General features: G+C 70.5%; 53 protein-coding genes and 1 pseudogene (2 of these 54 cut by a window edge). 33 read left to right on the forward strand and 21 right to left on the reverse strand.

Annotated elements, in window-relative coordinates; genetic code table 11:
- The 4 genes in view from thrC to A2790_RS12125 are tightly spaced (at most 58 nt apart) and all read left to right on the forward strand, a layout consistent with a single transcriptional unit that may run on beyond the window.
- Positions 1-1,040: the 3' portion of a threonine synthase gene (gene thrC, locus A2790_RS12110; RefSeq protein WP_293391803.1), read on the forward strand. The gene continues 349 nt to the left of window position 1, outside the view; the window shows 1,040 of its 1,389 coding nt (coding positions 350-1,389); the start codon falls outside the window, past its left edge; its stop codon occupies positions 1,038-1,040.
- Positions 1,037-2,305, forward strand: coding sequence for a pitrilysin family protein (locus A2790_RS12115; RefSeq protein ID WP_293391806.1), 1,269 nt, complete (start codon positions 1,037-1,039; stop codon positions 2,303-2,305). Before thrC ends, A2790_RS12115 begins: the two co-directional genes overlap by 4 nt.
- Positions 2,306-2,363: 58 nt before the next feature.
- Entirely contained in the window at positions 2,364-2,975 is a 612-nt protein-coding gene (locus A2790_RS12120; RefSeq protein ID WP_293391809.1) for a GNAT family protein, read from the forward strand.
- 38 nt (positions 2,976-3,013) lie between these two features.
- A complete protein-coding gene (locus tag A2790_RS12125) occupies positions 3,014-4,672 on the forward strand; it encodes a bifunctional diguanylate cyclase/phosphodiesterase (RefSeq protein ID WP_293391812.1) in 1,659 nt (552 codons plus the stop codon).
- Positions 4,673-4,676: 4 nt separating this feature from the next.
- Here A2790_RS12125 and A2790_RS12130 read toward each other — a convergent pair whose 3' ends face one another.
- The gene (locus tag A2790_RS12130; protein ID WP_293391815.1) at positions 4,677-5,240 is read right to left on the reverse strand and encodes a YqgE/AlgH family protein; all 564 of its coding nucleotides are present in this window, start codon (positions 5,238-5,240) and stop codon (positions 4,677-4,679) included.
- Positions 5,241-5,366: 126 nt separating this feature from the next.
- On the opposite strand from A2790_RS12130, the gene A2790_RS12135 reads away from it, so the two are divergent.
- From A2790_RS12135 to A2790_RS12155, 6 genes and pseudogenes are all read left to right on the forward strand, one after another.
- The gene (locus A2790_RS12135; protein WP_293391818.1) at positions 5,367-5,849 is read left to right on the forward strand and encodes a peroxiredoxin; all 483 of its coding nucleotides are present in this window, start codon (positions 5,367-5,369) and stop codon (positions 5,847-5,849) included.
- 178 nt (positions 5,850-6,027) lie between these two features.
- Complete coding sequence (locus tag A2790_RS12140) at positions 6,028-6,240, forward strand: DUF4287 domain-containing protein (protein WP_293391821.1); 213 nt, start codon at positions 6,028-6,030, stop codon at positions 6,238-6,240.
- Positions 6,241-6,384: 144 nt separating this feature from the next.
- On the forward strand, positions 6,385-6,813 hold the full coding sequence (locus tag A2790_RS12145; protein ID WP_293391824.1) for a nuclear transport factor 2 family protein: 429 nt from the start codon (positions 6,385-6,387) through the stop codon (positions 6,811-6,813).
- A gap of 54 nt (positions 6,814-6,867) precedes the next feature.
- Entirely contained in the window at positions 6,868-7,236 is a 369-nt protein-coding gene (locus A2790_RS12150) for a hypothetical protein (protein ID WP_293391827.1), read from the forward strand.
- A gap of 289 nt (positions 7,237-7,525) precedes the next feature.
- Positions 7,526-7,783, forward strand: a pseudogene (locus A2790_RS24445) (PAS domain-containing protein); the annotation flags it as partial.
- Between the two features lies 1 nt (position 7,784).
- Complete coding sequence (locus A2790_RS12155) at positions 7,785-10,175, forward strand: PAS domain S-box protein (protein WP_293391830.1); 2,391 nt, start codon at positions 7,785-7,787, stop codon at positions 10,173-10,175.
- Here A2790_RS12155 and A2790_RS12160 read toward each other — a convergent pair.
- Complete coding sequence (locus A2790_RS12160; protein ID WP_293391833.1) at positions 10,172-10,594, reverse strand: GFA family protein; 423 nt, start codon at positions 10,592-10,594, stop codon at positions 10,172-10,174. The two genes, A2790_RS12155 and A2790_RS12160, sit on opposite strands and share 4 nt — an antisense overlap.
- A gap of 73 nt (positions 10,595-10,667) precedes the next feature.
- Entirely contained in the window at positions 10,668-11,270 is a 603-nt protein-coding gene (locus A2790_RS12165) for a DNA-3-methyladenine glycosylase (protein ID WP_293391834.1), read from the reverse strand.
- Between the two features lie 16 nt (positions 11,271-11,286).
- Between A2790_RS12165 and A2790_RS12170 the strand changes: the two genes are divergently transcribed.
- Positions 11,287-12,468 carry an amidohydrolase family protein gene (locus tag A2790_RS12170; RefSeq protein ID WP_293391836.1) on the forward strand — a complete coding sequence of 394 codons (1,182 nt, stop codon included), beginning with the start codon at positions 11,287-11,289 and terminating at the stop codon, positions 12,466-12,468.
- Here A2790_RS12170 and A2790_RS12175 read toward each other — a convergent pair.
- Both A2790_RS12175 and A2790_RS12180 read right to left on the reverse strand, forming a co-directional pair.
- Positions 12,465-14,294, reverse strand: a complete 1,830-nt coding sequence (locus A2790_RS12175) for an ATP-binding protein (RefSeq protein WP_293391839.1) — start codon at positions 14,292-14,294, stop codon at positions 12,465-12,467. The two genes, A2790_RS12170 and A2790_RS12175, sit on opposite strands and share 4 nt — an antisense overlap.
- 133 nt (positions 14,295-14,427) lie before the next feature.
- Positions 14,428-16,173 carry an acyl-CoA dehydrogenase gene (locus A2790_RS12180; protein ID WP_293391841.1) on the reverse strand — a complete coding sequence of 582 codons (1,746 nt, stop codon included), beginning with the start codon at positions 16,171-16,173 and terminating at the stop codon, positions 14,428-14,430.
- A gap of 181 nt (positions 16,174-16,354) precedes the next feature.
- On the opposite strand from A2790_RS12180, the gene A2790_RS12185 reads away from it, so the two are divergent.
- Positions 16,355-17,278 (forward strand): L-threonylcarbamoyladenylate synthase, encoded by a 924-nt coding sequence (locus A2790_RS12185; protein ID WP_293391843.1) that lies wholly within the window; start codon positions 16,355-16,357, stop codon positions 17,276-17,278.
- Positions 17,279-17,301: 23 nt separating this feature from the next.
- The gene (locus tag A2790_RS12190) at positions 17,302-18,711 is read left to right on the forward strand and encodes an FAD-binding oxidoreductase (RefSeq protein WP_293391846.1); all 1,410 of its coding nucleotides are present in this window, start codon (positions 17,302-17,304) and stop codon (positions 18,709-18,711) included.
- On the opposite strand, the gene A2790_RS12195 is transcribed toward A2790_RS12190, so the two are convergent.
- On the reverse strand, positions 18,708-20,564 hold the full coding sequence (locus tag A2790_RS12195; protein ID WP_293391849.1) for a CHASE3 domain-containing protein: 1,857 nt from the start codon (positions 20,562-20,564) through the stop codon (positions 18,708-18,710). The two genes, A2790_RS12190 and A2790_RS12195, sit on opposite strands and share 4 nt — an antisense overlap.
- Positions 20,565-20,650: 86 nt before the next feature.
- On the opposite strand from A2790_RS12195, the gene yaaA reads away from it, so the two are divergent.
- Positions 20,651-21,448, forward strand: coding sequence for a peroxide stress protein YaaA (gene yaaA / locus A2790_RS12200; RefSeq protein ID WP_293391852.1), 798 nt, complete (start codon positions 20,651-20,653; stop codon positions 21,446-21,448).
- Here yaaA and A2790_RS12205 read toward each other — a convergent pair.
- Together A2790_RS12205 and A2790_RS12210 are read right to left on the reverse strand one after the other, a co-directional pair.
- Positions 21,439-22,287, reverse strand: coding sequence for a pyridoxamine 5'-phosphate oxidase family protein (locus A2790_RS12205; RefSeq protein ID WP_293391855.1), 849 nt, complete (start codon positions 22,285-22,287; stop codon positions 21,439-21,441). The two genes, yaaA and A2790_RS12205, sit on opposite strands and share 10 nt — an antisense overlap.
- Before the next feature lie 4 nt (positions 22,288-22,291).
- Positions 22,292-22,906, reverse strand: a complete 615-nt coding sequence (locus A2790_RS12210; RefSeq protein ID WP_293391858.1) for a glutathione S-transferase — start codon at positions 22,904-22,906, stop codon at positions 22,292-22,294.
- Positions 22,907-22,981: 75 nt separating this feature from the next.
- On the opposite strand from A2790_RS12210, the gene A2790_RS12215 reads away from it, so the two are divergent.
- A complete protein-coding gene (locus A2790_RS12215; protein WP_293391861.1) occupies positions 22,982-23,881 on the forward strand; it encodes a LysR substrate-binding domain-containing protein in 900 nt (299 codons plus the stop codon).
- Between the two features lie 72 nt (positions 23,882-23,953).
- Entirely contained in the window at positions 23,954-24,937 is a 984-nt protein-coding gene (locus A2790_RS12220; protein ID WP_293391863.1) for a nitronate monooxygenase family protein, read from the forward strand.
- 63 nt (positions 24,938-25,000) lie between these two features.
- Here A2790_RS12220 and A2790_RS12225 read toward each other — a convergent pair whose 3' ends face one another.
- Together A2790_RS12225 and A2790_RS12230 are read right to left on the reverse strand one after the other, a co-directional pair.
- The gene (locus A2790_RS12225; RefSeq protein WP_293391865.1) at positions 25,001-26,215 is read right to left on the reverse strand and encodes a class I SAM-dependent methyltransferase; all 1,215 of its coding nucleotides are present in this window, start codon (positions 26,213-26,215) and stop codon (positions 25,001-25,003) included.
- The gene (locus A2790_RS12230) at positions 26,212-28,077 is read right to left on the reverse strand and encodes a tetratricopeptide repeat protein (RefSeq protein WP_363080858.1); all 1,866 of its coding nucleotides are present in this window, start codon (positions 28,075-28,077) and stop codon (positions 26,212-26,214) included. Before A2790_RS12230 ends, A2790_RS12225 begins: the two co-directional genes overlap by 4 nt.
- A gap of 104 nt (positions 28,078-28,181) precedes the next feature.
- On the opposite strand from A2790_RS12230, the gene A2790_RS12235 reads away from it, so the two are divergent.
- Positions 28,182-29,135 carry a UDP-glucuronic acid decarboxylase family protein gene (locus A2790_RS12235; protein ID WP_293391870.1) on the forward strand — a complete coding sequence of 318 codons (954 nt, stop codon included), beginning with the start codon at positions 28,182-28,184 and terminating at the stop codon, positions 29,133-29,135.
- 51 nt (positions 29,136-29,186) lie between these two features.
- Here A2790_RS12235 and A2790_RS12240 read toward each other — a convergent pair whose 3' ends face one another.
- On the reverse strand, positions 29,187-29,744 hold the full coding sequence (locus A2790_RS12240; RefSeq protein WP_293391873.1) for a hypothetical protein: 558 nt from the start codon (positions 29,742-29,744) through the stop codon (positions 29,187-29,189).
- Positions 29,745-29,859: 115 nt separating this feature from the next.
- Here A2790_RS12240 and A2790_RS12245 point away from each other — a divergent pair, with 115 nt between their 5' ends.
- From A2790_RS12245 to A2790_RS12260, 4 genes are all read left to right on the forward strand, one after another.
- The gene (locus A2790_RS12245; RefSeq protein WP_293391977.1) at positions 29,860-30,828 is read left to right on the forward strand and encodes an SPFH domain-containing protein; all 969 of its coding nucleotides are present in this window, start codon (positions 29,860-29,862) and stop codon (positions 30,826-30,828) included.
- 3 nt (positions 30,829-30,831) lie between these two features.
- Entirely contained in the window at positions 30,832-31,290 is a 459-nt protein-coding gene (locus A2790_RS12250; RefSeq protein ID WP_293391876.1) for an NfeD family protein, read from the forward strand.
- A gap of 169 nt (positions 31,291-31,459) precedes the next feature.
- Positions 31,460-32,776: a hypothetical protein gene (locus tag A2790_RS12255; RefSeq protein WP_293391879.1), complete on the forward strand. Its 1,317-nt coding sequence runs from the start codon at positions 31,460-31,462 to the stop codon at positions 32,774-32,776.
- 116 nt (positions 32,777-32,892) lie between these two features.
- Positions 32,893-33,186, forward strand: a complete 294-nt coding sequence (locus A2790_RS12260; RefSeq protein ID WP_293391882.1) for a DUF1330 domain-containing protein — start codon at positions 32,893-32,895, stop codon at positions 33,184-33,186.
- Here A2790_RS12260 and A2790_RS12265 read toward each other — a convergent pair.
- The 6 genes from A2790_RS12265 to A2790_RS12290 all read right to left on the reverse strand — a co-directional run bounded on the left by A2790_RS12265 (position 33,183) and on the right by A2790_RS12290 (position 39,060).
- Positions 33,183-34,724, reverse strand: a complete 1,542-nt coding sequence (locus A2790_RS12265) for an acetolactate synthase large subunit (protein WP_293391885.1) — start codon at positions 34,722-34,724, stop codon at positions 33,183-33,185. The two genes, A2790_RS12260 and A2790_RS12265, sit on opposite strands and share 4 nt — an antisense overlap.
- A 1-nt stretch (position 34,725) precedes the next feature.
- Positions 34,726-36,501 (reverse strand): feruloyl-CoA synthase, encoded by a 1,776-nt coding sequence (locus tag A2790_RS12270; RefSeq protein WP_293391888.1) that lies wholly within the window; start codon positions 36,499-36,501, stop codon positions 34,726-34,728.
- Between the two features lie 65 nt (positions 36,502-36,566).
- Positions 36,567-37,052, reverse strand: coding sequence for a BLUF domain-containing protein (locus A2790_RS12275; RefSeq protein ID WP_293391891.1), 486 nt, complete (start codon positions 37,050-37,052; stop codon positions 36,567-36,569).
- A gap of 67 nt (positions 37,053-37,119) precedes the next feature.
- Positions 37,120-38,337, reverse strand: coding sequence for a DUF6596 domain-containing protein (locus A2790_RS12280; RefSeq protein ID WP_293391894.1), 1,218 nt, complete (start codon positions 38,335-38,337; stop codon positions 37,120-37,122).
- A complete protein-coding gene (locus tag A2790_RS12285; protein WP_293391897.1) occupies positions 38,337-38,687 on the reverse strand; it encodes a YciI family protein in 351 nt (116 codons plus the stop codon). Before A2790_RS12285 ends, A2790_RS12280 begins: the two co-directional genes overlap by 1 nt.
- Positions 38,688-38,706: 19 nt before the next feature.
- The gene (locus A2790_RS12290) at positions 38,707-39,060 is read right to left on the reverse strand and encodes a YciI family protein (protein ID WP_293391900.1); all 354 of its coding nucleotides are present in this window, start codon (positions 39,058-39,060) and stop codon (positions 38,707-38,709) included.
- Between the two features lie 95 nt (positions 39,061-39,155).
- Between A2790_RS12290 and A2790_RS12295 the strand changes: the two genes are divergently transcribed.
- Positions 39,156-40,514: a serine hydrolase gene (locus A2790_RS12295; RefSeq protein ID WP_293391903.1), complete on the forward strand. Its 1,359-nt coding sequence runs from the start codon at positions 39,156-39,158 to the stop codon at positions 40,512-40,514.
- 4 nt (positions 40,515-40,518) lie between these two features.
- On the opposite strand, the gene A2790_RS12300 is transcribed toward A2790_RS12295, so the two are convergent.
- Both A2790_RS12300 and A2790_RS12305 read right to left on the reverse strand, forming a co-directional pair.
- Positions 40,519-41,862, reverse strand: a complete 1,344-nt coding sequence (locus A2790_RS12300; protein WP_293391906.1) for a dihydroorotase — start codon at positions 41,860-41,862, stop codon at positions 40,519-40,521.
- On the reverse strand, positions 41,855-42,826 hold the full coding sequence (locus tag A2790_RS12305; RefSeq protein WP_293391909.1) for a glycosyltransferase family 9 protein: 972 nt from the start codon (positions 42,824-42,826) through the stop codon (positions 41,855-41,857). The genes A2790_RS12300 and A2790_RS12305 overlap by 8 nt, the downstream gene beginning before the upstream one ends.
- Before the next feature lie 61 nt (positions 42,827-42,887).
- Between A2790_RS12305 and A2790_RS12310 the strand changes: the two genes are divergently transcribed.
- Positions 42,888-43,721, forward strand: a complete 834-nt coding sequence (locus A2790_RS12310) for a folate-binding protein YgfZ (RefSeq protein WP_293391912.1) — start codon at positions 42,888-42,890, stop codon at positions 43,719-43,721.
- Positions 43,722-43,736: 15 nt separating this feature from the next.
- Here the strand turns inward: A2790_RS12310 and A2790_RS12315 are convergent, their stop codons facing one another.
- A complete protein-coding gene (locus A2790_RS12315; RefSeq protein ID WP_293391914.1) occupies positions 43,737-44,615 on the reverse strand; it encodes an alpha/beta hydrolase in 879 nt (292 codons plus the stop codon).
- Between the two features lie 52 nt (positions 44,616-44,667).
- Between A2790_RS12315 and A2790_RS12320 the strand changes: the two genes are divergently transcribed.
- The 6 genes from A2790_RS12320 to A2790_RS12345 all read left to right on the forward strand — a co-directional run bounded on the left by A2790_RS12320 (position 44,668) and on the right by A2790_RS12345 (position 51,051).
- Complete coding sequence (locus tag A2790_RS12320) at positions 44,668-45,258, forward strand: DNA-3-methyladenine glycosylase I (protein ID WP_293391917.1); 591 nt, start codon at positions 44,668-44,670, stop codon at positions 45,256-45,258.
- Positions 45,255-45,554 carry a hypothetical protein gene (locus A2790_RS12325; protein WP_293391920.1) on the forward strand — a complete coding sequence of 100 codons (300 nt, stop codon included), beginning with the start codon at positions 45,255-45,257 and terminating at the stop codon, positions 45,552-45,554. Before A2790_RS12320 ends, A2790_RS12325 begins: the two co-directional genes overlap by 4 nt.
- Positions 45,554-46,219 (forward strand): ribonuclease HII, encoded by a 666-nt coding sequence (locus A2790_RS12330; RefSeq protein ID WP_293391923.1) that lies wholly within the window; start codon positions 45,554-45,556, stop codon positions 46,217-46,219. The genes A2790_RS12325 and A2790_RS12330 overlap by 1 nt, the downstream gene beginning before the upstream one ends.
- Before the next feature lie 146 nt (positions 46,220-46,365).
- A complete protein-coding gene (locus A2790_RS12335; RefSeq protein ID WP_293391925.1) occupies positions 46,366-48,627 on the forward strand; it encodes an MHYT domain-containing protein in 2,262 nt (753 codons plus the stop codon).
- A gap of 82 nt (positions 48,628-48,709) precedes the next feature.
- Positions 48,710-49,789 carry a site-specific DNA-methyltransferase gene (locus A2790_RS12340; RefSeq protein ID WP_293391928.1) on the forward strand — a complete coding sequence of 360 codons (1,080 nt, stop codon included), beginning with the start codon at positions 48,710-48,712 and terminating at the stop codon, positions 49,787-49,789.
- 113 nt (positions 49,790-49,902) lie between these two features.
- Complete coding sequence (locus tag A2790_RS12345; RefSeq protein WP_293391931.1) at positions 49,903-51,051, forward strand: MFS transporter; 1,149 nt, start codon at positions 49,903-49,905, stop codon at positions 51,049-51,051.
- On the opposite strand, the gene mutY is transcribed toward A2790_RS12345, so the two are convergent.
- A complete protein-coding gene (mutY, locus tag A2790_RS12350; protein WP_293391934.1) occupies positions 51,048-52,094 on the reverse strand; it encodes an A/G-specific adenine glycosylase in 1,047 nt (348 codons plus the stop codon). The two genes, A2790_RS12345 and mutY, sit on opposite strands and share 4 nt — an antisense overlap.
- Positions 52,095-52,230: 136 nt before the next feature.
- Here mutY and A2790_RS12355 point away from each other — a divergent pair, with 136 nt between their 5' ends.
- The 4 genes from A2790_RS12355 to smc all read left to right on the forward strand — a co-directional run.
- Positions 52,231-52,770, forward strand: coding sequence for a DciA family protein (locus A2790_RS12355; protein WP_293391937.1), 540 nt, complete (start codon positions 52,231-52,233; stop codon positions 52,768-52,770).
- Positions 52,771-52,887: 117 nt separating this feature from the next.
- Positions 52,888-53,511, forward strand: a complete 624-nt coding sequence (locus tag A2790_RS12360; protein WP_293391940.1) for a thioredoxin domain-containing protein — start codon at positions 52,888-52,890, stop codon at positions 53,509-53,511.
- A 1-nt stretch (position 53,512) separates the two neighbouring features.
- Positions 53,513-54,142, forward strand: coding sequence for a DsbA family protein (locus A2790_RS12365; RefSeq protein ID WP_293391943.1), 630 nt, complete (start codon positions 53,513-53,515; stop codon positions 54,140-54,142).
- Positions 54,143-54,148: 6 nt separating this feature from the next.
- Positions 54,149-56,012: the 5' portion of a chromosome segregation protein SMC gene (gene smc / locus A2790_RS12370; RefSeq protein WP_293391946.1), read on the forward strand. Its footprint extends 1,580 nt past the window's final position; the window shows 1,864 of its 3,444 coding nt (coding positions 1-1,864); it begins with the start codon at positions 54,149-54,151; its stop codon lies beyond the right edge, outside the window.

The raw sequence follows: 56,012 nt of genomic DNA on the forward strand, positions 1-56,012 counted from the left end.
AGATCCTGGCCCGGTTGTACGACCACATCCTGGGCAAGCAGGGGCGCAGGCAGGCGATCCTCTGCGCCACCTCCGGCGATACCGGCGGCGCGGCCGTCGAGGCGTTCCGGGGCGCGAAGAATGTCGGGGTGGTGGTCATGTTCCCCGAGGGCCGGATCAGCGAGGTCCAGCGCCGGTTCATGACCACGGCCGAGGAGACGAATATCGCCTGCGTGGCGGTGAAGGGCACCTTCGACGACTGCCAGGCGATCCTGAAGAACGCCTTCCAGGACCAGGCGCTGCGGCAGGCGGTGGACCTGGCGGCGGTGAACTCGATCAACTTCGCCCGCATCGCCGCCCAGGCGGTCTACTACTTCACCACGGCGGCGGCGCTGGGCGCGCCGGACCGCGAGGTGAACTTCGTGGTCCCCTCCGGCAACTTCGGCGACGCCTTCGCCGGCTATGTGGCCATGAAGATGGGCCTGCCGATCAAGCGGATCGTGGTGGCGACCAATTCCAACGACATTCTGGCGCGCGCCTTCGCCACCGGCCGCTACGCCCGCGGAACCGTGCAGCCCACCCTGTCGCCGGCCATGGACATCCAGTCGGCCTCGAACTTCGAGCGGCTCTATTTCGAGGGCGTGCAGCGCGAGGCGGTCGAGACGGCCCGCGCGTTCGAGGCCTTCGGAAAGGTGGGCGTCATCGACATTCCGCCGGGCGCGCTGTCGGCCATGCAGGCCACCTTCACCGGCGTCGGCATCGGCGAGGACGAGACGCTCCGCGCCATCGTCTCCACCCTGAACGAGACCGGGGAACTGATCGACCCGCACACGGCGGTGGCCGTCTCCGCCCTGCGCCATGTGGAGCTGGAGGGGCCGGCCGTGGTGCTGTCGACGGCGCACGCGGCCAAGTTCCCCGAGGACGTCGCCAAGGCGTGCGGTGTCGAGCCGCAACTGCCGCGCGGCTTCGCCAGCATGGCCGGGCGGCCCGAACGCTTCGACCGCCTGCCCGGCGAGGCCGACACCATCAAGGCCTACGTCCGCGCGTTCGCCGAGCGGTGACGGGTCCCAGGGTTCATAGGCTGGCCAACGGCGTGCGGGTGGTCTGCGACCCGCTGCCCGGCTGGCAGACGGTGGCGCTGTCGGTGGTCGCCGGCCGCGGCGCGCGGTTCGAGGACGCCGCCCACTCCGGCTGGTCGCACCTGCTCGAGCACATGGTGTTCAAGGGGGCCGGCGGCCGCTCCGCCAAGCAGATCGTCGAGGTCATCGAGGCCGAGGGCGGGCACATCAACGCCGCCACGGGCTACGAGCGGACCAGCTTCCAGGTCCGCGCCCTCAAGCACGGACTGGACCTCGGTTCGTCGGTGATTTCGGACCTCGTCCTGCGGCCGACCATGGACGCCGCCGACCTCGCCCGCGAGAAGCAGGTGGTGGGCCAGGAGATCGCCGAGGCCGCCGACACCCCGGACGATCTGGTGTTCGAACTGGCCCAGGCCGCCGCCTTTGCCGGGCAGCCGCTGGGCCGGCCGATCCTGGGCACGGTACAGTCGATCAAGGCGGCGACGCCGCAGACCCTGGGCGCCTGGCGCAGCGCGCTCTATGCGCCCGAGACCCTGGTGGTCAGCGCCGCCGGCGCGGTGGATGAGGACGAGCTGCTACGCCTGGCCGAGCGCGACTTCGGCGCGGCGGCGGGCGAGGGGCTGGCGGCGGCCGAGCCGGCCGCGTTCGCTGGGGGGACCAGCACCGTGGCCAAGCGCCTGGAGCAGGCGAACCTCGTGTTCCTGCTGCCGGCGGTGGGGGTGAAGGACCCGGACTACTTCGCCCTGCGCCTGCTGGCCGAGATCCTGGGCGGCGGCATGGCTTCGCGGCTGTTCCAGGAGGCGCGCGAGGCGCGGGGCCTGGCCTATGCCATCGACGCCTATTCCGAGACCTATGCCGACACCGGGATCCTGGGCGTGTTCGCAGGCTGCGACGCGAAGGACGCCGGCGAGCTCGCCGAGGTGACGGCCCAGCAGATCCGCCTGCTGGCCGATCCGGTCGGCGACGTGGAGCTCTCGCGGGGCAAGGCCCAGCTCAAGGGCTCGATGTTCATGGGCCGCGAGTCGGCGCTGGCGCGCGCCGAACAGGCCGCCGGCCAGGTGCTGTTGTTCGGCGAGACACTGGACCCGGAGGCGGTGGCCGCGGAGGTCGACACCGTGACGCCCGGACAGATCGCCGATCTGGTGGCGAAGATCCTGGCCCCTGCCCGGTCGGCCACCGCCATCCTTGGGCCGAAGGCCTCGCTGCCGGCGGCGGAGCGGTTCGAACAGGCCCTGTTCGGCGTGTGACCGGAGCCGAAAGCCGCGCCTCTTGACCCCGCGCCGAATTGCGCGAGGCTCGGCGTCCATGGCCCTGCTGGACTGGATCGCGCCGGAAAGCGGCCTTCGTGTCGAAGGCCAGGGCGTCTGGCTGCGTCCGCCGCGCGCCGGCGACTTCGCCGAGTGGCGGGAACTGCGGGCCCAGAGCCGGGGGTTCCTGCAGCCGTGGGAGCCGACCTGGCCCGCCGACGACCTCTCCCGCGCCGCCTTCCGCCGCCGCCTGCTGGCCTATGCCCGCGACCGCGAGATCGGGCTGGCCTATCCCTTCTTCATCTTCCGCAGCTCGGACGATGCGCTGACCGGCGGCATCACCCTGTCGAACGTCCGGCGCGGCGTGGCCCAGATGGGGTCGGTGGGCTACTGGTGCGGCCGGCCCTACGTCCGCCAGGGGCTGACCCTGGCCGCCGTGCGGGCGCTGTCGGAGTTCGCCTTCCGGACCCTGGGGCTCCACCGCCTGGAGGCGGCGTGCATTCCCGACAACCAGCCGTCCCGGACCCTGCTCAGGAAGGCGGGGTTCCAGGAGGAGGGATTCGCGCAGGCTTATCTTAAAATTAACGGCGATTGGCGAGACCATGTTCTGTTCGGCTTGGTGACCCCGTACCGGGATCGCGAGGGGCCGGACGAGGGGGTGTCGGTCTAGGCCCATGCCCCGAAACACGGACTCGAATTCGGGACGGAATGGCCAACGACCGTTGGATGTGGGACGCGACGGCCACGCTCGAGGCGCTCGGGGCGGCGGAGGTCGCGCTGTGGGTCTGGGAGCCGGAGAAGGATCGCCTGCGCCTGACCGGGGCCACCCGCGCCCTGGGCCTGGGTCCGCTCGCGCCCGACTGCTCGTCCGCCGCCCTCCGCGCCCTGGCCCTGCCGCAGGACCGCGCCATCGCCGAAGACATCCTGCGCCAGCAGCCCCCAGGCGGCGAGGTGGCCGTCCGCCTGCGCCTGCGCGGCGGCAGCCCCTGCATCTGGCGGGGCGTGTGGCTGGAAGAGGGCGTCCGCGCCGCGGGCGTGGTGGCCGCCGAGGTTCGGTTCGCCGCCTCGGGTCTCGACCACCTGACGGGCCTGGCCGACCGCAAGAGCTTCATCACCCTGGCGCGCGAGCGGCTGCAGACGCCCGGTCAGTACGAGCTGATCGTCGCCGACCTGGACCGCCTGCGCCGCCTGAACGAGGCCCTGGGCCACGAGCGCGCCGACTTGGTGCTGGCTGCGCTGGGCTCGCGCCTGGCCGCCGCCTTCCCGCCGGGCGCTCTTCTGGCCCGCATCGGCGAGGACGAGTTCGCCGCCCTGGCCCCCGTCACCGCCTCGCCGGGCGCCGAGACGCTGCGCCGTGCGCTGGAGCAGCCGCTGCGCGTGGCCGGCTTCGACATCCACCCGACCCTCTCCATCGGCGCCGTCGAGGCGCCGGGTGGCGAGGAAGCCCCGGAGGCCGCCGAACTGCTGCGCCGCGCCGAGCTGGCGGTGGAAGCGGCCAAGAGCAACGGCCGCGGCGGCGCGGCCGCCTATGGCCGCAGCCTGGAAACCGATGGCCTGTCGCGGCTGGCCCTGGAAGGCGACCTCAAGGGCGCCCTGCGCCGGGGCGAGCTGACCCCCTTCTATCAGCCGATCGTGCGCCTCTCGACCGGCGCCCTGTCCGGCTTCGAGGCGTTGGTCCGCTGGCGCCACCCGCGCCGGGGGCTCCTGATGCCCGAGCAGTTCCTGCCGCTCTGCGACGAGATGGGCCTGATGCCCGAGCTGGGCGCCATGATGATGCGCGAGGCGTCCCGCCAGCTCGGGACCTGGCGCAAGCGCCACCGCGCGGCCGGCGAGCTGACCGTGGCGGTGAACCTGTCCACCGGCGAGCTGGAGCGCCCCGACCTGGTGTCGGACGTGGAGCACATCCGCCGCGAGACCGACCTGCCGCCTGGCGCGCTGAAGCTGGAGGTCACCGAGAGCGACGTCATGCGCGACCCGGATAAGGCCGCCGTGATCCTGCGCTCGCTGCGCGCCGCGGGCGCCGCCCTGGCCCTGGACGACTTCGGCACCGGCTTCTCGTCGCTGAGCTACCTGACCCGGCTGCCGTTCGACACTCTGAAGATCGACCGCTACTTCGTGCGCACCATGGCCACCAACGAGGGCTCGGCGAAGATCGTCTCCTCGGTGGTCAAGCTGGGCCAGGACCTGGACATGGAAGTGGTGGCCGAGGGCGTCGAGAACGCCGGCATGGCGCGCCACCTGCTGTCGCTGGGCTGCGACTACGGCCAGGGGTTCGGCTACGCCCCGGCCCTCTCGGCCCAGGAGGCCGAGGTCTACCTCAACGAGAGCTATGTCGACGGCGCGGCGCCGGTGAAGGCCCGCGGCTGACGCCTCAGGCCTGTCCGGCCTCGGCGCTCAGGAACTGCGGATCGATACCCAACTTGCCGAGAGCCCGCGCCCACTTGGTGTCGTAGTCGTCGTCGAAGACCAGGGCCTCGTCCGCCTCGACGGTCAGCCACACGTTCTGGCGGATCTCGCGCTCCAGCTGGCCTGCGCCCCATCCCGCGTACCCGAGTGTCAGGATCGCCCGCCGCGGCTGGGGATCGCGCCGGCCCATGGCCTCCAGCACCTCGCGGGTGGTAGTGAGCGACAGGCCCCCGCCGAGGTCCAGGCTGTGCTCGGCGTGGTAGTCGTCGGTGTGGACGACGAAGCCGCGCTCCATCTCCACCGGCCCGCCCAGCAGCACCAGATCCTCGTCGACGTCGGCGTCGGCCTTGATCTCGAGCCGCTCCAGCAGATCGGGCACCGTCAGCCCCTCGATCGGCCGGTTCACCGCGATGCCCATGGCATGGTCGTGATCGTGCGCGCACAGTAGCACCAGCGACCGCTCGAACCGCGGGTCGCCGATCCCCGGCATGGCGATGAGCATCTGCCCCGAGAGGAAACCACCTTCCATCGATCCACAGATTCTGCCGGATGATGGCGACATCAAGGGGTGGAAGCCCCTATCTGCGGAAAACGAGGTTACCGCAGGGCCTCGTTCCCGTTATCTGCGCATCGAAACCGCTCAAGGAGACCTCCGATGACGATCAAGGTTGGCGACAAGCTGCCCAACGTGACCCTGACCCAGGCCACGGCCGAGGGGCCGAAGCCCGTCCAGACCGAGGACTTCTTCAAGGGCAAGACGGTGGCGCTGTTCGCCGTGCCGGGCGCCTTCACCCCCACCTGCTCGGCCAAGCACCTGCCGGGCTTCAAGCAGCATGCGCCGGACCTGAAGGCCAAGGGCGTCGACGAGATCGCCTGCCTGTCGGTGAACGACGCCTTCGTCATGCGCGCGTGGGGCGAAGACCAGGCGGTGGGCGAGGACATCGTCATGCTCGGCGACGGCAACGGCGCCTTCACCGACGCCGTGGGCCTGGCCATGGACGGCAGCAAGTTCGGCATGGGCAAGCGCTCGCAGCGCTATTCCATGATCGTCAAGGACGGCGTTGTCAGCGAGCTGAACGTCGAGGCGGGCGGCGAATTCAAGGTCTCCTCCGCCGACTACATGCTGGCCCAGCTCTAGGCGGACGGGCTCCGGCCGAAAATCCAGGCGAGCGGGCCGCAGCGGCGGCCCGTTCCGCTCGGCGCTTTGGTGCTCGGCCTCCGCCGCCAGGGCTCCCGGCGGCACGAAAAAGCCAGAGCGCGTGTCGGCCGGGCGGCGCGCCGTTCGTCATCAAGAGCGAGAGCAGGAGGATCGTGCCATGGCCGATGAGCGCATCAAGGGACCCCAGTCCTACTTCCCCTCGATCGAGAAGACCTACGGGCGCCCGATCTCGGAGTGGCAGGCGCTGGTCCGCCAGCGGTGTCCGGCCAAGCACATGGAGCTCGTGGCCATGCTGAAGAGCGAGCACGGCATGGGACACGGGCATGCCAACGCCATCGTCGCGCACACGCTGGCGGAAGACCGGGGATAGGCCGCCCGGCGTCAGGGCGCCGCCGGTTTCGCCGCCGGACGCCAGGGCCGCCCCCTTCGGGGCGGGGGCGCGGGATAAGGTCCGCGGCGCGTGTCGGGATCGGGCGGCCTCGTTCGTCCTTCGGGCCCAACCGGAGGAAAATCCATGCAGACCGACGATCGCTCTTCCACGCAGGTCGAGGCCGTGTTCGAGGCGCTCTCCGAAGCCTTGCGCGCGCGAGACGCCGCGGCGGTCGGCGCGCTGTTCGCGCCGGACGCGCGGATCTTCGACCTCGCTCCGCCGCTCGCCCATGGCTTCGACGGCCGGGGTCTGGCCGACTGGCTTGCCGGCTGGGACGGCCCGGTCGAGCAAAGCGCGTCCGATTTCGAGATCAAGGTCAGCGGCGACCTGGCCGTCTGTCACGGCCTGGTGCACGTCCAGACCACGCGCGGCGGGGAGGAAGCGAGCTGGTGGATGCGGGCCACCTATGCGCTCGCGCGGGACGACCGCGGCTGGCGCATCATCCATGAGCACACCTCTGTCCCCTTCTACATGGACGGCAGCTACCGCGCCGCCATCGACCTGGCGCCCTGAGAACGGGGGCGGACGAGCAGGCCGAAGCGGATGCGCAATAGGAAGGAGCACGAGATGGCTGACGACGATCACTACCTGGCGGTGTTCACCAGCGACAAGAACGGCCCCCGCTGGCGGGCCTGGTACGCCATGACCGACGAGGAGCGGCGGCGGACGGACGAGGTCGGGCTGGCGGCGCTGGCGGCCTGGGACGCGGCGCACCGCGACGTGATTGTCTACCCCGGCGGCCCGCTGGGTCCGACCAAGCGTACGACGGCCGAGGGCGTGTCGGACGTGGTCAACCAGCTGACGGTGTTCATGGTCGTGCGCGCACCATCTCACGAGGCGGCGGCCAAGCTGTTCGAAGGCCATCCGCACTGCACGATCTTCCCGTGCGACGGGGTGGAGGTGATGCCCCTGCTTGGCCCGAAGCCGCAGGACTAGGCGCGCGGCGCCTGGCCCAGACGGGGCTCCGTCCCCGCGATCAGGCGCTGGATGTTGGCGCGGTGGCGGGCGACGGGCCGGCGACGTTCGCGATCAAGAAGACCATGGCGGCGGGTCTACAGCCTTGGCGGCCGCAAGGTGAAGCGCGCCGGAACGGGCGCGCCGCGGCGGGTTGCCCGCGACCGTTCGACGCTGTGGTGCTCAAAATGCTGGAAGAACGAGGTCATGCGAACGAAACTGCGCGCGGCCTAGCTTGGAACAGGGTCGGCCCTGAGCGTCGGGACGGGGGATGAACTCAGCGAGCGATCACGAGGTGCGCCGGATCGCGGAAGGTACGGGCGACATCATCGTCAGCGTGGATCGCGCGGGCACGATCACCTATGCCTCGCCCGCCATCCGTACGTTCGGCTACGCGCCGGAGGACCTCGTCGGGCAAACCGGACTGGCGTTCGTTCACCCGAAGGACCGCGGCAGGTTCGCCGAAAACACTGCGGCGCTGCTGCGGGGCGAACTGATCGCGGGGACGGACCGCCAACACCGCTTCCGGCGTGCGGACGGCCGCTGGGCCTGGGTGGAAGGCGCCGCAGCTGCTGCGGGACGAAACCGGCGAACTGTTGGGGTTCGTGAACGCGCTGCGCGACGTCACAGCCCGCCGCCAGGCGGAGGCCGCGCTCCGCGAGAGCGAGGCGCGCTTCAAGCTGATCGCCGAGAGCTCGCCGGACATCATCCTCCAAACCGATCGCCGCGGGCGGATGGTGTTCGTTTCGCCGGCGGTCCGCGCCTATGGCTACGAGCCGGCCGACCTCCTCGGACGCGAGCAGGCTGAGTTCGTCCACGCGGACGACCTAGCGCAGGTGACCGCAAACCAGCGGCAGACGCTGCAGGACGAAGTGGTGGAGGATCCCGGCCGGCGGGCAAACCGGTACCGGACGGCGGACGGCCGGTGGATCTGGCTCGAGGGCAACCCCCGCGCTCTGCATGACGATGGCGGCGAGGTGATCGGCACGGTTAACGTCCTGCGGGACGTGACGACCCGGCGGGCGCAGTCCGATCTCTTCGAGACCGCCTTCGTCCATGCCGCCATCGGCAAGGCGCTGGTCGGCCTCGACGGCCGCTTCCTGCGGGTCAATGCGGCCTTCGCCCGAATGCTCGGCTACACGGCGACGGAACTGCTCGGCCTGGACTTCCAGACACTGACCCACCCGGACGACCTAGACACCGACCTCGCGCTGCTGGGCCAGCTGATCGGTGGAGAGATCGAGAGCTATACCCTGGACAAGCGCTACGTCCGGAAGGACGGCGCCCTGGTCTGGGGCCGCCTCGCCGCCTCGATGGTGCGTGGTCCGGACGGCGCGCCGACACACTTCATCGCTGAGATCCAGGACCAGACGGACCAGCATCGCGCCGAGACAGCCCTGCGGGAAAGCGAGGCGCGGCACCGGGTGATCGCGGAGGCGACGGTCGACGTGATCACCATGGCGCGCCTGGACGGGACCTTGACCTTCGTCAGCCCCTCAGTGCGCCAGATCGGCTACGAGCCGGAGCCTCTGATCGGTACGACGTTTGCCGCCAACGTCCACCCGGACGACCGCAAGGCCGTGTGGCGCAGCCTCAAGGAACTGATGGCCGGCGGTCCATGCAAGCGGCACCGCTGGCGCGCCCGGCATGGCCAGACCGGTGAGTGGCTATGGATGGATTCCGCGCCGAGCCTGACCCGTGACCCGGTGACCGGACGCCCCAACGGCTTGATCGATGTCGTGCGCGACATCTCCCGCCAGGTCGAGCAGGAGGAGGCGTTGAAGGCCGCCCGCGAAACGGCGGAGGCCGCCACCGCCGTGAAGGCCCAGTTCGTGGCGAACATGAGCCATGAAATCCGCAATCCCCTGACCGCCGTGATCGGATTCACCGACATGCTGCGCAAGTCGCCCACCCTGGCGACGTCGGACCGCGCCTACGTGGAACGCATCGCCGGCGCCGGCTCGGCCCTTCTGGCGATCGTCAACGACGTGCTCGACTTCTCGAAGCTGGAGTCAGGCATGGTGACGATCCGGCCGAAGCCCACGGCGCTGGCGGAGCTTGCTCGCGAATCCCTCCAGCTCTTCGAGGGGCAGGCCGCGGCCAAGGGCTTGGCCCTCGTGTTCAAGGCGGACGATCGGCTGCCGCCGATGGCGCTGCTGGACGGCGACCGGCTGCGGCAGATCCTGATCAACCTCACCGCCAACGCCGTGAAGTTCACCGACGCCGGCGCGGTCACCCTTCGGGCGCTTCGGGCCGGTGAGACAAAGGTCCGCTTCGAAGTCTCGGATACCGGCGCCGGCCTGTCGGAGGCCGATATGGCGCGGCTGTTCCAGCGGTTCACCCAGATCGACGGGGCCGACGCTGGGCGCCGGGGCGGCGCGGGCCTGGGCCTGGCCATCTGCAAGGGCCTGGCGGAGGCCATGGGGGGCGAGGTCGGCGTCGAGAGCACGCTGGGGATCGGCTCGACCTTCCACGTGACCCTTCCGCTGACGCCGGACACCACCCCGGCGGTGGCTGCGGAATCGCCTGTGGAGGGGGCGCCTTTGGCTGGGGTGCGGGTCCTGGTGGTCGACGATCACCCGGCCAACCGGGAACTCGCCGCCCTGCAACTCCAGTCGCTCGGCGCGGATGTCGCGACGGCCGAGAGCGGCATCGTCGCCCTGGATCACCTCGCCGCGCACCCCTTCGACGCCCTGCTCCTCGACCTTCGGATGCCGCATCTCGACGGCCCCGAGGTGCTGCGGCGCCTGCGCGCGCAGCCGGGGCCGAACCAGGCCATCCCCGTCGTGGCCTTCACCGCCGAAGTCCACGACGAGGGCACAGCGGCCCCGGAAGGCTTCGACGCCATGGTCGGCAAGCCGATCGACATCGCGGCGCTTGCCAGCGCCCTGTCCGCCGCTGTCGACCGGGCCAACACCTAGCCGGCGCCTGGGCTCCCAGCGTCGGCTGGCTTGGCCCGCGGCGCCACGCAGTCCTTGGGGAACCAGGGCAGGCGCTCCTCGGGGAAGAACTGGGCGGTCGGCGGGGGCAGGCGCTCCGGGTGATCCAGGGAGCCGACGTGGAGGTGCACCTCTCCGGGACGCTGGCCGCCCTGGCAGGTGAGCGTGGAGCCGCAGCGGGCGCAGAAGCCGCGCTGCATGCCGGGGGACGAGGCGAACCGGGTGATCGCGCCGCGGGTCGTCTCGAGGTCGGGTTCGTCGAAGGCGGCGAAGGCCGCGGCCGCCGCGCCGCTGTGCCGCCGGCAGCTCTCGCAATGGCACCAGGCGACCCACTTCGGGGCGCCGCGGGCCCGATAGCGGACGTCGCCGCAGAGGCAGCCGCCCTCCCACGTCTCGCTCATCGCTGGCTCTCCTCCAACCTCCGCGCACGTTGCCCAGGCGACGGCGACCCGGCAAGCGGCGAACGCGGCGCGGCTATGCCGTCCGCGGGAACGGCCGGCTGAGGAAGCGGGAGCCCGCTTCCCCGAAGCGCCAGGGAACATCGGCGGCCTTGGTGATGCCGATACGGGGGCCGGTGACCACGCCGGATGCGCCGCCGGGGCGCAGCGCGAAGGGCGGGCGGTCCAGGGCCAGGCCGTTGTGCTCGCGGGTGACGGCGAGGGCGGCGCAGAGCTTGCCCGGGCCGGAACAGAGGGCGCGGGGATCGCCAAGGCCGCGGCGCTGGGCCATGACGTCCAGGCCAGCCGTGGGCTCGATGGCCCGGATCAGCACCGCCCCGCCCGGCGCCTGCGACCAGCAGACGAAGTTCATGCACCAGTGGATGCCGTACGAGCGGTAGACGTAGAGGTGCGCGGGCGGCCCGAACATTACCGCGTTGCGGGGCGTGGGACCTGAGTAGCTGTGCGAGGCGGGATCCTCGTGGTGATAGGCCTCGGTCTCCACGATCCGCCCGCCCACGCCGTCCACGAACACCGACCAGCCGATCAGGTCGGCCGCGACCTCGGCGGGGTGGCGGGTCCAGAAGCCTTGACGGTCGGCGTTCGAAGGGTCGGAATGTTCAGCAACAAACGAGCTCATCTTGGGAGGATGCGCCATGGCTTATGTCGAGGGCCAGACCGTTCACGACGCCGACAGCCACATCATGGAGCTGCCGGGCACGATCAACCGCTACCTCGACCCCGGGTTCCGCCAGGCGTTCGTCGACAAGACCGGCCGCAAGGACGTGCTGCCCGAATGGTTCGCCAAGGCGGCGGAGAAGGCTAAGGATCCCGAGTTCCGGGCCGGCGCCGAGGCCAACATCCTGCTGCGCAAGAACTACGAGGCGCTGGGCGCCTTCGAGGCCAGCGACCGGCCGGCGACGCTGGACTACCTGGGATTCGCGAGCCAGCTGGTGTTCACCACCGCCTGCCTGTCGAACTTCGGGCTGGAGCAGATGGGCGAGGTCGACCTCGCGGTGGAGGCGGCCCGCGCCCACAATCGGATGATGACCGAGTTCTGCGCGGTGGACCGGCGGCTGCTGGCCACCGGCTATGTTCCGCTGATCGACCGGGCGCGGGCGCCGCAGATCGCCCGCGAGGCCATCGAGCTGGGCGCCAAGGGGCTGGTGGTTCCCTCGCGCCATCCGCCGGGCTTCTCGCCGAGCCACCGGGAGCTCGATCCGTTGTGGGCCGTCGCGCAGGAGGCGGGGCTGCCGATCCTGTTCCACGTCGGCGGCGAGGAGAAGATGCACAAGGACTACCTGGAGAACGGGCTGCCCTTCGTGAAGGACTTCCACGGCGGGGACGAGAACTTCACCTCCCTGACCTTCATGGCGATCCCCCTGAGCATCTGGCAGACCCTGTCGGCGTTGGTCATCGACGGGGTGTTCGACCGGTTCCCGCGGCTGAAATTCGGCGCCATCGAACTGGGCGCCTCGTGGCTGCCGAGCCTGATGAAGTTCCTGGATTCCGGCTGCGCGGCGTTCGGGAAGGAGGAGCGGTTGCAGACGCTCTCCGACACGCCCAGCGCCATCCTGCGCCGCCAGCTGCGCGTCACGCCCTATCCGCACGAAGACGTGGCGTGGATCATGGAGAACGCCGGGACCGAGATGGTGCTGTTCTCGTCGGACTTCCCGCACGTGGAGGGCGGGCGCAATCCGCTGAAGCGGTTCAACGACAGCCTGGCCGGGGTGGACGCCGTGGATCGGCGGGCCTTCTACCGCGACAACTTCATCGACCTGATGGGCCGGGGCCTGGACCCCGCCCTGCACGACCTGCCGTCCCTGCGGGCCGCTTAGGCGACGCGGGAGATCTCGATCGGACCGGCGCTGACCGCGCGGACGATGGCCCCAAGCAACTCCTGGAGCTGGATCGGCTTGGCGGCGTGTTCTGTGAAGCCCTGGTCCAGGTAGCTCTGGCGCCCGCCCGAGGTGACGTCGGCCGTGAGGGCGATGACAGGGACTGCCTGGTTGGGGCCGGGAGCCAGGCGAAGGGTCTGCAGGACGTCGAGGCCGGTCAGGCCCGGCATCTGGATGTCGGTCAGCACGAGGTCGAAGCGCTCGTCGTTCAGCGCGCGCAGCGCCTCGGCGCCCGACGCGGCCTTGGCGACGGTGTGGCCGAGGCTGGTGAGGAGCTGGTCGAGGACCAGGAGGTTCACGGCGTTGTCGTCGACCGCGAGAATGCGGAGCGTCTCGACAGCGAAGGCCTGCGGCTCGTTGGCGTCGGCGGCCGCGGGGTAGGCGGCGTCTTCGACCACCTCCAGCGGCACCTCGAGGTGGAAGGTCGATCCCTGGCCGAGCTCGCTCTCGACCCAGACGCGGCCGTTCATCAGCTCAACCAGCTGCTTGACGATGGCCAGGCCCAGGCCGGTGCCGGTGAAGCGCCGGGCCTCGGACTCGTCGGCCTGGGAGAAGCGGTCGAAGAGCTGGGGCAGGTGCTGGGGCGCGATCCCCGGGCCCGTGTCGCGAACCGCCAGGTGCAGGCGCACCGTGTCGTCGTCCCAGACGGCCGCCTCGGCGATGACCTGGACCGAGCCGACGTCGGTGAACTTCAGCGCATTGCCGACCAGGTTGAACAGGACCTGGCGCAGGCGCAGGGCGTCGACGAACACCATCTGGGGCACGTCGGCGCCGAGCCGGAGCTGGAGCGCCACGCCGCGCTCATCGGCGCGCGGGGCCCAGAAGCTCACCAGCCGGTGGAGCACGTCGTGGAGGTCCTCGGCGGCGGGGACGATTTCGAGCTTGCCGGCGTCGATCTTGGAGACGTCGAGGATGTCGTTGAGGATCGAGAGCAGGTACTCGCCGCTGTCGATCAGCACGTCCAGCCGGGCGGCCTGGACCGGATCGACGGCGTCGCGCTTCATGAGCTGGGCCATGCCGAGGACGCCGTTCATCGGCGTGCGGATCTCGTGGCTCATCGTGGCGAGGAAGTTGGACTTGGCGCGGTTGGCCGTGCGTGCGGCCTCGCGGGCGGCGTCGGCGGCGGTCCGTTCCGCGACCGCCTGGTCGCGCGCGGCGGCCAGGTCGTCCACCAGCTCCACATTGCCGAGGAAGGCCGCATGCCAGGTGGAGATGGCGCGGTTGGTCCGCTCCGTGATCAGGGTGAGGATGATGGCCAGCACCACGAAGCCGCTGCTGACGGCGGCCGCCGTGGGCAGGTCGAAGCGCAGGAAGATCATCGCCACGATCTGAAGCAGGACGGGACCGGCGAGGCTCCAGAACACGGTGCGCGAGAGGGCGCCCGCGCCGGTGGCCACGAGCAGCAGCGTCATGAGCTGGAGGCCGTACAGCAGGTACTCGGGCGGCCCGCCGTTCCAGGCCATGGCCATAGTTGGGGCGGTGTAGAAGACGATTCGCGCGACGCACAGCGCGCCGAGCTTACGGAAGCCCCGCGTCTCGTCGGCCGTGGCGCTCTGCGCGAGCCAGCGCCGGACCAGCATCTGCTGGACGGTGTCGATGGCGCAGGAACTGGCCATCATCACGGCCGCGAGCAGGGGATGGCCCAGGAACCAGATCCCGGCGGCGGCGACCAGGTTGAAGAGGAAATGGATCGGAAGCGGCAGCCAGAGGCCGCCGACGGTCAGCTGATAGGCCGTGTAGCGTGCGTCGACGACGCCGTCCGCCACGGCTGGCGCACCGCTCCGAGACTTGGCCTTCGACATTACGCCCCTACCGTTTCGCGGGACCCTAGGGCCCAAAGGTAAACTGTCCGAGAATCGGCGTTATCTCAACCCTGAGGCGAGTGGGCCGAGAAGTGGGTTACCCGGCCAGGGCTGCGGCGGGGACCGCGGCCATGTCCTCGGCGCCCTCCTCGGCGATGGCGTCGGCGAGGCCGGGCGCGAGGGTGAGCACCTGGCTGGCGTAAAGCCGAGCGAGGGCGCCCTTGCTGGCGAGCCAGGGGTCGTCGGAACCCGCGGCGGCCAGCGCCTGGCGGCCCAGGATCCAGCCGCCCACCACGTCGCCGGCCAGCTTCAGGAACGGTGTCGCCGCGGTCAGGGCGGCCGCGTTGGCGGCGCCCAGGAGGCCGTCGGTGGCGCGCTCCAGGGCTGCCACGCCCGCGGCGAGGCGGCGGCCGACGGGGGCGAGCTCGGCGGTCTCGGTGAGGACCTCGGCGGTCAGCGCCATCTCCGCGCACAGCGCCTTGAGGGTTGCGCCGCCATTGAGCCGCACCTTGCGGCCGATCAGGTCCAGGGCCTGGATCGCGTTTGTGCCCTCGTAGATCGGCGCGATGCGGGCGTCGCGGTAATGCTGGGCCGCGCCGGTCTCCTCGATAAAGCCCATGCCGCCGTGGATCTGAACCCCCAGGGACGCGCATTCGACGCCGACGTCGGTGGACCAGGCCTTGGCGATCGGGGTGAGCAGCTCCTGCCGCGCCTTGGCGGCCGCGCGCTCCTCTTCGGTGTCGGCGAGGCGCGCGAGGTCGGCGAGCACGCCGGTGGTGAGGCAGATGCCGCGCGCCGCCTCGATCTTGGCCTTCATCAGCATCAGGGTGCGGCGGACGTCGGGGTGGCCGTAGATCGCCCCGTCCGCGTCCCAGGTGGTCCGGCCCTGCTTGCGCTCCTGGCTGAAGGCCAGCGCCTGCTGGAAGGCGCGTTCGGCGATGCCGACCCCCTGCACGCCGACCTGCAGACGCGCCGCGTTCATCATGACGAACATGTGGGCCAGGCCCTGGCCCAGCTCGCCGACCAGCTCGGCCTGGGCGCCCTCATACAGCATCACGCAGGTGGGCGAGGCGTGGATGCCCAGCTTGTGCTCGATGGATCCGGGGCGGAAGTCGTTGCGGCTGCCGAGGGAGCCGTCGTCCCTCACCTCGAATTTGTTGGCCAGGAAGAGGCTGATGCCCTTCACGCCCGGGGGCGCATCGGGCGTGCGGGCCAGGACCAGGTGGCAGATGTTGTCCGCCGCGTCGTGGTCGCCCCAGGTGATGAAGATCTTCTGGCCGGTGAGGCGATAGCCGCCCTGGCCGTCCGGCTCGGCGCGGGTGGTCAGGGCGGCGAGATCCGACCCGGCCTGCGGCTCGGTCAGGACCATGGCGCCGGTCCACTCGCCGGAGACCATCTTCGGCAGGATCAGCCGCTTCTGGCGCTCGGTGCCGTGCAGGGACAGGGCCTCGATGGCGCCCTGGGTCAGCATCGGGCAGAGGCCGAACGCCATGTTCGCGGCGTGCACCATCTCGAACACCGCCAGTTCCATGGCCTTGGACAGGCCCTGGCCGCCGTGGTCGGGCTCGGCGGACAGCGAATTCCACCCCTGCTCGACGAAGTGGCGGTAGGCGTCGGCGAAGCCTGGGGCCGCGGTGACCCGGCCGTTCTCGTAGCGGGCGCCTTCCAGGTCACCCTTGCGGTTCAGGGGCGCGAGCTCGTTGTCGGCGAAGGCGGCCGCGGCTTCCAGAACCGCCTGGACCGTGTCGTCGTCGAGATCTGGGAACGCGCGGGCCAGCAGCTGCGGATGGTCGACGGTCTTGAGCGCGAAAGCCAGGTCTCGGACGGGAGCACGGAAGGTCATGCGGGCGGCCTCTCGAAAAAGCTGGGCCGGGTTCTAGAGGTTCGCCGCGCGGGATGCGACAGTCTTCCAACCGCAGACGCATCGAGCGCTCGGACTTTGGCGTCGCGGCCGCTAGACCCCTGGCCGGCGACACGCCCGGCCTCGCGGTGGAGGTCGGGGTCGTCAGGAAGCAGGCGGGACCGTGAACGATCGGCAGGCGGAGGTGGAAGCGGCGGCGAGCGCCATCCGCGGTGGCGGCCTGGTGCTGATGCCCACCGAAACCGTCTATGGCCTGGCGGCGGACGCGGGCAATGCGCGGGCCGTGGCGGCGGTTTACGAGGCCAAGGGCCGGCCCAGCTTCAACCCGCTCATCGCCCATGTGGCCGACCTGGAGATGGCGCGACGCATCGCCCGCTTCGACGATCGTGCCGAGGCGCTGGCGAGACGGTTCTGGCCCGGCCCGCTGACCCTGGTGCTGCCGGCCGGCGACACCCAGGCGGTGTGCGACCTGGCGCGGGCGGGGCTGGAGACGGTGGCCGTCCGGGCGCCGGCCCACCCGCTGGCCCATGCGCTGATCGAGGCCGTCGGCGGCCCGGTGGTGGCGCCGTCCGCCAACCGCTCCGGCCGGCCCAGCCCCACCACCTTCGCCGACGCCGTCGAGGAGACCGGAGCGGCGGCGGCGGCGGCGCTGGACGGGGGGCCGTGCGGCATCGGTCTCGAATCCACCGTGGTGGCGTTGCTGGACGCGCCGCGCCTGCTGCGGCCGGGGGCGGTGACGCGGGCGGAGATCGAGGCGGTGGTCGGGCCGCTGGCCGAGGCGGAAGCCGACGCGAAGCGCTCGCCCGGCCGGCTTGCGCGCCACTATGCGCCCAACGCACCGGTGCGGCTGGATGCGAGGGCCCCCGAACCGGGGGAGGCGTGGCTCTCGTTCGGACCCGGCGCGCCGGGTCCGTACAACCTCAGCCCCGCGGGCGACCTGCGGGAAGCGGCCGCCAACCTCTTCGCCTTCCTTCGCGCCGCCGACCGCACCGGGCCGGCCGGGATCGCCGTCGCGCCGATCCCGCACGAGGGGCTGGGGGAAGCCATCAACGACCGGCTCAAGCGCGCGGCGGGGTTTGTCGGCTGAGCCCGCAGGACTAGATTGAGCCCATGACCGCGCCCGTCCCCGCCGATGTGATCTCCCGCCTGAAGGCGGTGCTGGGCCCCGGCGGCTGGAGCGAGGACGCCGAGCGCATCGCCCCCAAGCTGGTCGAATGGCGCGACCGCTGGGTCGGCCAGACGCCCTTTCTGGCCTTGCCGAAGACCACCGCCGACGTGGCTGCGGTCGTGGGGATCTGTTTCGAGGCCGGCCAGGCCATCACCATCCAGGGTGGGAACACCGGGCTGGTCGGCGGCCAGATCCCGCTGGGCGAGGTCCTGCTCTCTACCGAACGGATGAAAGGCCTTCGCGAGGTCGACGCCTTCGACGACGCCCTCACGGCCGAGGCCGGCGTCACCCTGGCCGAGGTACATGCGGCGGCGGCCGGCGTGCGGAGGCGCTTTCCGCTGGGGCTGGCGTCGGAAGGCTCGGCCACGGTGGGCGGGGTGGTGTCCACCAACGCGGGCGGCACCCAGGTGCTGCGCTACGGAATGACTCGAAGTCTGGTGCTGGGCCTGGAGGCCGTGCTGCCGAACGGCGAGGTCTGGAATGGGCTGAAGCGCCTGCGCAAGGACAACACCGGCTACGACCTGAAGCAGCTGCTGATCGGCGCGGAGGGCACGCTGGGCGTGGTGACGGCGGCGGCGCTGAAGCTCTATCCGGTCATGGCCTCCCGGACTGTGGCGATGATCGGCGTCGGCAGCCCGGAGGACGCCATCCGCCTGCTCGCCCGTGCCAAGGACGCGACGGGCGGCGCCGTGGAGGCCTTCGAGCTGATGGGCCGCCTGGGCCTGGACTTCGCCCTGCGCAACATCGCCGGTACGCGCGATCCGCTGGCCGAACCGCATCCCTGGTACGTCCTGGCGGAGTTTTCCTCCGGTGAGCCCGGCTCGGCGGAGGCGGCGATGGAGCGGTTCCTGGCCGAGGGGCTGGAGGCGGGCCTCGTCCGCGACGCCGTGGTGGCCCAGACAGAGGCCCAGGCGAAGGCGCTTTGGGCGATCCGGGAGAACCAGTCGCCGGCCCAGAAGCCCGAGGGCGCCACCTGGAAGCACGACATCGCCGTGCCAGTGAGCCAGGTGGCCGCGTTCCTCGCGGAGGCGACGGCGGCGATGCAGGCCTTCGCCCCCGGCGCCCGGATCGCCGCCTTCGGCCACGTGGGCGACGGCAACATCCACTACGACGTGCTGCGGCCCGACGGCGGCTCGGACGCCGAACATGCGGCGCGACGGGACCAGGGCTCGCGCATCGTCCACGACATCGTCGCCAGGATGGGCGGCTCGATCAGCGCCGAGCACGGCCTGGGGGCCATGAAGACGGCGGAGGGCGCGCGCTACAAGAGCGAGGTCGAGCTTTCGGCCCAGCGCGCCATCCGCCGGGCGCTGGACCCCAAGCGCATCCTGAACCCGCGGGTGCTGTTCTAGCTGTCCAGCACCTGGCGGACCTTCATCGCCACCTGCTCGATGGTGAAGGGCTTGGCGATGAAGGCGACGTCGGCATCCAGCATCCCGTTGTGGACGATGGCGTTGCGCGTGTAGCCGGTGGTGTAGAGCACCTTCAGGCCGGGTCGCTCCGCCCTGGCCTTGTCGGCGAGCCGGCGGCCGTCGAGGTCGGGCATCACGACGTCGGTGAACAGCAGGTCGACCCGCGGCTGTAGGGCCAGCACGGTCAGCGCCTGGGCCGCGTCCGAGGCCTGGACCACCGTGTAGCCGAGCTCGCGCAGGGCATCGACGCTGAGGTGGCGGACCCGTTCGTCGTCCTCCACCACCAGGATGATCTCCTCGGGCTTTCCGTGCGGCAGCTCGCCGACGGGCCGCGGCTGGCCGTCGGTGGCGTCCAGTTCGCCGGTGTTCCGCGGCAGGTAGATCTTGATGGTCGTGCCAAGGCCCGCCTCGGAATAGATCTTCACGTGGCCGTGGCTCTGCTTGACGAAGCCATGCACCTGGCTGAGCCCCAGGCCCGTGCCGCGCCCGACACCCTTGGTGGTGTAGAAGGGCTCGAAGGCGCGCTCGACCACCTCGGGCGGCATGCCGGTGCCGGTGTCGCTCACCGAGATCATCACGTACTGGCCGGGATGCACCTCCTGGTGCGCGGCGGCATAGGCGTCGTCGAGGTGGGCGTTCGACGTCTCGATCGTCAGCCGCCCGCCCTCGGGCATGGCGTCGCGCGCGTTTACGCAGAGGTTGACGATGGCGTTCTCGAGCTGCGCGGGATCGGCGAACGTGCGCCAAAGCCCGCCCGCAAGGACCGTCTCGACCCGCAGGTTCTCGCCGATGGTGCGCCGGAGCAGCTCGGACATGCCGCCGACCAGCTTGTTGACGTCCAGCACCCGCGGCTCCAGCGGCTGGAGCCGGGAGAAGGCCAGGAGCCGGGCGGTGAGCTGGGCGGCGCGGCCGGCGCCTTCCAGGGCGCTGTCAATGCAGGCCTCGGCCTTGGCGACATCCTTGGAGAGGCGTCGCTTGGCGAGGTCCAGCGAGCCGATGACGATGGCGAGCATGTTGTTGAAGTCGTGGGCGATGCCGCCGGTGAGCTGGCCGATGGCCTGCATCTTCTGGAACTGGCGGACCTGAGCCTCCGCCGCCTCGCGGCTTTCGCCTTCGATCTTGAGGTTGGCGTTGGCGACTTCGAGGGCGGCGGCCGCTTCCAGCGCGCCCCGCAGTCGCCGGCGGCCGTCGACGAAAGCGAAGGCCCCCAACGCGACCACGGCGAGCCCACTGACGGCGAGGGCGATGCGAAGGCGCAATCCCTCCATCCGAAGCTGTTCCGTGCGCGCGGCGAGCAGGCGCTCCTCCTCGGCCCGCAAGCCGACCATCAGCGCGCGCAGCTCCTCCATCACCTGGCGGCCCTCGTCGAGGCGGTCGGCGAGCTGTGCGGCCGGCGTGCCCGCCTGGAAGCGGGTGAGGTTCTCGCTCAGATAGGCGAGGCGTCGGTTGGCCAGAGTCCGGAACGTGGCGATCCGCGGGGCCTGTGCCGGGTTGTCGCTGAGCAGGCGTTGGAGCTCGACGAGGTCCCCGTCCAGCTCGGCCCGCGCGAGGTCGTACGGCTTCAGGAACTCGATGCGGCCAGTGAGTATGTAGCCGCGCTGGCCGGTCTCGGCCTCCTGGATGAGGGAGGCGGCGTCGGCCAGGCGCTTTTCGACCTCCAGAGTGTGCCGGACGAGGCCGGCGGCCTCTTCCTGCCGTTCGGTCAGCCAAACGGCTCCGAGCACCGACAGCGTCAGCATCGTGAAGCCGATCAACAATGCGATCAGCGGCTTATCTGTCCGAACAGCGCCCATGCCGCACTCATGGCCGAGCCTTGGGGGGCGATCAAGCCCGCGGGGGCTGCCTTGGCGCCGCAGCCAAGTCGCGGCAAAGGGTGGCGATGTTGATCGTGCTCTCTCCGGCCAAGGCGCTGAACTTCGACGCGCCGCCCGCCTCCGCGCCGCTGACCCTGCCGCAGATGACGGAGCAGACAGCCGAGCTGGCGAAGACCACGAGGAAACTGCGCGTCGTCGACCTGAAGCGGATGATGTCGCTGTCCGACGCGCTGGCGAAGCTGAACCGTGAGCGGTTCCAGGTCTTCGATCCCGAGAGCGAAGAGGGCCTGCAGGCGGCCTTCGCCTTTAACGGCGACGTCTACCAGGGGCTGAAGGCGCGGGAGCTGGACCGCAAGGCGCTGGGCTGGGCGCAGGACCATGTGCGGATCCTGTCGGGCCTTTATGGCGTGCTGAGACCTCTGGACGCGATCCAGCCCTATCGCCTCGAGATGGGCGTCCGCATCAAGACCCGGCGCGGGCAGAGCCTGTACGACTTCTGGGGGCCGCGCATCGCAGAGGCGCTGGACGAGGCGGCGGCTGGCCACAAGGATCGGACGGTCGTGAACTGCGCCAGCGGCGAGTACTTCGGCGCCGTGGACCGGGCCGCGCTGAAGGCTCCGGTACTGTCCTGCCGGTTCCTGGAAGAGAAGGACGGCGAGGCCAGGATCATCTCGTTCTTCGCCAAGCGGGCGCGGGGCGCCCTGGCGCGCTACGCCATCGACAACCGGATCGAGGCGGCGGCGGACCTCAAGGGGTTCGACCTCGACGGATACCGGTTCCAGCCGCACCTGTCGTCGGACCAGGAGTTCACCTTCCTGCGGCCCCAGCCTCCGCCGCCCAAACGCGGCAAGGCTCAGGCATAGAGGCCGGCCGGCCCGCGCCAGCCGCCGGTGACGGTGAAGCGCCAGGTCCGCTCGGCGCCCGGCAGCTCGTGTTCGTCCCAGGCCACCTCGGCGGTCCCCCGCAGGTGCAGCAGCTCGCCGGCCGCGAAGTCGACAAACAGCAGGGCCGCGCGCGGCTCGAGCAGCAGGTTGCCCAGGGTGTTGAAGTAGCGGTTTCCCCGGTAGTCCGGGATGGTCAGGACGTCGCCCGCCACCTGGACGAAGCCGGGCGGCCCGCCGCGGTGCGAGACGTCGACGCCCCCGTTCTCCACGCCCGGTCCGCTGGCGGTCGCGACGAAGAAGGTGTCGGCGCCGGCGATCTGCTTGCGGGCGCGCGCATCCAGGCCCGCCAGGGGTTCGGCCTCGATGGCGATGCGGCGATCGGCCATGACGTGGCGCGGGTGGATGTACTGGGGACAGTTCCCGAAGCTCTGGCGGACGCGGACCGTCAGCCCGTGGCCGTCTGCCTGCTCCACAACGCCATTGGCCCGGTTGCGGCGGCGCGTGTCGGGCTGGATGCCCAGCAGGCCGATGGGCGCGCCCGGCTCCATCCGTCGGCCCGCGGGATCGGCGCTGCGCGCGGCGATGGCGAGCGTGGTGGGGTCGGGGCTCGCGACGAACCCCGGCCGGCCGGTGAGCAGGGTGGCCATCGGCGCGCCATCATCGTCGAGGGTCGCGGCGACCATGAACGGCAGGCTTGCGAAGAACTCCCGGTGCTGGTCGGGCATGAAGCTGCGGATGCCCGCGCCGCCCGGAATGTGGTCGGCGCCCGAGAGCGCCTGGGCGCGAAGCTCGCCGGCATGCCAGGGGGTTGCGTCCATGGCCTTACGCCGGGACCGGCGAGCGGGGCATGGCGGCGACGCCGGGGAGCGCCTCGAATCGCGCGATCCAGGCCCGGACGGCAGGGTAAGGGACGAGGTCCACGCCGCCTTCCGGCGCGCAGGCCACGTAGGGGTAGCAGGCCACGTCGGCGAGGGTCGGGCGGTCGCCGGCGAGCCAATCGGTTCCCGTGAGCGCCCCGTCCATGAAGCCCAGCAGCCGGGCGGCGACCGCCTGGGCGTCGGCAAGGTTGGTCTTGAGGCCGAACAGGTGGACGGCGCGCGCGTTGGCCGGACCGAAGCGGACCTCGCCCGCCGAGATGGAGAGCCACCGCTGGACCCGCGCGGCCTCTACCGGCGTCTCCGGCAGCCACGCGCCGGAGGGATCGTAGCGCTTGGCCAGGTAGACGAGGATGGCGTTGGAGTCGGCCAGCACCACGTCGCCGTCCTCCAGGACGGGGATCTGACCCAGAGGGTTCAGGCGGCGGAAGGCGTCGGTGTCGCGCTGGTCGCGCCCGGCCTCCACCGTCGTGTACGGCAGGCCGAGGAGGCCCAGGAAGACGCCCACCTTGTGGACGTGGCCGGAGAGAGTGACGCCGTGCAGGCGGATCTGGCTGGTCATGACGACAAGCTAGACGTTGCGGATCTCGCACATAAGCAGGCAAGATCGCAAGTCAGACTTGCAGAGAGTGGAATAATGGACCGGCTGGACGAACTGGCGGTGTTCGTCGCCGTGCTGGAGACCGGGAGCCTCGCAGCCGCGGCGCGCCGGCTGCGCCGCTCGCCCGCCGCGGTGACGCGGACCTTGGCCGCGCTGGAGGGCCGGATCGGGGCGCGGCTGGTGGAGCGCACCACCCGCCGCCTTGCGGTGACCGAGGCCGGACGGCGGCTGGCCGACGAGGCGCGCACGGTCCTGGCCGCGTACGAGGCGGCGATGACCGGCGAGGACGATGGGCCGCTTCGGGGCATGTTGCGGATCAGCGCGCCGCTGGTGTTCGGCCGCCGCCACGTCGCCCCGCTGCTGGCCCGGTTCCTCGACGCCCACCCGCAGCTCGCCGCCGAGCTGGTGCTGAACGACCGCAACCTCGACATGATCGACGCGGGCCTGGACGTGGCGGTGCGGATCGGCGCCCTGGCCGATTCCAGCCTGGTCGCCCGCCGGGTCGGGGAGGTTCGCCGGGTGGTGGTGGCCGCGCCGGCCTATCTCGCGCGTAGCGGAACGCCCGCCGGGCCGGCCGACGTCGGCGAACACGACATCGTATATCCCAGCACCCAGCCCGGCCTGATCGAATGGCGCTTCGACGGGCCGCGCGGGAGCCAGACGGTGCGCCTGCGCCCGCGGCTGATGATCAACGCCATCGAGCCGGTGATCGCCGCGGCGGTCGAAGGCCGGGGCGTGACGCGGGTGTTTTCGTACCAGGTGGCCGATGAGCTGGCGGCTGGGCGGCTGGTTCGGCTGCTGGCGGCGTACGAGCCGGCGCCGATCCCGGTCCAGTTGGTCACGGTGACCGCGCGGCTGGCGCCGCCCCGGGTGCGGGCGTTCCTGGACTTCGCCGCCGAGAACCTCTCGCGGCTGCCGGTGATCCGCCCCGCCTGACCTCGCGTCACGGTTTCCAACGATAACCTTGGGCGCCATGCTCCCGCGCAACGAACGACGGGAGGATGTCCGATGGCCCTGCACACCAAGCTCTGCGACTTGCTGGGGGTGAAGCACCCGATCATGCTGGCCGGCATGGGCGGGGTCTCGTACGCCGAACTGGCGGCGGCGGTGTCGAACGCCGGCGGCTACGGCGTGCTGGGCATGGCCGGCCGCGGGCCCGACTTCATCCGCGACCAGATGCGGCAGGTTAAGACGCTCACCGACAAGCCGTTCGGGGTCGACCTGCTGGCCGCCTCGCCGGAAAGCCTCACCGCCTCGGTGGACGTGATCATCGAGGAGGGCGCCTCCAGCTTCGTCGCTGGCCTCGGCGTGCCGATGCCGATCCTGGAGAAGCTGAAGAAGGCCGGTCTCAAGGTCATGGTCGTCTGCGGCGCGGTGAAGCACGCGGTGAAGGCCGAGCAGGCCGGCTGCGACGCGGTGATCTGCCAGGGCGGCGAGGGGGGCGGTCACACGGGCCTGGTCGGCACCATGCCTCTGGTGGCCCAGACGGTGGAGCAGGTGAAGATCCCGGTGGTGGCCGCCGGCGGCCTCTACGACGGCCGGGGCCTGGCGGCGGCGCTGAGCCTGGGCGCCGTGGGCGTCTGGATGGGCACCCGGTTCATCGCGTCGGCCGAGGCGCACGCGGGACAGATGTACCGCGACGTGATCGTGGAGGCCTCGGACGAGGACACCATCCGCACCCGCAGCTATTCGGGCAAGCCGATGCGGGTGAAGAAGAACCCTTACGTCGAGGACTGGGAGACCCGCCCGGCCGAGATCCAGCCGTTCCCGCAGCAGGCGATGCTGTCGACCCGCGAGGGCGTGATGGGCGGCATCGGCGGCCAGATCGAGGGGCTCGACATCGACCGTTCCTGCTTCGCCATGGGCCAGTCGGCCGGCGGGGTCCGGGACGTCCTGCCGGCGGCGGAGATCGTCGCGCGGATCATGGCCGAAGCCGAGGCCGCCATCGACCGCGTCTCGGCGATCCGGCGCGGCGCGGCGGTTCCGGCCTAAGCCGCCCGCAAAGCCGATTGACGTCCTGCCCGCTGGCCGGAGATCGCCAGACCGCTCTCGTCCCTAGCGATAGGGGTGAGGGTCGGTCCGGTAGTCGATCAGGCGGCCGTTGTGCTCGATCAGCACCGTCTCGGCGACGATACCTTCCCTCTCCATTTCCCGGACAATGTCGGCCGCCCTCCATTGTGTTGGGATGAGGACGGCCGCGGGTGGTTGGGTCTTCAGGACATCGCGAAACTGGATGATCTGGCCTACGCCTGGAACGTAGGTGCCGACCTTGGTGGGGTCGGAATCGACGACAAGCGGGAAGCGACAGGCGTCCAGTCCGAACTGGTGCATGAACGTCGCCCCCTTGCCGGTGCCGCCCCACACGGCGACCGTGGCGCCGCGGGCCGCGAGGGCGTCGATCTGGCGGGCGACGGCGGCGCGCGTCTCCGCGGCGCGGGCGTAAAAGCTGCTCGAGGATTGAGCGCGACGTTTCCGAGCGTCCGGGACGTCCAATCGGACCAATCCATAGACGACCTCGCCATCGTACCCATGTGACAACTCAAAGATGTCTCCGGCCCGCCCCATGAGAGTCCTGAAGGACTCCGTCGAGAAATGCGAGACATGCTCGTAGAAGAAGTCCGCCAGCCGCCCGGTATCGAACACGCGGTCGATGCAGGGACTCTCAGCGAACAGCCATACGTCCTTGTCGGCCTGCGATGCGCCCCATGCGAGTTGCTCGATGAGGGTCGCTGGAGCGGTCAGGTGTTCAATGACGTGCCGGACGACCACCGCATCCGGCCGGAATGCGGCGATGTCTTCCAGCGGATCGAACAGGCGGGCGTGGAATTCGAATCCCTGGCCGGTCTCCGGATGGGTGCTCGGGTCGAAACCGATGATCCGCGCCGCACCGCCGCAGGCGTTGGCCAGCGCACGGAGAAAGTGGCCCTCGCCGCAACCGATTTCGACAAGGGTGGGATTGGGAGGCATCTGTCGCACGAGCAGCTCACAGCTCTCGGCAAGATGGCCCTGCCAGATGACCCCGTTGTTGAACATCCGGTTCGGACTGTCCTTGTAGGGGACATCCTCGTACCGAAAACTGCGGTTCCACACGTGGGTGCAATTCGGGCACTGGACGAAATCGTGCGGAAGGCGCGCCATCGTCAGCGCCTCTTCGGTCGAGGCCGGCCATCCGAGTGTCGCCAAGGGATGACGTCCGCCATCGAGGAAGGGGACGGCGACGCTATGACCGCACACGGGGCAGGCCGCGGCGACGAGCTGGTGGACGGTCACGCAAAGGTCTCCGGATGCATCGGGCGCCAGCCTCTCTCAAGGCGATTGCCCGTCGCGGCGGCCTGGACGGCTGCGGTCAGGAACGCCTCGAACGCCCTGACGGCGAGGTCGTCGGCGAAGAGCTGCTGCTTCGCCTTCGCCAAGAGTTCACTCCGTAGGGAAGACCGTCGGTCAGCATCGCGACCCAATTCTACGGCGATCCTCGCGTAGTCGTCCGCGTCGCGCGCAATGGGCGGGTCCGCGATCTCCATCTGCGCGTAGGCCGCCGCCACGATGCGTCCGCGCATGAATCGCCCGGGCCAGGTGACGATGGGAACGCCGGCCGCCATCCCCTCGTACAAGGTGTTGCCGCTGCCGAAGTGAAGCGGATCCAGCAGCACGTCGATGTGGGCGAGATGCGCCATGAACCCCTCGTGACTGAGCGGGGGGAGGAAATGCACGCGTTCGAGCAGGATCGGTTCCGACCGCGCCCACCGGGCGCGCAGGGCCGCTGTCCAAGACGGGTTGCGCGCCTGGATCAGGACGATCCGGGCCGTCGGATCCTGGCGACAGATCGAGCCCAGGACCGCGTCGAAGTCGGGATGGAACTTGAAGAGGCTCTGCGGGCATCCATAGAGCGTGCCGCCCTCGGGTAAGCCCAGCGCGGCTCTTTCCACCACCGGGATTGGACCTGGCGCTTGGTAGTACGAGGGTAGGCGGGGCAGGAGCACCAGCCGCTCCTGGTATTGGTCCTGCGCCTCCGGCGGTTCGGCGCTGTGGGCGGACAGGAAGTAGTCGATCGTCGACAGCCCGGTGGTGTCGGGATGGCCCCAACTGGTTGCCTGCACCGGCGCGAGACGGGCGCCGGCCAGGAAATAGGTTTGGGCGGCCATGCCAACGTCGGGGAAAAAGAGGACGTCCGGCCTCAAGGACCTGACGACGTCTCTCTGCGCCTCGGGCGCTGGCGGCAGCACCCGAGCGATGTCGGCGCCTTCGTCGAACCCAGCCCGGAAAGCACCCGCCCGGGAGTGCGAGCTGTGCAGCACGATCACCTCGAACAGGTTGCGGTCGAGGCGAGCGACGAGGCCACGATAAAGGCGTCCGATGGTGTGTTCCGAAAAGAATTCGGAGCAGAACACGACCCGTATCCGGCGCCCTTCGTCGGCGGGGGAGCGCCAATCGGCGGGCGCAGCTGCGCCGCTGCCGAACACACCTTTCGAGGTGAGAACCGCCGCCGTTTCGGTGACGAGGCCGCGATCATCCTCATTGTGGTAGGCAAGGTGGAACCAGGGCAGGCTCAACTTCTCGCCGCTGTAGGAAATGGAGGCTGTCGAGGCGGCGAACGCCTGGAGGCCCGCCGCATAGCTCTGACGCTGGTCCTGAATATCTTCCTGCGACGGCGCGATCGGCGACAGCGCCAAGTGGGCCTGCAAGGCGGTGTCGAGCGCCGGAGCGCGCGCAAAGACCCGCATCGCATAGGCCTTTGCCTCGTTGATCCGCCCGCTGTCCCGAGCGATCGTGGTCAGGTTCCGCAGGGCCTGCGGCTGTTCGGGCTGGAGCTCGAGTACGCGGCGGAAGCAGACCTCGGCCTCGCGGGGTCGCCGCATTTGGAGCAGCGCTCCGCCGAGATTGCTCAGGGCGAAGACGTCGTCCGGCTGCAGCTGCAGCGCGCGCCGATAACATTGCTCCGCCAGCTGAGGGCGACCCAGGAGGGCGAACGTCAGGCCCAGTTCGGCGCGGACATCGGCGTCGTTCGGAAAGGCGGCCGCGCCCTGTTGCAGGATGGCGAGGGCTTCGGCGTGCTGGCCTACCCCCCGGAGAGCCGCGGCCGCCTTCCGGGCTGCAAGCGCGCTCGCCGGAGCGGAAGCTATCGAATCCTGCATCTAGCGTTTCGCCCTCGGGTTGCGCCGTGCCTCTAGCAGCCGACCTCGACTCCTGCGAGCGGAAGTCGGCAGATGTGGCGCGCCCATGGTTAGAGAAGAATCGAATGCCGAGCAGCGACAGAGTTTTGGTGACGGGCGGCGCGGGCTTCATAGGCTCGTTTCTCTGCGAGCGGCTGCTGGCTGAGGGACGCGAGGTCCTGTGCGTGGACAACTTCTTCACCGGGCGCCGCGCGAACGTCGCGCACCTCTTGCAGAACCCGCGTTTCGAACTGATGCGGCACGACATCACCTTTCCCCTCTATGTCGAGGTGGACCGCATCTACAATTTCGCCTGCCCCGCGAGCCCCGTGTACTATCAGTTCGACCCCGTGCAGACGACCAAGGTCAGCGTGCACGGCGCGATAAACATGCTGGGCCTCGCCAAGCGCCTGAAGGCGCGCATTCTCCAGGCTTCGACGTCGGAGGTTTACGGCGATCCGACCCGTCACCCGCAGACCGAGGACTATTGGGGCAATGTAAATCCCATCGGGCCCCGGTCCTGCTACGACGAGGGCAAGCGGTGCGCCGAGACTCTCTTTTTCGACTACTGGCGTCAGCACCAGCTCGAGATCAAGGTTGCGCGCATCTTCAATACCTATGGCCCGAGGATGCATCCGAACGACGGGCGGGTCGTCTCGAACTTCGTCGTGCAAGCGCTCCGGGGCGAGCCGCTGGCGATCTATGGCGACGGCGGGCAGACGCGATCATTCTGCTACGTGGACGACCTTGTCGAAGGCGTCTTGCGCCTCATGGAAGCCGAGGCTGCGATTGTCGGACCGATCAATCTGGGCAATCCGGACGAGATATCCATCCGCGACTTGGCCGCCCTGATCATCGATCTGACGGGCAGCCGCTCGTCGATCGTGTCGAAACCGCTGCCCACCGACGACCCACGCCAGCGACAGCCCGACATCGGTCTTGCGCGCGCGACACTGGACTGGGCTCCGTCGACCCCCCTCAGGGCGGGTCTTGAACGCACAATTGCGTACTTCGACGACACCTTGAGGCGTGGTCAGTAGCGCCCCTCTCCCTCGCAATCCCGCCGCTCGCACCGCAGGTCCGACAGCCTCCTAAGCCGCCTCGGCCAGGTAGGCGACGGGGTCGCGCAGGAAGCCTCGGGCTTCGCCGAGGCAGCCCTGCCAGGCGGCGAGGTGGGTGACGGCGCTGTCTCTGGTGTCGGACTTCACCAGCATGGCGGCGTAGATGGCGTGCGCCTTGCCGGCCTTGTCCTGGTAGATGCGGCAGAAGACCGAGGTCTGGTTGAAGCCGTTGATCTGGGCCAGCGTCGGCGAGCCGCCGTCCAGCAGACTGTCGAACAGCGCCGCCTGGCAGGAGCGCCCCTGCGGATTGCAGCCGGCGAACTGCAGCGAGAAGTTGGCCGCCGCGGAGGTGACGGTGACGAACACGGAGTCCGCTTCCTTGCGGCCGGTCTGCACCTTGGCGCCCGCCTCGCCCAGGATCGCCATCAGGTCCTGTGGGTTCTGCGCATCGTAGGGCGCGGCGGGCTTCGGCGCGGGCTTGGCCGGGGCGGCCTTGGCGGCGGGGGCCTTGGCTGCGCGCGCCTTGGGGGCCGGGGCGGCGGCGAGGCAGGCGAGGGCGGCCGGGACGAGCAGCAGGTGTCGGATCATGGCGGACCGCTAACAGACCCTCGATCTGGGCGCGAGCATGTCCGTCCGGTTTCCGTGGCGGCCGGCCGCAACCCCCGATAAGCTCTGCGCGGTCTCTGGGGAGGGCAGGATGGATATCGGGCTGATCGTCGCGCTGGTGTTCCTGGCGCTGGCGGTGGTGGTGGCGCTGGGCGCCATCAAGATCGTGCCGCAGGGGCGCGAGTACACCGTCGAACAGTTTGGCCGCTACACGCGCACCTTGAAGCCGGGCATCAGCTTCCTGACGCCGTTCGTCGAGGGTGTGGGCCGGCGGGTGAACATGATGGAGCAGGTCCTGGACGTGCCGCGCCAGGAGGTGATCACCAAGGACAATGTGATGGTCCAGGTGGACGCGATCGTCTTCATCCAGGTGATGGACGCCAGCCAGGCGGCCTACCGGGTGGACAACCTGAACTACGCCATCTCGCAGCTCACCATGACCAACCTGCGGACGGTGGTGGGCTCGATGGAGCTGGACGAGGTGCTGAGCCAGCGCGACCTGATCAACACCCGGCTGCTGGACGTCATCGACCAGGCCACGACGCCGTGGGGGGTGAAGGTGGCGCGGATCGAGATCAAGGACCTGACGCCGCCGCCCGACATCACCAACGCCATGGCCCGCCAGATGAAGGCCGAGCGCGAGCGGCGCGCGGTGATCACCGAGGCCGACGGCGAGAAGTCGGCCGCCATCGCCCGCGCCGAGGGCCAGAAGCAGTCCGCGATCCTGGAGGCCGAAGGCCGCAAGGAAGCCGCCTTCCGCGACGCGGAGGCGCGGGAGCGCTCGGCCCAGGCCGAGGCCAAGGCCACGGAGCTGGTCTCCGACGCCATCGCCGCCGGCGACGTCAACGCCATCAACTATTTCGTGGCGCAGAAGTACGTGGAAGCGTTCGGCAAGCTGGCCGAGAGCCCGCAGCAGAAGACGGTGATCGTCCCGGCGGAGATGGGCGCCCTGGTGGGGACCGTCGGCGGGATCGGCGAGCTGGTGAAGGCCATCGGCGCCGACGGTCCGGCCGCGCCGCGGCCTCAGCCCCGGGGCCGGGGTTCGGTCCCTCCGACAGGAGCCTGAGGCATGGACGCGATCGCGGGCCTGCTGGCGGAACAGCCGTTCTGGATCTGGGCCGGCCTTGCCGCCGCGATTTTGGCGGTGGAGGTCGTGACCGGTTCGGGATGGCTGCTGTGGGCGTCGGCGTCGGCTGCGGCGACGGCGGCCGTGGTCGGTCTGGCGGACATCAGCCTGCCGACGGCCCTGCTTGTCTTCGCCCTGCTGACCATGGTCTCGACCCTGCTGGCGCGGCGCTACCTGCCACGCCAGGCCACGGCGCCCGCAGGCGACATCAACGACAATGTCGCGCGGCTGGTGGGCCATGAGGGCGCGGCGGTGACGGCCTTCGCCCGCGGCGCAGGCCGGGTCTTCATCGACGGCAAGGAGTGGGCGGCCGAGCTGGACGACGGCGAGGCGCTGGAGGCCGGGGCGAGCGTCAAGGTGGTGGGCGTGGAAGGCGCCCGCCTACGCGTGCGCCGCATCTGACGCCGGGGCGGCTGCCGGAGCGTCGCCGAACGTGGTGCTGTCAAGCTAAGCCATTGGAAACAAGTCATAGTTCGGCCCGGTTCGCCGGGCAGCTTGACCCCGACGACATGGCCGCGTTTATGTGCCGCAAAATAACGACCCCCCGGTCACGACCCAGGAGAAGACACAGGTGAAGACGCCTAAAGCAATCGGGCTGGCGATGGCGATGGTCGCCGCGCTGCTGGTCCCGGCGGCGGCCATCTCGCAAGGCAAGAAGCCGGCCGCGATCCCCGAGGCCGCCCGCAAGGCCGGCAAGGCCCAGGCGCCGGCCGTGGTGCAGGCCGCGGGCCTCTCCTGCCAGGTCGACGACGCCCGCCTGATCGGCGAGGACAAGAAGAGCAAGACCTCCTACTTCGAAGTCTCCTGCGGCGCGGGCCAGATGGGCTACGTCCTGCAGAAGCCGGCCGAGGGCGCGATCATCGCCTACAGCTGCATCGAGGCGAACACGCCGCCGGCCCCGGGCCAGGCGCCGTCGGCTCCCTGCATCCTGCCGGGCAACTCGGACCCGAAGGCGGTCCTGCAGCCCCTGCTGAAGGCGGCCGGCGCCGACTGCATTCCCGAGCAGGCGCGCGGCATCGGCCAGACCAAGACCAACACCTACATGGAAGTCGCCTGCCAGGGCGGCCAGGGCTACATCGTGCTGGCGAGCGTGCCGTTCGATAGCGCGAAGCCCGCCCAGGCCCAGAACTGCCTGATGTACGACGACGCCGAAACCAACATCAAATGCACGCTGAGCGACAAGGCGGCGCGCATCGCCGTGGTCGACAAGTACGCGGGCATGGCCAACAACGGCTGCGCCGTGAAGGACCGCCGCTTTGTCGGCGTGTCGAAGGACAACTCGACCTTCTACGAAGCCTCCTGCCAGGACGGTAAGGGCTACATCTACAAGGTCGCCGCCGCCGGCACCCTGACCGAGACCTACGAGTGCGCCAAGGCCACCCAGATCCTGGGCGGCTGCACCCTGACGGACGCGCGCCAGGCCCAGAGCGAGCAGGCCGGCCTCTACACCAAGCTGGTGACGAGCGCCGGTGGCAAGTGCGACGTCGACAAGTACGCCTTGTTCCCGTCGAAGCCGGGCGAGGAAGTCGTCGAACTGGTCTGCAAGGACGGCTCGGGCGCCATCCTGATCTCGAAGGCCGGCTCGAAGGGCCAAGCCCTGGACTGCGCCCGCGCCCCCATCGCCGGCTACAAGTGCTCGCTGACCAAGCCGGAAGCGGCCTACGCCCTGCTGACCGCCGACCTCAAGAAGTTCAACTTCAACTCCTGCGAGGTCTCGAACAGCCGCGTGGTCGGCAAGACCGAGAAGGGCACGACCTATGTGGAAGTGGCCTGCGCCGACAAGCTGAAGGGCTACATGATCGAGTACCAGGACAAGCCCGCCGTGACGGCCGTCCAGGCCATCGGCTGCGCGTTCGCCGGCAACTGCAAGCTGCCCGGCAACACCTAGGCGTTTCGGCCACGGCCGGGATCACGAAGGCCCGCGGAGCGATCCGCGGGCCTTTTGCTTGCCGAACGTTGGGGCAGGGCCGCGAGGTTGGCGCCCCCATTCGAAGGAGAGAGCCGATGCCGGCCTATGTGATCTTCATCAAGAACAAGACCACCGACCCCGAAGAGCTGAAGACCTACGGCCAGAAGGCCGCGGGCGCCCGGGGCGACCACCAGATCACGCCGCTGGCCTTCTACGGCGCCCTGGAGGTGCTGGAGGGCGACGCCGCCGAGGGCGTGGTTCTGCTACAGTTCCCCGACAAGGCCGCGGCGCGCGCCTGGTACGACAGCCCGGCCTACCAGGACGCCAAACAGCACCGCCTCAAGGGCGCCGACTATCGCGTCATTCTGGCGGAGGGCCTGGGCGGCTAGATCTTCGCTTCGATGAACATCGGGCCGCGCTGGCCCATGGCGCCGGCGAAGGCCTTTTCGAACTCCTCGGCGGTGGCGCAGCTCACCGCCGGGAGGCCGAGGCCCTTGGCCACCGCCACGAAGTCGATGTTGGGCTCGCCCAGGTCCAGCAGCTTGCGGGCCGACGGCCCGGCCTCGCCGGCGCCCGTGCGCTGCATCTCGATGTTGAGGATGCGGTAGGTGTAGTTGGCGAACACGACCACGGTGATGTCGAGGTTCTCGCGCGCCATCGTCCACAGCGCCTGCACCGTGTACATGGCCGAGCCGTCGCCGTTCAGGCTGAGGACCTTGCGGTCGGGTGCGGCCACGGCGGCGCCGATGGCGAGCGGCAGGCCGATGCCGATGGCCCCGCCCGTCAGCGCCAGCACGTCGTGCGGCCGGGCGGTCGCGGTATTGGCGGCGATCCCGGCGCCGGAGGTGACGGCGTCGTCGCAGATGATGGCGCCCTCGGGCATGTGCCGGGCGATCGAGGCGCCGATCGTATAGGCGGTCTGCTTCCCGGTCGGAGCCGCGTCTGGCAGCGCCAGCACCTGGCTGGGCCCTTCCTTCGGCGCGCCCAGCGCATCGGCCAGGGCGGCGAGGCCGGCGACGGCGTCTTCGCTGCGTTCGGCGAGGGTCAGGGTCTGACAGTCTTCCGGGACCAGCACGCTGGGGCGGTTGGGATAGGCGAAGAACGCCACCGGCATGGTCGTGCCGGCATAGACCATCAGGTCCACGCCCTCGAGTTCGGCCAGGGCCATCTCGCCGAAGTATTGCATCTTCTTCGGCAGGAAGCCGCCGGCGCCGCGCGGCTGGCGCGCGACGAAGGTGTCGGAATAGACCGTGACCCCGGCCGCCTCCAGGCGCGCGGCCTGCTTCAGCGCCTCGGCGCGGACGGCCTGGCCGCCCAGGAGGACGACCGGCTTCTTCGCTCCCTTGATGGCCTTGGCGGCGGCGTCGACCGCCGATGCGGCGGGCGCGGCCCGCGCAGGCTTCTGCGCGATCACGGGCTCGCCCTGGGCCGGCAGCCAGGCGGCGTCGGCGGGCAGGATCAAGCTGACCGGGCCGCCAGGCGGGCCGTAGCTGGCGGCGACCGCCTCGGCGGCCAGGCTGGCCACCGTGTCGGGCGTGTCGGCCGACTTGGCCCAGATCGAATTGGGCTTCACCAGGGTGGCGATGTCGGAGTTCAACGGCGCGTCGTACTGGCGGTGATAGGTGGCGTGGTCGCCGATGACGTTGACGATGGGCGTGAAGGCCCGGCGCGCATTGTGCAGGTTGGCGACGCCGTTGCCGTAGCCGGGGCCAAGGTGCAGCAGGGTGCAGGCCGGCTTGTCCGCGATCCGACCGTAGCCGTCGGCGGCGCCGGTGGCCACGCCCTCGAACTGGCACAGGACTGGGCGCATCGCCGGCACGCCGTCCAGGGCGGCCACGAACTGCATCTCTGACGTGCCGGGATTGGCGAAGCAGGCGGTGACCTCGTTGGCCACCAGGGTCGCGATCAGGGCGTCGGCGCCGTTCATTCTAGAATTCCATCACGTCGGAGGGAGCGGGGTCGGCGAAGAGCCGGTCGATGGCCTCGGCCCGACGGGTGCGGGCGAGGCTCTGGGCGATGTAGCCCTTGTCGGTGATCTCGCCGGAGCTGGCGTCGGGCGCGTCCGGCAGCACGAGGGCGCGGGCGACGCGGCCGCCGGAGCCCTTGGCGCGGCCGTTGAACGCCGCGAGGCCCGCGCGCACGGCGGCCTCGATCTCGGCCCGCGGGCGGGTGGGGTTGGGATAGAGCAGCAGGCCCACCGCGTCGCGGTTCTCGCCGCAGACCACAGCGTCGGTCACGGCGTCGCCGATCGCGCCGACGGCGCCGATCCGCAGTTCGCCCACCGAGACGAAGGTGCCGGACGCGAGCTTGAAGTTCTCGGACAGCCGGCCGTCGAAGATCATTCCGGCTTCGGGATTGGCGGGGTCGACGAACCGGGCGGCGTCGCCCAGCCGGTAGAAGCCTTCCTCATCGAAGGCGGCGGCGGAGAGCTCGGCGCGGCCCAGGTAGCCGGGGGTGACCTGCGGACCCTTGACCCGGAAGTCCAGCTTGCCTGCCTCCGGAACCAGGCGCACCGAGGTGCCGGGCAAGGGCAGGCCGATCATCCCCATCCGCGCATTCGGCCAATGGACGTTGCAGGCGGTGGGGCCGGTCTCGGTGGCGCCGTAGCCGGAGCCGAAGCTGATCCGCTCGCCCACCGTGCGCACCGCCACGGCCTGGATGCGGTCGGCGGTCGCCTGGCCCAGGGCCGCGCCGCCGTACTGCAGCAGGCGAACACGGGAGAAGAAGGCGCGGGCGAGGCCATCGTCCTGCTCCAGGGCCTCGGCGAACAGCATCCAGGCGGCGGGCACCATGTTCTGATACGTCGGCGCCACCTCGCGCAGGTTGCGGATCGTCTCGCCGAACTTCGCCGCCGTCGGCTGGCCCGCGTCGATGTAGAGCGAGCCGCCGCGGTGCGCCGAGTAGTGCAGGATCGCGTTGGCCCCCAGGCTGTGGCTCCAGGGCGCGGAATGGACCATGACCGGCGGGTCCGGATCGTCGAAGCAGGCGGTGATCTGGGCCGCGTTCAGGCTCATGGTGCGGTGGGTGTTGATCACCGCCTTGGGAAGGCCGGTGGAGCCTGAGGTCAGCAGGTACTTCGCATGCTGGTCGGGCGCGGCGACGGGTGCGGTTGGCCCGGACTCGTAGAGCCGGTCCAGCAGGACGTGGCCGGGACGGGGGTTGGCGGCGGCGATCACCGGCAGGCCGGCCAGAACGTCGGCGGCGAGGCCCTCCCCGAACAGGGCCGCGTCCTCCGTATAGACCGCGGCAGGCTTCAGGACTTCGCAGGCGTGGGTGAGCCGGGAGATGTTGGCGCCGGGCAGGCCGTACTGCGGCGAGACCGGCGCGACCGGCATTCCCTGGCCCATGGCGGCATAGGCGATCAGCGCGTGGTCGATGGCGTTGCGCGCCAGGATCAGCAGCGGGCGCTCGCCGACGATTCCCAATTCCTGAAGGCCGCCGGCAAGGGCCGCGATCCGCTGCCAAGCCTCGGCGAAGGTCACGGTGCGCCAGCCCTCGCCCGAACGCTCGGCCAGCCAGATGCGGTCCGGCGCGGCGGTGGCCCAATGGGCGAGAGACGCGGTGACGGTCTGGAACTGAGTCGAGTACGGCGTCGGGTTAGTCAGGACGAACTCGCCGCCGGGCCGCGCCTCCACCGTCAGGCGGCGCGGCGCGTAGCGGGGATCCCGAAAGGGAGCGGTCGAGATGTTGAGCTCGGCGTCCATGCCCGAGCGTTACGGGCGCCGGCCGCGAAAGGGAAGCCCGTCTTTGGCCGAGCGGAGCCGCGATGTCAGACGGTCGGTGAGGCGCGGCCGCTGCTCGAGGACGCGGCCACCAGCTTTGCGTGGGCCGCGTCGAGCTGGCGTGCGTGCCGGGCCGCCAGACCCTCCAGATGCTGCAGCAGGGCGCCGGGATCCGCCTCGCGGAGTTCGAAGGCGATGTCGGACGCCGCCAGCAGCTTGTCTTCCAGGTCCGAGAGGGTCAGGCCGCACATGGACCACCTCGGGAAGCTTCGTTCATCGATGCTGGCCAGCGACCGCAGGCGAATGTCGTGGTGGCGCTGGTCCTGAAGAATGCGCTCGTAGCAGGCGATGACCCTGGCGTCCGGGCCCTCCAGCACCTGCACGAAGCTTGCGCCGTCGGCGAGCAGCAGGCCGGTGACGGCGTCGGGCGTATTACGCCGCGCGGAGACGACGAGGATCTCCTCCATGGCGTGCGGGAGGTTCGCGGCGGCCGCGTCCGAAATGCGGCTGACATAGAGAAGGCGGCAAAGCATCGGCGACCCAGTTGAGGCCGGCCGACCAATAGGGCCTCGACGGGGCTATGCAACCTCGGCGCAGAGATCACGCCACGTCAAGGTCACGCCGTCTGCGCTCGAGCCACAGGCGCTCGGCAGGGGGTGGTTGCAGAGCTAAGGCCGCGGTGTACGCGTCGCGCGCCTGGTCCGGGCATCCGCCCTTTGCGCTCAGCGCGGCCAGCGCGGCCTGGTACGGCAGCCAGTCCTCCACGCCGTCGATCCGCGCGAGTTCGGCCAGGCCCGCGTCTGCTCCCCGCGCCTCCCCGATCGCGACGGCCCGGTTCACTGCGACGGCGGCATGGGGGCGAACCTCGGCCAGAACGTCGTAAAGCGCGGCGATGGTCGGCCAGTCCGTCACGCCGGCCTCGGCGCGGGTGCAATGGGCGGCGTGGATGGCGGCCAGGATCTGGCGCGGACCGCTGCGGCCGATCTCGGCGGCGCGGCCCAGGAGGTCGGCTCCCCCGGCGATCAGGTCGCGCCGCCAGAGGCCGACGTCCTGCTCGGACGGTGGGATCATGGCCCCCATGTCGTCGAGCCTCGCGGGACGCCGGGCCTCGGCGAAGCGGACCAGGGCGGCCAGACCCAGCACCTCGGGTTCGTCGGGCATGAGTTCGGCCAGCAGGCCCGACAGGCGCAGGATCTCGGCGGCGAAGGGCGCGGCGTCGCGATCGGCCAGGGCGGCGTCCTCATAGGCCTGGGCATAGGCGATCTCGAGGGTGGCCAGGACCGCTTCAAGCCGCTCCGGCCAGGCAGGACGGCTGGGGACCTCGAACGGCACGCCCGCGCCGGCGATCTTGCGCTTGGCCCGCGTAATCCGCTGCAGCATGGCCGGCTCGGCGGTGAAGAAGGCGCGCGCGAGCCGCGCCGTGGACAGGCCGCAGACGACCTTGAGCGTGAGGGCGGCGCGGATGTCGGGCGCCAGCGCGGGATGGCAGCACACGAAGATCAGTTTCAGCCGCTCGTCGGGTATGGGCTCATCGGCCGCCATCAGCGCCTCCTCGGGGGTAGGCAGAGGCTCGGGGGCATCGAGGATCGCGCGGTCACGGACGGCGGCGCGGCGCCTGGCGTCGATAGCGCGCCGCAGGGCCGCCCGCCACAGCCAGGCGGCGGGGTCGCGCGGCGCCTGGTTCGGCCAGGTCACGAGCGCGGCGGCCGCAGCGTCCGCGAACGCGTCCTCGGCCAGGTCCAGGTCGCGCAGGCGCCCGGCCAGGGCGGCCACGACCCGCGGCCGGGCGGTGGAGATGTCCTGGCCGAAGCGTCGCATCAGTGGACGGCCAGAGGGCGGACCTCGACCTTGCCGCCGTCGACGACGGGGACGCGCCGGGCGATGGCGAGCGCCTCGTCGAGGTCGGGCACGTCGATCAGATAGTAGCCGCCGAGATGCTCGCGAGTCTCGGCGAAGGGGCCGTCGTGCAGTGTCTGTCGGCCGCCCCGGGTCACGACGGTGGTCGCGGTAGAGCTGTCCTGGAGGCCGGAGCCATCCTTCATGGCGCCCTTGGCGCGCAGCTCGGCGGCCAAGACCATGTGTTTCGCGACGATGTCCTTCAGCGCCGCTTCGCCGGCCTCGCCGGCGTAGGCGTCCTCGGGCTCGTAGATCAGGATCATGTACTGCATCGGTCCCTCCTCCTCCTGATCAGTGGGCGACCACCGGGCGGACCTCGACCTTGCCGCCCGGGATGATCGGAACCCTGCGGGCCCAGGCGGTCGCGGCTTCGAGGTCGGCGACATCGATGACGTAGTAGCCGCCCAGGTGCTCGCGGGTCTCGGCGAAGGGGCCGTCGTGAACGGTCTTGGCGCCGGCGGCGTCGGTCCGAACCGTGCGGGCCTCACGGGTGGGCTGCAGTTCTTCGCCGGAGAATTCCACGCCCGCGGCGACAAGGTCCTCGGCCAGCTTCATGTGCTGGGCGATGATCTCGGCGAGAGTCTTCTGGCCGGCTTCGCCCTCGTAGGCGCCTTCGGGCTCGTAGAGCATCAGCATGTACTTCATTTGGGTCCTCTCCGGCGTTGAAGTTTGCGCGACGCGATAGCGTGCGTCACCGGGGAGACGGGCGTCGTCCGCCCGATTCGACAGGGGTCTGCCACATGCGGTCGATTTTTCTGGCGGCGATGGCCGCCGCGGTGCTGGCCAACGGCGCGACGGCGGCGGAGGACCCGCACGTGCGGGCGCTGGCGGCAGGCTACAAGGCCGCCTTCCTGTGCAGCGGGGTCTTCAACGCCGGCCGGCCCGAGACGGAGATCGCCGCCGACGACCTGGAGGGGATCTATCCGGACTACCAGGCGCTGGTGCGGACCTTGCCGGCGGTGGTGGACCGGCAGGCGAAGTCGGTGAGCGTGGCCTTCGATCCGAAGCTGCCGCCGCGGATCGCCGCCTGGCGGCCGAACCTGGGCTGCGCGCAACTACCGATCGGGGCAGGCCCGGAGGCGGTGGCGAAGCTGCCGCGCCTGGAGATCGAACCGCCGCCGGCCGCCAAGGCGAACTGGCCCGACGGGGACGAGAAGGCCACGGGGAAGACCCCAAAAGCGCTGGAACCCCTGCTGGCCCAGGCCTTCGACCCGGGCGTCTACGGCGGCAAGACCACCGCCGTGGTGGTCGTGAAGGACGGGAAGATCGTCGGCGAGCGCTACCGTCCCGGCTACGACCTGCACACGACGCAGCGGACCTGGTCGGCGGCCAAGAGCCTGACCGCGACGGTGGTGGGACGGGCCGCGCACCTGGGCAAGTTGAAGGTCGACGGACCGGCAGAGATCCCGGAGTGGCGAGCGGCGGGCGACCCCCGGGCCGCCATCACCCTGGCCCAGCTGCTGCACATGGGCTCGGGCCTCTGGACGGACGGGCCGGGCAACCGCACGGACGAGGTCTATGTGGGCGGTGGGCTGGTCACGGAGTGGGCCACGCGGATGCCGCTGGAGGTCGCCCCCGACACCCGCTTCCGCTATGCGAACAACGACACGCTACTGGCGGCGCGCAGCGTACGAGCGGCCCTGGGCGACGGGCCGGACGCGCTGGCGTTCCCCTTCACCGAACTGCTCTGGAAGATCGGGATGCGGCACACGACGCCGGAGACGGACTGGCAGGGGAACTACATCCTCTCCAGCCAGGTCTGGACCACGGCCCGCGACTTGGCGCGGCTGGGCCTGCTCTATCAGAACGACGGGGTGTGGAACGGCAGGCTGCTGCTGCCGGAGGGTTGGTCGAGGTTCGTCGCCACGCCGGGGCCGGCGCAGCCCGAGAAGGGGCCGGGGTATGGGGCGTTCTTCTGGCTGTACGGTCCTGCCCAGGGCCTGCCTGAAGGAACCTACGGCATGAACGGCAACCGCGGGCAGTACGTGTTCATCGTCCCGTCGAAGAAGGTTGTGATCGTCCGCCGCGGCTTCGATTCCGCGGCGGCGCGGTTCGACGAGGTGAAGTTCGCCCGGGACGTGCTGGCGGCGCTGGAGTAGCGCCTCAGGCGTCGGCCGGCAGCGTCTCCAGGAACCGCACCGGCTCGCCCAGGCTGGGCGCCACGATCTCGTCGTCGCGCATCACGACGCGGCCGCGGATGATGGTGGCCTTGGGCCAGCCCTTGGCCTCGAAGCCGTCAAACGGGGTCCAGCCGGCGCGGGTGGCCATCTGCTCGTGGGTGATGGTGCGCCGCGCCTTGAGGTCAACGATGGTGAGGTCGGCGTCGTAGCCCACGGCCAGGCGGCCCTTGTCGGCCAGGCCGAAGATGCGCTGGGCGCCGTGGCTGGTGAGGTCGACCAGCCGCTCCAGGCTGAGCTTCCCGTCGGCCACATGGGTGAGCATGACGGGCAGCAGAGTCTGCACCCCGGGCATGCCTGACGGCGAGGCCGGATAGGGGCGGGCCTTCTCCTCGCGGGTGTGCGGGGCATGGTCGGAGCCCAGGACGTCGGCCACCCCGTTGGCGACGCCAACCCAGAGGCCTGCGCGGTGGGCGGCGTCCCGGATCGGCGGGTTCATCTGGGCGAACCCCTTCAACCGCTCGTAGGCCTCGGGGCCGGCCAAGGTCAGGTGCTGGGGCGTGACCTCGACGGAGGCGACGTCCTTGTGCGCAGCCAGGTAGGCGATCTCTTCCTTCGTGGTCACGTGCAGGACGTGGATGCGCTTGCCGGTCTTGCGCGCCAGGCGCACGAGGCGCTCGGTGGACTGGATCGCCGACTGGGCGTCGCGGACCTCGGGATGGCTGGTCCAGTCGCCGGTCCGGGCCAGGGGGCGGCGGTCGGCGAGGCGGTATTCGTCCTCGGAATGGAAGGCGGCGCGGCGACTGATGTTGCGCAGCACCTGCTCGACGCCCTCGTCGTCGGCCACCAGGAGCGTGCCGGTTGAGGCGCCCATGAACACCTTGATCCCGCAGCAGCCGGGCAGGCGCTCCAACTCGCCCAGGAAGGCGGCGTTCTCGTGCGTGCCGCCCACGTAGAAGGCGTGGTCGCAATGCATGCGGTGGTTCGCGCGCTTCAGCTTGTCGGCCAGCGCATCCGGGTCGGTGGTGGTCGGCTCGGTGTTCGGCATTTCGAACACGGCCACCACGCCGCCGAGCACCGCACATTGGGAGCCGGTCTCCAGGTCTTCCTTCCACTCCAGACCCGGCTCGCGGAAATGGACCTGGGTGTCGACGACGCCCGGCATGACCGTCAGCCCGGAGGCGTCGAACACCTCGCCGGCGGAGGCCTGCGACAGGTCGCCGATGGTGGCGAACTTGCCATTGCGAATCCCGATGTCGGCCGGGCCGCGCCCCGCGTGGTTCACCACCTCGCCGCCGCGGACGATCAGGTCGTAGGTGGTGTCAGGCATTCCGGGGTTCCGTGGCTTTCAGGAGGTCGTTGGCGGCGGCGAGGACGGTCTTCACCGGCAGGTCCATCATGTGACACAGCGCCTGGCCGAAGCCAGGGTCAACCGCCTGGATCCGTTCGAAGGAGCGGGGGCCGCGCACCACCCGCGCGTGCTCGCCCCAGGGCGCGTAGAGGCGTTCGTCGGAGGGGCCGAAGAGGCCGATGGTCGGGCAGCCGGCGGCGGCGGCCAGGTGCATGGCGCCGCTGTCGTTGCCGATGAACAGGCGCGCCCGCTTCAGGCAGGCGAAGGCGGTCAGCAGGTCGACCTTTCCCGCGAGGTTGATGAAGCGGCGGCCGGCGGAGTCCTTCAGCGACCGCGCCAGGCTTTCGTCCGTGGGCCCGCCCAGCACCATCAACCGCCCGCCCGCCAGGGGGCCGTAGCCGTGCAGCAGGGTCATGGCCACCTGGCTGAACCGCTCGACGGGCCAGGTCTTGCCGACCCAGTTCGCTGCCGGCGCCATGGCCAGGATGGGACCGGCGCCCCGGGTCAGTTCGTCGGCATAGGTCTCGACATCGGCGTTGGTGAAGATGTGGGGCGGCGCCGGCTCGTCCTCGATCTTCAGCACACGAGCCGCCTCCAGCACCTTGTGCATGGGCTGGGCGCTCTTGCGATGGATGGCGCGGCGCTTGGTCGACAGGAAGCGCGAGATCCCCGAGCCGCGCAGATCGACGATCAGGCCCCAGTTGGTCTGGCGCACCTTCTGCCAGAGCTCGAACCAGTGGCTCCCGCTCTTCGACTTCTCCAGGACGATCACCCGGGCCAGGTTCGGAACCGCGGCGAACAGGGGCGCGGCGTCCGGGCCGGCGACGATGGTGAAGCGCGCGTTGGGGATCTCGTCGGCCAGCCGCTTGATCAGGCCGGACGACAGCACGGCGTCGCCGATTCGGGTGGCCGTGATGAAAAGGATCGGGAAGGAAGCCGACATCGGCATTCCTATACGCACGCGGCCGCTGGCGCTCCACACCGCGCGGCCCCAAATTGTCGGGATGTCGCAGACTGTCACCTTCGCGCACTTGCCAAGCCGTTCGCTCATCGCGCTCGCCGGCCCCGACTGGCGCAGCTTCCTGCAGGGGCTGATCACCCAGGACGTGGAAACGGTGGCGGAGGGCGAGGCGCGGTTCGGCGCCCTGCTGACGCCCCAGGGCCGGCTGCTCTACGACCTGTTCGTGGTTCCCCGCGGCGACGGCGCCTGGCTGGACGTCGAAGCGGCGCATCGCGAGGCGCTGGTCCAGCGGCTGACCCTCTATCGTCTGCGGGCCAAGGTGGAGGTCGCGGCGGACGACACGCCGGTGAGCGTCCTGTTCGGCGGCGATCCGCAGGACCGGGCCGGATGGGTCCGCGACCCGCGGCTGCCGGAGCTGGGCTGGCGCGGCTACGGGGTGACGGCGCCGCCGGGCGCGACCCTGGCGACCGAGGCCGAGCGTGAGGCCCAGAAGCTGCGGCTGGGCGTGCCCGGGCCGGCGGACTGGGGCACGGAGAGGACCTATCCCATCGAAGCCAATTTCGACCTGCTGAACGGCATCGACTTCAAGAAGGGCTGTTTCGTCGGCCAGGAAACCACCTCGCGGATGAAGCGGCGCGGGACGATCAAGAACCGGATGCTGCCGCTGGTGGTTGACGGGCCGCCGCCGGCGCCCGGGGCCGAGGTGCTGAACGGCGAGCTGCGCGCGGGGGAGGTGCTGTCGGGCGGCGAAGGACGCGCCATTGCCCTCGTGCGGCTGGACCGAGCGCTCGGTGCGCCCCTGACCGTCGACGGGCGGCCGGCGCGGGTGGAGGTTCCAGACTGGATGGCGGCCGCGGTGACGGAGTTCGCGACCTAATCCCGCATCGGGGGATCACCGTTCCCCGAAGAATGCCCGCAGCAGCTCAAGCGTCTCCGCCGGCTTCTCTTCCGGGATGAAGTGGCCGCAGTCGAGGGACTGGCCGCGGACGTCGTCGGCCCATTCGCGCCAGATGGCGAGGGGGTCGTACCAGGCGGCCAGCGCGCCCTTGCCGCCCCAGAGCACCTGGACCGGGCAGGCGATCTTTCGGCCGGCGGCCTTGTCAGCGTCGTCCAGGCGGCGGTCGTAGCCGGCGCCAGCGCGGTAGTCCTCGCACATGGCGTGGATCACGGAGGGGCGTTTCACGGCTTCGAGGTATTCGGCATAGGCCTCGGGGGCGAACATGGCGGACGCCTGCGGGTACTGGCCCTTGAAGAAGAAGTACTCCGGGTCCGCGTTGATCAGGGTTTCCGGTAGCGGATGGCGCTGGGCCAGGAACGGCCAGTGCCAGTACCCCAGCGCGAACCGGCGGTCGGCGCGGGCCCAGACTTCGCCGGTCGGGATGATGTCGAGGATCGACAGCCGCCGCACGGCCTGCGGATGGTCCAGCGCCAGGCGGTAGGCCACACGTCCGCCCCGGTCGTGGCCGGCCACGTCGAACGTCTCGAAGCCGAAATGGCGCATTACGGCCATGGCATCCCGGGCCATGGCGCGCTTGGACGCGGTCTCATGGTCCTCGCTGGCGGGCGGGGCGGTCGAGCCGCCGTAGCCGCGCAGGTCGAAGCAGACGACGGTGAAGTCGCGCGCCAGCCCCTCGGCGACCTGCGCCCACATCATGTGGGTCTCAGGGTAGCCGTGCATCAGCAGCACCGGCGGGCCCGAGCCGCCGCGGCGAACGCGGAGCGAGACCTCGCCGGTTTCCACCTGCGACAACTGGAAGCCTTCGAACGCCATCGAAACTTTGGCCCCTTGTTTCCAGCCCCCGGCTGCGCTGAGAGTGCCGCCGATGACTGGGACCCTGACTCGGTGCGAATGGCGCGGCATGGCCGGCGACCCGCTGTACGAGGCCTATCACGACACCGAATGGGGCGTGCCGGAATATGACTCCCGCGCGCTGTGGGAGAAGCTGGTCCTCGACGGCTTCCAGGCGGGGCTCGCGTGGATCACGATCCTGAGGAAGCGCGAGGCCTTCCGCGCAGCCTTCGACAATTTCGACCCTGAGAAGGTGGCCCACTACGGGGAGGCCGATCGTGCGCGTCTGATGGCCGACGCGGGCATTGTCCGGTCGAACGCCAAGATCGACGCCGCCATCGAGAGCGCGAAGATCTACCTGCAGATGCAGGCGCGCGGCGAGGACTTCTCGGCGTTCTGCTGGGGCTTCGTGGGCGGCAAGCCGATCCAGAACCGGTGGAACGCCTTCGGCGAGGTCCCGGCCCAGACGGAGCTGGCGGTCGAGGTGTCGAAGGCGCTGAAGGCCCGGGGCTTCAAGTTCGTTGGCCCGGTCATCGTCTATGCCTGGATGCAGGCCGTGGGCATGGTCAACGACCACTTCACCTGCTGCTTCCGCCACGACCAGGTGAAGACGCTGGTGCGATGAGGATTGCGACGCTGTTTACCTGCGCCCTGATGCTTGCCGGGTGCGAGCACATGTACGGCGGCTTCGACGGGAAGCTCAGTGACTCCGAGGCGATCTCGCTTGCCCGTCGCGAAGCTGCGCGGCGTGGAGTGCTACTTGCCGGCCGTCAGCCCGTGGTCAGGCGATCTGAAACGGGTGCGATGGTCTACTTCGAGGATCCCGCCTGTCGGACGGCGTGCCTGGATGGGCTGCCTGTGGTGGTCGGGATTTCGCCCGACAAGCGGCGCGTGATCTATTTCAGCGACGGGCGCGTCTAGTGGCCAAGGGTCCCACGCTCCTTCTGGAAAAGGCCTTCGTCGGCGGCCCGGTGTGTGGCGTGGACGAGGCTGGGCGCGGCCCGTGGGCCGGGCCGGTGAGCGCGGCCGCGGTGATCCTGCATGACAACCCGCGGAAGATCCCCAAGGGTCTGGACGATTCCAAGAAGCTGACCGCCAAGGCGCGTGAGGCGCTGGAGATCGAGATCAAGGCGACCTCGATGGCCTGGGGCGTGGGCTTCGCCAGCGTCGAGGAGATCCACGAGCTCAACATCCTGCACGCCACGGGGCTGGCGATGTGCCGGGCGATCGAGGCCCTGAGCGTCCAGCCGGTCTTCGCGCTGGTGGATGGAAACTACCGCTTCAAGCTCCCTTGCGAGGTGAAGACGGTGGTGGGCGGCGACGGGAAGTCGAAGTCCATCGCGGCGGCTTCGATCCTGGCCAAGGTGGCCCGCGACCGGCTGATGATGGAGATGGATGCGCTCTATCCAGGCTACGGCTTCGCCAGCCACAAGGGTTACAACGCCCCCACCCACCTGGAGGCCCTGGTCAACCTGGGCCCGTGCGAGATCCATCGGCGCGCCTGGCGGCCGGTGAAGCTGGTGCTGGCGGGCAAGGATCCTCGCCTCGACGGCGAGCTTCAGGACGAGCTGCCGTTCGACAGCTGAGGCCCTGCCGGACCGCGACGCGCGCCGAAAGGTGCGCTCCTTCGTCGCGGGCGTACTTGCGCTAGACGCACGGCTGACGAGCGTTTGGCCAGCCAATGTTAACGCGCCGCCGTTACAGCTGTTGGCCTCCCCAACGCTGAGCGTCCATGTTTTCCGTCCTTGCGTGCATCGCCGTCGACCATGACCTGAAGCTGGTTGTCCTCGCGGCGCTCGTCTGCGCGACGGCCTGCGCGGCGGCGTTCGGCTTCCACCTTCGCAGCCTGCAGGCGGCCGGATCGGCGGTCCGGTGGGTGTGGGCGGCGCTGACCGGGGTGGTCGCCGGCTCGGGCGTCTGGGCGACGCACTTCGTCGCGATGCTCGCCTACGAGCCCGACCTTCCCATGGGTTACGAACCTTGGACCACGGCGCTGTCGTGGCTGATCGCGGTGCTTGGCATGGGCGCGGGCTTCGCCCTGCCGGTCCATCGCGACACCCGCGCCACGGCTTTGGCGGGCGGCGCCCTGGCCGGCATGGCGGTGGGCGCGATGCACTTCACGGGCATCTCGGCCTGGCGCATGCAGGCGCAGATCGAATGGAACGAGGCCTTCATCGTCGCCGCCATGGCCGTCGGCCTTCTGGGCGGCGCCGCGGCGTTCTATCTCCGCACGCGCGTCGACCGGCAGTGGGTGGTCGTCGCCCCGGCCGGTCTTATGGTGCTGGCGATCGTCGGACTGCATTTCACGGCCATGACCGCGGTGGAGCTAGCGCCCGATCCGGCGCTGGCCCTGCCTGCCCAACTGGCCGGCCGCGACACGCTGGCGGTCGCCACGGTGGTGCTTGTGGCGCTGATCCTGGCGGCGACATCCGGCCTGATCTGGATGCAGGCGCTAGGACGGCGCTCCACGCTTCACGGGCTGCGCGATGCGCTGGACGCCGTGCCGTCCGGCCTCGCCTTCTACGACCCCGACGGCCGCCTGCTCTCCTGGAACAAGGCCTATGCCGGCCTGGTGGCCGCTGCGGGCGTCGAGGTCCGCCACGGTCTCACACGTTCGGAGATTGCGCAGGCGGTCTTCGCCGCCGGCTGGGCGCCCCAGGCGGGGCACGCGGTCGATGCGCCTCTCTCGGACTTCTACGACCGGAGCCGGACCCAAGGGGTCGAGCTCGAACTGCCGGACGGTCGCTGGATCCGGCACCAGGCGTTCTCGACCCAGGACGGCGGTGGCGTGACCAAGATCAGCGACATCACCGAGCAGCGCGAAACGGCGCGGGTGCTCTCGGAGGCGCGCGACGCGGCCGAGGCGGCCAACCGCGCCAAGAGCCAGTTCCTGGCCAATATGAGCCACGAGATCCGCACGCCCCTCAACGGCGTCCTGGGCGTCGCCGACGTGCTCGTCGCCAGCGGCCTGTCGGCCAAGCAGCAGGAATTGGTCGGCGTCATCAAGACGTCGGGCGACCTGCTGAACGCCCTGCTAGGCGACCTGCTGGACCTGGCGCAGATCGAGGCGGGATCGGCGGAGCTGCGCCCGCAACCCACGCCGCTCGGCAGCCTGGTCCAGTCCGTCTGCGACCTCTATGCGCCGCAGGCGGAGCAGATGGGACTGGCCCTGCGCCTGGAGATCGGTCCCGGCGCGGGCGACCCTGTCTCCTGCGACGGTGTGCGGCTGCGGCAGGTGCTCGGCAATCTCGCCAGCAACGCCGTCAAGTTCACCGAGAGGGGCGAGGCCGTGATCCGGCTCGACCGCCAGGGTGACCGCGTGACCTTCCAGGTGCGCGACACGGGCGTCGGCTTCGATGCGGCGCTCAAAGCCGAGCTGCTGGGCGCCTTCGGCCAGGCCGACGACAGCTCCACCCGACGCTACGGCGGGGCGGGCCTGGGCCTGGCGATCTGCCGCGAGTACGTGGCGCTGATGGGCGGTGAACTGGATTGCGAGAGCACGCCGGGCCAGGGCTCGACCTTCACCTTCAGCCTCGACTTGCCGGCGCTGCCGGACGGGGGCGCCGCGGAACCGCACGCGGTGGCCTACGCCGCCGAGGTCGAGCGCACCTTCCGGGTCCTGATCGTCGACGACAACGAGATCAACCGCCAGGTCATGGGGCTGATCCTCGACTCTGCGGGCATCGAGCACGCGGAGGCGGAGAACGGCCTTCTCGGCGTGGAGGCGGCCGTCACCGGCGGGTTCGACGCGATCCTGATGGATATCCAGATGCCGGTGATGGACGGCTTCGAAGCCACCCGGCGGATCCGCGCGTGGGAGGTCGAGCAGGGTCGCCAGCGGATGCCTATCCTCATCGTCTCGGCCAATGGGCTGCAGGAGCACGTGGACGAAGGCGCCCGCGCCGGCGCCGACGGCCACCTGAACAAGCCGGTCTCCGTGCCCCAACTGCTCGGCGCCCTGGAACGGCACGTGGGCGCCGTGCTGGCCGCCTGACGCCTGCCCAAACCGTCGTTGACGGCCTGTTCACCATGTTGGCCTGAAGATTCACGCCTTCTGTTGTGTTTGAGGTTGGGCCATGGGGCTGCCGGTTGACGCCATTCTGAACGGCGATTGCCTGGAGGAGCTGAAGAAGCTCCCCGACAGGTCGGTCGATCTCGTGTTCGCAGACCCCCCCTACAACCTCCAGCTTGGCGGGGACCTGCTGCGGCCGGACAACTCCAAGGTGGATGCGGTCGACGACCACTGGGACCAGTTCGAGAGCTTCGCGGCCTACGACGCTTTCACCAAGGCCTGGATGGCCGAGTGCAAGCGCGTGCTCAAGGACGACGGGGCGCTGTGGGTGATCGGCAGCTACCACAACATCTTCCGCGTGGGCGCGACGCTGCAGGACCTGGGCTTCTGGATCCTGAACGACATCGTCTGGCGCAAGTCGAACCCGATGCCGAACTTCAAGGGCACGCGATTCACCAATGCCCACGAGACCCTGATCTGGGCGGCCAAGAGCCGGGGCGGGCGCCGCTACACCTTCAATTACGACGCCATGAAGATGGCGAACGACGAGCTGCAGATGCGCTCGGACTGGACCCTGCCTCTGTGCACGGGCGAGGAGCGCCTGAAGGACGACAAGGGCGACAAGGCCCATCCGACCCAGAAGCCCGAGGCCCTGCTGCACCGGGTGATCATGGCCTCGACCAAGCCGGGCGACGTGATCCTGGATCCGTTCTTCGGCACCGGCACCACCGGCGCCGTGGCGCGGCGGCTGGGCCGCAAGTTCATCGGCATCGAGCGCGAGGCGGAGTACGCGGCCATCGCCGAGGCCCGCATCGCGCGGGTGATCCCGGCCACCGCCGAGGAGATGGCGGTCACTGGCTCCAAGAAGTCGGAGCCCCGCGTGCCCTTCGGCAGCCTGGTGGAGGCCGGGCTGCTGCGGGCCGGAGACGTGCTGTACTGCCCGCGCGGCCAGAACGCGGCCCGGGTGCGGGCGGACGGCAGCCTGGTGGTGGGCGAGCTGGCCGGCTCGATCCACAAGGTCGGCGCCATGGTGCAGTCAGCCCCGGCGTGCAACGGGTGGACCTACTGGCACTTCAAGACGGACAAGGGCCTGGCGCCCATCGACGTGCTGCGGGCCAAGGTCCGCGCGCAGATGCCGATCTGACCGGTTTCGGCCCCCGCGCGGGGGAAGTCGCTGGACCCCATACCCGTTCTTCGGCCACCCTGATCCGAACAGGTGTTTTGGGCGGGGGGTGATGGCATGGGCAGGTCGCGGCGATGAATCCGCGCGTGTTCGTGCTCACCATGGTGACGTTCGCCTTCGGCTCGGCGGCGTTCATCTTCGCCGGCCTGCTCGAGACCATGGCGGCGGACCTGGGCGTCTCGACCGCCGTGGCGGGCCAACTCCAGACCGCCTACGTCCTGACCTCTGCCGTGCTTGGCCCGGTGGCGGCCCATGTACTGGCCAGGTTCGACCGCAAACTGGTGGTGCTTGCAGGCCTGAGCTTCGGCCTGCTGCTGCACCTGGCCTGCGCGGTGACGCCGAACTTCGAGACCCTGCTGGGCCTGCGCGGGCTGGCGGGACTGGCGGGCGCCATGTCGGGGCCGGCCGCCAGCGTGGCGGCAGCCTCGATGGTCCCGCCCGAGCGGCGCGGGTCGGCGCTGGCGATGGTGGCCGGGGGCATGACCCTGGCCTTCGTGCTGGGCATCCCGATGGGAAGCGTCGTGGGCTCGCTGTTCGGCTGGCGCGCCACCTTCCTGTTCGCGGCGCTGCTGTCGGCTTCCGCGCTGGTGGCCGTGACGCTGTTCCTGCCGCCGGCGCCCGCGCCGCCGAAGCGGGAGGGCGGGGCGGTGGCGGTCTCGGCGATCTGGCCGCTGTACCTGACCACCTTCCTGGTGTTCGCCGCCAACATGACGCTCAACCTCTACATCGCCCCCATCGTGCGGGTGGGGGCTGGCGTGACCGGCGCCGGCGTCGGGGCCTTCCAGGCCATGATCGGGTTCGGATCGATCATCGGCCTCTGGCTCGGCGGCCGGGCCGCCGACCGCAACGTGGGCAAGGCCTGGATCATGCAGGGCTTCGCGATCCAGGGCGTGGCCATGAGCCTGCATTTCGCCGCCACGCACCAAGCGCTTCCGCCCGGCCTGCCGAGCCAGCTTCTGGTGGCGCTCGCCATCCTGGTCGCGGCGACGGCGCTGTTCTCCATCACGCCCGTTATCCAGTCGCGGCTTATCCAGATGACCGATGGGGCGCCGGTGGCTCTCGCGCTCAACGGCTCGGTGATCGCCGTCGGTCAGGCGCTGGGGTCGGCGGCGGGCGGCGCATCGCTGGCCGCCTGGGGGGTGCCCGCCATCCCGGCGACGGCCCTGGCCCTGTCGCTGGCCGGCTTCGCGATCCTCAGCGTCGCCTTCCCACGCCGCCGCTAGAGCAGGTTCGTCAACCCGGCCCGCGCGGCCTTCAGGAACACGCTGGGCAGGGCGTCGAGATCGCGGCGGGGGCTCCAGATCACGTCCGCGGCGTCTCCCTCGGCGCGCAGCAGGCGCAAGGTCAGGGTGAAGTGGGTGAAGCCGTGCTCCACCTCCCCGACACCGCGCCATGCCGCCGGGGCGGGCGCCGCCTCGGCGGCTTCCGCGTCACTCCAGGGGGCCGCCCGCCAGTCGCTGGTAGGGAGGGCCAGCATGCCGCCGAGCAGGCCTTTGGGCGGCCGGCGGACCAGCGCGATCTGGTCGCCGCGGGTGAGGACGTAGGCTACGCCATGGCGATGGGGCAGCGCGGCCTTCGCAGTCTTGCGGGGGTAGGTTTCCGGCGCGCCGGTCGCCAGGGCTGCGCAGTGCGAGGCGACCGGGCAGCGGTCGCAGAGCGGCGCCTTTGGCCGGCAGATCGTGGCGCCAAGGTCCATCAGCGCCTGGGCCCAGTCTCCCGGGCGGTGGTCGCGGACCAGGCCGGCGGCCAGACGTTTCAGCTCGGGCTTGGCGTCGGGAAGGGGCGTCTCGACCGCGAATAGCCGCGCCATCACCCGCTCGACGTTGCCGTCCACCACATTGGCCGGCCGGTCGAAGGCGATCGCACCGACCGCGGCGGCGGTGTAGGGGCCGAGGCCCGGCAGACCGCGCAGGCCCTCCTCGGTGTCCGGGAAGACGCCGCCGTGCTCGCTGGCCACGGCGCGGGCGCACTTGAGCAGGTTGCGGGCGCGGGCGTAGTAGCCGAGGCCCGCCCATGCGGCCATGACCTCGCCGTCCGCTTCGCCCGCCAGGTCGGCGACGGTCGGCCAGCGGGCGGTGAATTTGAGGAAGTAGGGCGTCGCGTGCGGGACCGTGGTCTGCTGCAGCATCACCTCGGACAGCCACACCCGGTAAGGATCGGGGCGCACCCCGGCGGCATGGTCGGCGGGGCCCACGCGCCAGGGCAGGTCACGGGCGCTGGCGTCATACCAGGCTAGGAGCTGCGCGCGGAGGGTGTCGGGGTTCACGAGGCCCTCATATCGTCATCCTTGGGTCGCGCGCGAGCGCGATCCGGAGACCCCAGCAGCCTCGCTGCATCCCGATATTCTGCTTGGATACCCGGGATCGTCTTTCGGACGACCGTGGGATGACGATAATAGGGAGATGGCCCGCCAGCTCCCCACCCGAGAGGAAGCGCTTCTGATCCTCGCGCAGAAGAAGACGCGGCCGCAGTTCAGGCCGGCGCCGCCGGCGGGCCGCGCCTTGAACCGCTTCGTGAGAGAACTCGACGCCAAGTACGGCCAGGGCGCGGGCGCGCTCACGACGCGTTGGCGCGAGGTGGTGGGTCCCGAGATCGCCCGGCGGACCGAGCCGGTGAAGCTGGTGCGCGGGCGCAACTGCGGAGCGTCGTCGCTGGAGATCCGTGTCGCCGGACCGGCGGCCGCCATCATCCAGCATCAGGCCCACGAGATCCTGGCGCGCGTGAACGTGTTCCTCGGCCCCGAGGCGGTCCAGAAGCTGCGGATCGTGCAGGGGCCGCTGCAGCGGCAGGCCGAGCCGCCGCCCCGCCGCCGCGCCGCGCCGCTGGACGCCGCGGCCGAGGCGAAGCTGGCCGAGGGCCTCGCCGCAGCGCCGGACGGGAAGCTGAAGGACGCGTTGCTCGCCCTGGGACGGGGCGTGCTCAAGCGCCAAGGCCAAGGTTGACACATATCCGCCGCGGTCCCATCGGCATCTGCCGGCCGGGCCCCTCTTGCGAGGGTTGCTTGGGGCGCGCGGGAATCGCGCTTTAATCCTTTGTTCAGAACTGCCGGAAGGTCTTCGATGTCGATCCTCAGCCGCCGTCTCCTGATGGTCGCCGCCGCCGCGGGCGCGGCTCTGGCGCTCGCGAGCTGCAACAAGGCGGGGGGCGGCGGTGCGGCGTCCACCGAAGCCATGACCATGGGCAAGGCCGACGCGCCGGTGCACATCGAGGAGTACGCCTCGACCACCTGCAGCCACTGCGGCCGCTTCGCGATCGACGTCTTCCCCGCGTTCAAGGCCAAGTACATCGACACCGGCAAGGTGCGGTGGACCTATCACGAGTTCCTGACGCCGCCGGAGGCCGTCGCCGCGGCCGGCGTGCTGGTCGCCCGCTGCGCCGGCAAGGACAAGTATTTCAGCGTGATCGATGCGCTCTTCCACAGCCAGGAAGAAATGTACCGAACCGGCGATGCGCGCGGCACGCTGCTGAAGGTCGCCCAGTCGGCCGGTATGACCGAGGCCCAGTTCAACGCCTGCGTCCAGGACGAGGCCGCGGCCAAGGCCCTGAACGACCGGGTCCAGGCGGCCCAGAAGGACCGCAACATCACCTCGACCCCCACCTTCTACGTCAACGGCAAGAAGCTGAAGGAAGGCGAACTCTCGATGCAGGAGCTGGAAGCCGCCGTCGCCGGGGCGGGCAAGTAGCGTGACCGCGTTTACCCGCCGGGCCGCGATCGCCGCCGCCGCCGCCACGGCGGCGGGCGCGGCCGCGCCCGCCTGGGCCCAGTTCAAGGCCGCGCCGGGCGACATGAGCCTGGGCGACCCCAAGGCCCCGGTGCATGTGGTGGAGTATCTGTCGCTCACCTGCCCGCACTGCGCCCACTTCCATGCCGACGTCTTCCCGGCCTTCAAGGCGAAGTACATCGACACCGGGCGGGTGCATTTCACCATCCGCGAGCTGCTGACGGCCCCGCCCCAGGTGGCGGCGGCCGGCTTCATGCTGGCGCGGTGCGACGGCGGGAAGAACTACTTCAAGATCGTCGACGAGGTGTTCCGCAGCCAGGCCCGCTGGCAGGGCGGCTCGATCAAGCCGATCTTCGTGGAGATCGCTAGGAACAACGGCCTGACCGACGCCCAGTTCGAGGCGTGCATCACCGACCCGAAGGCGCAGGAGGCGCTGCAGGCGCGGCTGGAGTACGCCACGGGGACCGACAAGGTGACCGGCACGCCGACCTTCTTCGTCAACGGCGTCCAGCTCCCCAACCAGGAGACGCCGACCCTCGCCGATCTGGACGCCGCGGTCGCGCGGGCGTCGAAGTCTACGGGGAGGCGCTAGCGGGCCGTGCACTTCCAGCGCCTCAGGCTCGCGGGCTTCAAGTCCTTCGTCGATCCGACCGAGTTTCGGATCGAGCCAGGACTCACGGGCATCGTCGGGCCGAACGGTTGCGGGAAGTCGAACCTGCTGGAGGCGCTCCGCTGGGTGATGGGGGCCAATTCCGCCAAGGCCATGCGGGCCGGCGGAATGGACGATGTGATCTTCGCGGGGGCCTCGAACCGGCCGGCGCGCAATCACGCCGAAGTCTCGCTGACGATCGACAACGCAGAACGCCGGGCGCCGCCGGCGTTCAACGACCATCCCGTGATCGAGGTGGTCCGCCGCATCGATAAGGGCGCGGGCTCGACCTACAAGATCAATGGCCGCGAGGTGCGCGCCCGGGACGTCCAGCTGCTGTTCGCCGATGCGTCGACCGGGGCCAGCTCGCCGGCCCTGGTGCGTCAGGGCCAGATTTCCGAGCTGATCGCCGCCAAGCCGCAAAACCGCCGGCTGATCCTGGAAGAGGCGGCCGGCGTTTCGGGCCTCCACTCCCGCCGGCACGAGGCCGAGCTGCGGCTGAGGGCCGCCGACGCGAACCTCACCCGGCTGGACGACGTGGCCCAGGAACTGGAGGCCAACCTCGGCCGCCTGCGGCGCGAGGCGCGGCAGGCCGAGCGCTACAAGCGCCTGTCGGCCGAGATCCGGGCGCTGCAGGGCGCCGTGCTCTACGCCAAGTGGGCCGAGGCGAAGGCGTCGGCTGAACGGCTCGTCTCGGAGAGCCAGGCTGCGATCCGGGCCGTGGAGGAGACGGCGCGCGTGGCGGCCACGGCCACGACGCGCGCCGCCGAGGCGGAGGCGGAGCTGAAACCCCTGCGCGAGGCCGAGACCATCGCTGCGGCCATCCTGCACAAGCTGGCCATCGACAAGGACCGGCTGGAGCGGGAGGAGGAGGCGCACGCCGCAGAGCTGGCCCGCCTCACCGGCGACCTCGAGCGCATCGACGCCGACCGCGCGCGCGAGGCCCATATCACCGACGACGCCGAGGTCGCGCTGAAGCGCCTGGCCGAGGACCTTGAGGCGCTGCGGGGCCAGATCGAGGCCGCGCCCGAGCGGGGACCCGAGCTCGAGGCCGCGGTCCGGGCCGCGGAGGCCGCGCGCGCCGCCGCCGATGCGGAGGTGGAGCGACTGGCCGGGGAACTCGCGGCGCAGGAAGCCCAGCGCCGCGCCGCCCGCGCCAGGGTCGAGGAAGCTCAAGGCCGGCTCGCCCGCACCCGGCGCGCCCTGGACCAGGCGAAGCAGGAGCGCCAGGCGCTGGGGCCGATCCTCAACCCGCAGGCCACCGCCGCGCGGATCGCGCTGGAGGAGGCCGAGACCGCTCTCGCGGCCGCCCGCACGGCCCTGGACGCCGCCGAGGACGAACGGGCCAAGGCTACCGAGGCCGAGGCCGTCGCCCGCGAGGCGGCGCGCAAGCTGGAGGAACAACTCGGGCGGCTGACGGCGGAGGCCCGCGCGCTGGCGGCGCTGGTCGCCCAGGCGCGGCGCGGCGGCTTCGCCCCGGCCCTGGACTCGGTCTCGCCGGACCGCGGCTACGAGAAAGCCCTTGCGGCGGCCTTCGGGGACGACCTCGACGCCTCGCTCGATCCCGCGGCTCCCGCCCATTGGAGTGGCCGCGAGGCTCCGGCCCCGGCCTGGCCGGAAGGTGCTACGCCTTTGGCGCCCCTGGTGAAGGTTCCGGCCGCCCTCGCCGCGCGCCTCGCCTACGTCGCCCTGGTGGATCGCGCCGATGGCGACCGGCTCCAGAAGGCTCTGCCGCCGGGCGGCCGCCTGGTGTCGCGCGAAGGCGACCTCTGGCGCTGGGACGGCTTCACGGCCCGGGCCGACGCCCCGAAGC

Origin of the sequence: Phenylobacterium sp. RIFCSPHIGHO2_01_FULL_69_31, assembly GCF_001824475.1 — a bacterium.
In the GTDB taxonomy this organism is placed as follows: domain Bacteria; phylum Pseudomonadota; class Alphaproteobacteria; order Caulobacterales; family Caulobacteraceae; genus Phenylobacterium.

Bases quoted from the DNA above. Each gene is read 5' to 3' on its own strand.
- A2790_RS12220 (WP_293391863.1), top strand. From the start codon at position 23,954: ATGGCCCTGCACACCAAGCTCTGCGACTTGCTGGGGGTGAAGCACCCG.
- A2790_RS12240 (WP_293391873.1), bottom strand. From the start codon at position 29,744: ATGATCCGACACCTGCTGCTCGTCCCGGCCGCCCTCGCCTGCCTCGCC.
- A2790_RS12300 (WP_293391906.1), bottom strand. From the start codon at position 41,862: ATGCCTGACACCACCTACGACCTGATCGTCCGCGGCGGCGAGGTGGTG.
- A2790_RS12130 (WP_293391815.1), bottom strand. From the start codon at position 5,240: ATGGAAGGTGGTTTCCTCTCGGGGCAGATGCTCATCGCCATGCCGGGG.
- A2790_RS12180 (WP_293391841.1), bottom strand. From the start codon at position 16,173: ATGACCTTCCGTGCTCCCGTCCGAGACCTGGCTTTCGCGCTCAAGACC.
- A2790_RS12215 (WP_293391861.1), top strand. From the start codon at position 22,982: ATGGACCGGCTGGACGAACTGGCGGTGTTCGTCGCCGTGCTGGAGACC.
- A2790_RS12265 (WP_293391885.1), bottom strand. From the start codon at position 34,724: ATGAACGGCGCCGACGCCCTGATCGCGACCCTGGTGGCCAACGAGGTC.
- A2790_RS12135 (WP_293391818.1), top strand. From the start codon at position 5,367: ATGACGATCAAGGTTGGCGACAAGCTGCCCAACGTGACCCTGACCCAG.
- A2790_RS12140 (WP_293391821.1), top strand. From the start codon at position 6,028: ATGGCCGATGAGCGCATCAAGGGACCCCAGTCCTACTTCCCCTCGATC.
- A2790_RS12335 (WP_293391925.1), top strand. From the start codon at position 46,366: ATGTTTTCCGTCCTTGCGTGCATCGCCGTCGACCATGACCTGAAGCTG.
- A2790_RS12295 (WP_293391903.1), top strand. From the start codon at position 39,156: ATGCGGTCGATTTTTCTGGCGGCGATGGCCGCCGCGGTGCTGGCCAAC.
- A2790_RS12360 (WP_293391940.1), top strand. From the start codon at position 52,888: ATGTCGATCCTCAGCCGCCGTCTCCTGATGGTCGCCGCCGCCGCGGGC.
- yaaA (WP_293391852.1), top strand. From the start codon at position 20,651: ATGTTGATCGTGCTCTCTCCGGCCAAGGCGCTGAACTTCGACGCGCCG.
- A2790_RS12170 (WP_293391836.1), top strand. From the start codon at position 11,287: ATGGCTTATGTCGAGGGCCAGACCGTTCACGACGCCGACAGCCACATC.
- A2790_RS12305 (WP_293391909.1), bottom strand. From the start codon at position 42,826: ATGTCGGCTTCCTTCCCGATCCTTTTCATCACGGCCACCCGAATCGGC.
- A2790_RS12290 (WP_293391900.1), bottom strand. From the start codon at position 39,060: ATGAAGTACATGCTGATGCTCTACGAGCCCGAAGGCGCCTACGAGGGC.
- A2790_RS12165 (WP_293391834.1), bottom strand. From the start codon at position 11,270: ATGAGCTCGTTTGTTGCTGAACATTCCGACCCTTCGAACGCCGACCGT.
- A2790_RS12320 (WP_293391917.1), top strand. From the start codon at position 44,668: ATGACTGGGACCCTGACTCGGTGCGAATGGCGCGGCATGGCCGGCGAC.
- A2790_RS12160 (WP_293391833.1), bottom strand. From the start codon at position 10,594: ATGAGCGAGACGTGGGAGGGCGGCTGCCTCTGCGGCGACGTCCGCTAT.
- A2790_RS12125 (WP_293391812.1), top strand. From the start codon at position 3,014: ATGGCCAACGACCGTTGGATGTGGGACGCGACGGCCACGCTCGAGGCG.
- A2790_RS12345 (WP_293391931.1), top strand. From the start codon at position 49,903: ATGAATCCGCGCGTGTTCGTGCTCACCATGGTGACGTTCGCCTTCGGC.
- A2790_RS12355 (WP_293391937.1), top strand. From the start codon at position 52,231: ATGGCCCGCCAGCTCCCCACCCGAGAGGAAGCGCTTCTGATCCTCGCG.
- A2790_RS12205 (WP_293391855.1), bottom strand. From the start codon at position 22,287: ATGGACGCAACCCCCTGGCATGCCGGCGAGCTTCGCGCCCAGGCGCTC.
- A2790_RS12325 (WP_293391920.1), top strand. From the start codon at position 45,255: ATGAGGATTGCGACGCTGTTTACCTGCGCCCTGATGCTTGCCGGGTGC.
- A2790_RS12315 (WP_293391914.1), bottom strand. From the start codon at position 44,615: ATGGCGTTCGAAGGCTTCCAGTTGTCGCAGGTGGAAACCGGCGAGGTC.
- A2790_RS12310 (WP_293391912.1), top strand. From the start codon at position 42,888: ATGTCGCAGACTGTCACCTTCGCGCACTTGCCAAGCCGTTCGCTCATC.
- A2790_RS12285 (WP_293391897.1), bottom strand. From the start codon at position 38,687: ATGCAGTACATGATCCTGATCTACGAGCCCGAGGACGCCTACGCCGGC.
- A2790_RS12145 (WP_293391824.1), top strand. From the start codon at position 6,385: ATGCAGACCGACGATCGCTCTTCCACGCAGGTCGAGGCCGTGTTCGAG.
- A2790_RS12340 (WP_293391928.1), top strand. From the start codon at position 48,710: ATGGGGCTGCCGGTTGACGCCATTCTGAACGGCGATTGCCTGGAGGAG.
- A2790_RS12230 (WP_363080858.1), bottom strand. From the start codon at position 28,077: ATGCAGGATTCGATAGCTTCCGCTCCGGCGAGCGCGCTTGCAGCCCGG.
- A2790_RS12250 (WP_293391876.1), top strand. From the start codon at position 30,832: ATGGACGCGATCGCGGGCCTGCTGGCGGAACAGCCGTTCTGGATCTGG.
- A2790_RS12120 (WP_293391809.1), top strand. From the start codon at position 2,364: ATGGCCCTGCTGGACTGGATCGCGCCGGAAAGCGGCCTTCGTGTCGAA.
- A2790_RS12270 (WP_293391888.1), bottom strand. From the start codon at position 36,501: ATGGACGCCGAGCTCAACATCTCGACCGCTCCCTTTCGGGATCCCCGC.
- A2790_RS12260 (WP_293391882.1), top strand. From the start codon at position 32,893: ATGCCGGCCTATGTGATCTTCATCAAGAACAAGACCACCGACCCCGAA.
- A2790_RS12195 (WP_293391849.1), bottom strand. From the start codon at position 20,564: ATGGGCGCTGTTCGGACAGATAAGCCGCTGATCGCATTGTTGATCGGC.
- A2790_RS12210 (WP_293391858.1), bottom strand. From the start codon at position 22,906: ATGACCAGCCAGATCCGCCTGCACGGCGTCACTCTCTCCGGCCACGTC.
- A2790_RS12280 (WP_293391894.1), bottom strand. From the start codon at position 38,337: ATGCGACGCTTCGGCCAGGACATCTCCACCGCCCGGCCGCGGGTCGTG.
- A2790_RS12150 (WP_293391827.1), top strand. From the start codon at position 6,868: ATGGCTGACGACGATCACTACCTGGCGGTGTTCACCAGCGACAAGAAC.
- A2790_RS12190 (WP_293391846.1), top strand. From the start codon at position 17,302: ATGACCGCGCCCGTCCCCGCCGATGTGATCTCCCGCCTGAAGGCGGTG.
- A2790_RS12235 (WP_293391870.1), top strand. From the start codon at position 28,182: ATGCCGAGCAGCGACAGAGTTTTGGTGACGGGCGGCGCGGGCTTCATA.
- A2790_RS12275 (WP_293391891.1), bottom strand. From the start codon at position 37,052: ATGCTTTGCCGCCTTCTCTATGTCAGCCGCATTTCGGACGCGGCCGCC.